The sequence below is a fragment of the Pseudomonas sp. FP453 genome, from assembly GCF_030687495.1.
Lineage (GTDB): Bacteria > Pseudomonadota > Gammaproteobacteria > Pseudomonadales > Pseudomonadaceae > Aquipseudomonas.
The window spans coordinates 2,057,765-2,110,000 of the sequence record NZ_CP117435.1 but is presented as its reverse complement, the minus strand read 5'-3'; the positions used below and the strand labels follow the sequence as shown (position 1 = coordinate 2,110,000).

49 protein-coding genes, 1 rRNA gene and 2 pseudogenes (2 of these 52 only partly in view) are annotated in these 52,236 nt (G+C 62.0%); 34 read left to right on the top strand and 18 right to left on the bottom strand.

Translation table 11 applies throughout. From position 1 onward, the window contains the following. Positions 1–635 (bottom strand): 16S ribosomal RNA (locus tag PSH87_RS09730) (it extends 902 nt beyond the left edge of the window). Between the two features lie 643 nt (positions 636–1,278). On the opposite strand from PSH87_RS09730, the pseudogene rhtA reads away from it, so the two are divergent. From rhtA to PSH87_RS09710, 4 genes and pseudogenes are all read left to right on the top strand, one after another. Then, positions 1,279–2,167 (top strand): annotated as a pseudogene (gene rhtA / locus PSH87_RS09725) (threonine/homoserine exporter RhtA). Between the two features lie 164 nt (positions 2,168–2,331). After that, positions 2,332–2,613: a hypothetical protein gene (locus PSH87_RS09720; RefSeq protein WP_016980214.1), complete on the top strand. Its 282-nt coding sequence runs from the start codon at positions 2,332–2,334 to the stop codon at positions 2,611–2,613. Positions 2,614–2,725: 112 nt separating this feature from the next. Then, positions 2,726–3,457, top strand: coding sequence for an SDR family oxidoreductase (locus PSH87_RS09715; protein ID WP_305433312.1), 732 nt, complete (start codon positions 2,726–2,728; stop codon positions 3,455–3,457). Between the two features lie 32 nt (positions 3,458–3,489). After that, entirely contained in the window at positions 3,490–4,083 is a 594-nt protein-coding gene (locus PSH87_RS09710) for a 2-hydroxychromene-2-carboxylate isomerase (protein ID WP_017734842.1), read from the top strand. On the opposite strand, the gene PSH87_RS09705 is transcribed toward PSH87_RS09710, so the two are convergent. The 3 genes from PSH87_RS09705 to PSH87_RS09695 form a co-directional block, all read right to left on the bottom strand. Next, entirely contained in the window at positions 4,076–5,884 is a 1,809-nt protein-coding gene (locus PSH87_RS09705; RefSeq protein WP_305433309.1) for an aminopeptidase P family protein, read from the bottom strand. The two genes, PSH87_RS09710 and PSH87_RS09705, sit on opposite strands and share 8 nt — an antisense overlap. 49 nt (positions 5,885–5,933) lie before the next feature. Beyond that, positions 5,934–7,094 carry a cysteine desulfurase family protein gene (locus tag PSH87_RS09700; protein ID WP_026136531.1) on the bottom strand — a complete coding sequence of 387 codons (1,161 nt, stop codon included), beginning with the start codon at positions 7,092–7,094 and terminating at the stop codon, positions 5,934–5,936. A gap of 228 nt (positions 7,095–7,322) precedes the next feature. Beyond that, the gene (locus PSH87_RS09695; RefSeq protein ID WP_026136530.1) at positions 7,323–7,592 is read right to left on the bottom strand and encodes a hypothetical protein; all 270 of its coding nucleotides are present in this window, start codon (positions 7,590–7,592) and stop codon (positions 7,323–7,325) included. A gap of 398 nt (positions 7,593–7,990) precedes the next feature. On the opposite strand from PSH87_RS09695, the gene msuE reads away from it, so the two are divergent. The 4 genes from msuE to PSH87_RS09675 all read left to right on the top strand — a co-directional run bounded on the left by msuE (position 7,991) and on the right by PSH87_RS09675 (position 12,172). Then, a complete protein-coding gene (gene msuE, locus PSH87_RS09690; protein WP_017734838.1) occupies positions 7,991–8,554 on the top strand; it encodes an FMN reductase in 564 nt (187 codons plus the stop codon). Between the two features lie 9 nt (positions 8,555–8,563). Next, positions 8,564–9,706: an FMNH2-dependent alkanesulfonate monooxygenase gene (gene ssuD / locus PSH87_RS09685; RefSeq protein WP_305433307.1), complete on the top strand. Its 1,143-nt coding sequence runs from the start codon at positions 8,564–8,566 to the stop codon at positions 9,704–9,706. 162 nt (positions 9,707–9,868) lie between these two features. Further along, on the top strand, positions 9,869–11,056 hold the full coding sequence (locus tag PSH87_RS09680) for an acyl-CoA dehydrogenase family protein (RefSeq protein ID WP_305433305.1): 1,188 nt from the start codon (positions 9,869–9,871) through the stop codon (positions 11,054–11,056). 12 nt (positions 11,057–11,068) lie between these two features. After that, a complete protein-coding gene (locus PSH87_RS09675; protein WP_017734835.1) occupies positions 11,069–12,172 on the top strand; it encodes a sigma-54-dependent Fis family transcriptional regulator in 1,104 nt (367 codons plus the stop codon). Here the strand turns inward: PSH87_RS09675 and PSH87_RS09670 are convergent. Next, complete coding sequence (locus tag PSH87_RS09670) at positions 12,161–12,526, bottom strand: antibiotic biosynthesis monooxygenase (RefSeq protein WP_257783916.1); 366 nt, start codon at positions 12,524–12,526, stop codon at positions 12,161–12,163. The two genes, PSH87_RS09675 and PSH87_RS09670, sit on opposite strands and share 12 nt — an antisense overlap. Positions 12,527–12,626: 100 nt before the next feature. Between PSH87_RS09670 and soxR the strand changes: the two genes are divergently transcribed. The 4 genes from soxR (at position 12,627) to PSH87_RS09650 (ending at position 15,689) form a co-directional block, all read left to right on the top strand. Further along, a complete protein-coding gene (soxR, locus tag PSH87_RS09665; RefSeq protein WP_017734833.1) occupies positions 12,627–13,076 on the top strand; it encodes a redox-sensitive transcriptional activator SoxR in 450 nt (149 codons plus the stop codon). A gap of 74 nt (positions 13,077–13,150) precedes the next feature. Next, a complete protein-coding gene (locus PSH87_RS09660) occupies positions 13,151–13,612 on the top strand; it encodes a VOC family protein (protein ID WP_017734832.1) in 462 nt (153 codons plus the stop codon). 247 nt (positions 13,613–13,859) lie between these two features. Beyond that, positions 13,860–14,735, top strand: coding sequence for an alpha/beta fold hydrolase (locus PSH87_RS09655; protein WP_305433301.1), 876 nt, complete (start codon positions 13,860–13,862; stop codon positions 14,733–14,735). A 39-nt stretch (positions 14,736–14,774) separates the two neighbouring features. Continuing rightward, positions 14,775–15,689, top strand: coding sequence for a LysR substrate-binding domain-containing protein (locus tag PSH87_RS09650; protein WP_305433300.1), 915 nt, complete (start codon positions 14,775–14,777; stop codon positions 15,687–15,689). A 135-nt stretch (positions 15,690–15,824) separates the two neighbouring features. On the opposite strand, the gene leuD is transcribed toward PSH87_RS09650, so the two are convergent. Next, positions 15,825–16,439 (bottom strand): 3-isopropylmalate dehydratase small subunit, encoded by a 615-nt coding sequence (leuD, locus tag PSH87_RS09645; RefSeq protein ID WP_305433299.1) that lies wholly within the window; start codon positions 16,437–16,439, stop codon positions 15,825–15,827. After that, positions 16,436–17,854 (bottom strand): 3-isopropylmalate dehydratase large subunit, encoded by a 1,419-nt coding sequence (gene leuC, locus PSH87_RS09640; RefSeq protein ID WP_305433297.1) that lies wholly within the window; start codon positions 17,852–17,854, stop codon positions 16,436–16,438. The genes leuD and leuC overlap by 4 nt, the downstream gene beginning before the upstream one ends. A 253-nt stretch (positions 17,855–18,107) precedes the next feature. On the opposite strand from leuC, the gene PSH87_RS09635 reads away from it, so the two are divergent. The 8 genes from PSH87_RS09635 to PSH87_RS09600 are packed head-to-tail and all read left to right on the top strand — an operon-like array spanning position 18,108 to position 24,264. Then, positions 18,108–19,310 (top strand): PepSY domain-containing protein, encoded by a 1,203-nt coding sequence (locus tag PSH87_RS09635; RefSeq protein ID WP_017734827.1) that lies wholly within the window; start codon positions 18,108–18,110, stop codon positions 19,308–19,310. Then, on the top strand, positions 19,307–19,843 hold the full coding sequence (locus PSH87_RS09630; protein WP_305433295.1) for a thiamine pyrophosphate-binding protein: 537 nt from the start codon (positions 19,307–19,309) through the stop codon (positions 19,841–19,843). The genes PSH87_RS09635 and PSH87_RS09630 overlap by 4 nt, the downstream gene beginning before the upstream one ends. Further along, positions 19,840–20,169, top strand: coding sequence for a hypothetical protein (locus tag PSH87_RS09625; RefSeq protein ID WP_305433293.1), 330 nt, complete (start codon positions 19,840–19,842; stop codon positions 20,167–20,169). The genes PSH87_RS09630 and PSH87_RS09625 overlap by 4 nt, the downstream gene beginning before the upstream one ends. Then, the gene (locus tag PSH87_RS09620) at positions 20,166–20,726 is read left to right on the top strand and encodes a DUF6162 family protein (protein ID WP_305433291.1); all 561 of its coding nucleotides are present in this window, start codon (positions 20,166–20,168) and stop codon (positions 20,724–20,726) included. The genes PSH87_RS09625 and PSH87_RS09620 overlap by 4 nt, the downstream gene beginning before the upstream one ends. Before the next feature lie 19 nt (positions 20,727–20,745). Continuing rightward, positions 20,746–21,666, top strand: coding sequence for a metal ABC transporter substrate-binding protein (locus PSH87_RS09615; protein ID WP_305433289.1), 921 nt, complete (start codon positions 20,746–20,748; stop codon positions 21,664–21,666). Next, the gene (locus PSH87_RS09610; protein ID WP_305433288.1) at positions 21,663–22,409 is read left to right on the top strand and encodes a metal ABC transporter ATP-binding protein; all 747 of its coding nucleotides are present in this window, start codon (positions 21,663–21,665) and stop codon (positions 22,407–22,409) included. The genes PSH87_RS09615 and PSH87_RS09610 overlap by 4 nt, the downstream gene beginning before the upstream one ends. Next, positions 22,406–23,305 (top strand): metal ABC transporter permease, encoded by a 900-nt coding sequence (locus PSH87_RS09605; RefSeq protein WP_017734821.1) that lies wholly within the window; start codon positions 22,406–22,408, stop codon positions 23,303–23,305. Before PSH87_RS09610 ends, PSH87_RS09605 begins: the two co-directional genes overlap by 4 nt. After that, positions 23,305–24,264 (top strand): metal ABC transporter solute-binding protein, Zn/Mn family, encoded by a 960-nt coding sequence (locus tag PSH87_RS09600; protein WP_305433286.1) that lies wholly within the window; start codon positions 23,305–23,307, stop codon positions 24,262–24,264. The genes PSH87_RS09605 and PSH87_RS09600 overlap by 1 nt, the downstream gene beginning before the upstream one ends. 16 nt (positions 24,265–24,280) lie before the next feature. Here the strand turns inward: PSH87_RS09600 and PSH87_RS09595 are convergent, their stop codons facing one another. Next, positions 24,281–24,994 carry a UTRA domain-containing protein gene (locus PSH87_RS09595; protein ID WP_305433284.1) on the bottom strand — a complete coding sequence of 238 codons (714 nt, stop codon included), beginning with the start codon at positions 24,992–24,994 and terminating at the stop codon, positions 24,281–24,283. Positions 24,995–25,346: 352 nt separating this feature from the next. On the opposite strand from PSH87_RS09595, the gene PSH87_RS09590 reads away from it, so the two are divergent. From PSH87_RS09590 to PSH87_RS09565, 6 genes are all read left to right on the top strand, one after another. Further along, on the top strand, positions 25,347–26,423 hold the full coding sequence (locus PSH87_RS09590) for an ABC transporter substrate-binding protein (protein ID WP_257784056.1): 1,077 nt from the start codon (positions 25,347–25,349) through the stop codon (positions 26,421–26,423). A gap of 171 nt (positions 26,424–26,594) precedes the next feature. Next, the gene (locus tag PSH87_RS09585) at positions 26,595–27,401 is read left to right on the top strand and encodes an alkaline phosphatase family protein (RefSeq protein WP_305433281.1); all 807 of its coding nucleotides are present in this window, start codon (positions 26,595–26,597) and stop codon (positions 27,399–27,401) included. Next, positions 27,398–28,234 carry an ABC transporter permease subunit gene (locus PSH87_RS09580; protein WP_305433280.1) on the top strand — a complete coding sequence of 279 codons (837 nt, stop codon included), beginning with the start codon at positions 27,398–27,400 and terminating at the stop codon, positions 28,232–28,234. The genes PSH87_RS09585 and PSH87_RS09580 overlap by 4 nt, the downstream gene beginning before the upstream one ends. Further along, positions 28,221–29,021 (top strand): ABC transporter permease, encoded by an 801-nt coding sequence (locus PSH87_RS09575; RefSeq protein WP_017734815.1) that lies wholly within the window; start codon positions 28,221–28,223, stop codon positions 29,019–29,021. The genes PSH87_RS09580 and PSH87_RS09575 overlap by 14 nt, the downstream gene beginning before the upstream one ends. Continuing rightward, a complete protein-coding gene (locus tag PSH87_RS09570; protein WP_017734814.1) occupies positions 29,018–30,007 on the top strand; it encodes an ABC transporter ATP-binding protein in 990 nt (329 codons plus the stop codon). Before PSH87_RS09575 ends, PSH87_RS09570 begins: the two co-directional genes overlap by 4 nt. A 30-nt stretch (positions 30,008–30,037) precedes the next feature. Beyond that, on the top strand, positions 30,038–30,691 hold the full coding sequence (locus PSH87_RS09565; protein WP_305433279.1) for an HAD family phosphatase: 654 nt from the start codon (positions 30,038–30,040) through the stop codon (positions 30,689–30,691). A gap of 145 nt (positions 30,692–30,836) precedes the next feature. Here PSH87_RS09565 and PSH87_RS09560 read toward each other — a convergent pair. Beyond that, positions 30,837–31,801, bottom strand: a pseudogene (locus tag PSH87_RS09560) (zinc-binding dehydrogenase). Between the two features lie 138 nt (positions 31,802–31,939). Here PSH87_RS09560 and PSH87_RS09555 point away from each other — a divergent pair. Further along, positions 31,940–34,021, top strand: a complete 2,082-nt coding sequence (locus tag PSH87_RS09555; RefSeq protein WP_305433278.1) for a carboxy terminal-processing peptidase — start codon at positions 31,940–31,942, stop codon at positions 34,019–34,021. A 118-nt stretch (positions 34,022–34,139) separates the two neighbouring features. Beyond that, complete coding sequence (locus tag PSH87_RS09550; protein ID WP_305433277.1) at positions 34,140–35,906, top strand: bifunctional diguanylate cyclase/phosphodiesterase; 1,767 nt, start codon at positions 34,140–34,142, stop codon at positions 35,904–35,906. Here PSH87_RS09550 and PSH87_RS09545 read toward each other — a convergent pair. From PSH87_RS09545 to PSH87_RS09530, 4 genes are all read right to left on the bottom strand, one after another. Beyond that, complete coding sequence (locus PSH87_RS09545; protein ID WP_005786715.1) at positions 35,903–36,274, bottom strand: hypothetical protein; 372 nt, start codon at positions 36,272–36,274, stop codon at positions 35,903–35,905. The genes PSH87_RS09550 and PSH87_RS09545 overlap by 4 nt on opposite strands. Continuing rightward, on the bottom strand, positions 36,271–36,612 hold the full coding sequence (locus tag PSH87_RS09540; protein WP_305433275.1) for a helix-turn-helix transcriptional regulator: 342 nt from the start codon (positions 36,610–36,612) through the stop codon (positions 36,271–36,273). Before PSH87_RS09540 ends, PSH87_RS09545 begins: the two co-directional genes overlap by 4 nt. Before the next feature lie 93 nt (positions 36,613–36,705). Beyond that, complete coding sequence (locus PSH87_RS09535; protein WP_017734808.1) at positions 36,706–37,164, bottom strand: YkvA family protein; 459 nt, start codon at positions 37,162–37,164, stop codon at positions 36,706–36,708. Positions 37,165–37,498: 334 nt separating this feature from the next. Continuing rightward, the gene (locus tag PSH87_RS09530; protein ID WP_017734807.1) at positions 37,499–38,239 is read right to left on the bottom strand and encodes an FKBP-type peptidyl-prolyl cis-trans isomerase; all 741 of its coding nucleotides are present in this window, start codon (positions 38,237–38,239) and stop codon (positions 37,499–37,501) included. A gap of 246 nt (positions 38,240–38,485) precedes the next feature. Between PSH87_RS09530 and PSH87_RS09525 the strand changes: the two genes are divergently transcribed. Beyond that, entirely contained in the window at positions 38,486–40,294 is a 1,809-nt protein-coding gene (locus tag PSH87_RS09525; protein ID WP_017734806.1) for a di-heme-cytochrome C peroxidase, read from the top strand. Next, positions 40,291–41,457, top strand: a complete 1,167-nt coding sequence (locus PSH87_RS09520; protein ID WP_305433272.1) for a catalase family protein — start codon at positions 40,291–40,293, stop codon at positions 41,455–41,457. Before PSH87_RS09525 ends, PSH87_RS09520 begins: the two co-directional genes overlap by 4 nt. On the opposite strand, the gene PSH87_RS09515 is transcribed toward PSH87_RS09520, so the two are convergent. Continuing rightward, on the bottom strand, positions 41,454–42,347 hold the full coding sequence (locus PSH87_RS09515; RefSeq protein WP_305433270.1) for a LysR family transcriptional regulator: 894 nt from the start codon (positions 42,345–42,347) through the stop codon (positions 41,454–41,456). The genes PSH87_RS09520 and PSH87_RS09515 overlap by 4 nt on opposite strands. A 113-nt stretch (positions 42,348–42,460) precedes the next feature. On the opposite strand from PSH87_RS09515, the gene PSH87_RS09510 reads away from it, so the two are divergent. Then, positions 42,461–43,963, top strand: coding sequence for an MFS transporter (locus tag PSH87_RS09510; RefSeq protein WP_305433268.1), 1,503 nt, complete (start codon positions 42,461–42,463; stop codon positions 43,961–43,963). Positions 43,964–44,160: 197 nt separating this feature from the next. On the opposite strand, the gene PSH87_RS09505 is transcribed toward PSH87_RS09510, so the two are convergent. The 4 genes from PSH87_RS09505 to PSH87_RS09490 all read right to left on the bottom strand — a co-directional run bounded on the left by PSH87_RS09505 (position 44,161) and on the right by PSH87_RS09490 (position 50,134). Further along, positions 44,161–45,432, bottom strand: coding sequence for an MFS transporter (locus PSH87_RS09505; protein WP_017734801.1), 1,272 nt, complete (start codon positions 45,430–45,432; stop codon positions 44,161–44,163). Beyond that, a complete protein-coding gene (locus PSH87_RS09500; protein ID WP_305433265.1) occupies positions 45,429–46,373 on the bottom strand; it encodes a LysR substrate-binding domain-containing protein in 945 nt (314 codons plus the stop codon). The genes PSH87_RS09505 and PSH87_RS09500 overlap by 4 nt, the downstream gene beginning before the upstream one ends. An 83-nt stretch (positions 46,374–46,456) precedes the next feature. After that, complete coding sequence (locus PSH87_RS09495; protein WP_305433263.1) at positions 46,457–48,466, bottom strand: CocE/NonD family hydrolase; 2,010 nt, start codon at positions 48,464–48,466, stop codon at positions 46,457–46,459. A gap of 84 nt (positions 48,467–48,550) precedes the next feature. Further along, positions 48,551–50,134: a BCCT family transporter gene (locus PSH87_RS09490; protein WP_017734798.1), complete on the bottom strand. Its 1,584-nt coding sequence runs from the start codon at positions 50,132–50,134 to the stop codon at positions 48,551–48,553. A gap of 332 nt (positions 50,135–50,466) precedes the next feature. Here PSH87_RS09490 and PSH87_RS09485 point away from each other — a divergent pair, with 332 nt between their 5' ends. The 3 genes from PSH87_RS09485 to PSH87_RS09475 form a co-directional block, all read left to right on the top strand. Next, positions 50,467–50,976, top strand: coding sequence for a sigma-70 family RNA polymerase sigma factor (locus tag PSH87_RS09485; RefSeq protein ID WP_305433261.1), 510 nt, complete (start codon positions 50,467–50,469; stop codon positions 50,974–50,976). Next, positions 50,946–51,926 (top strand): FecR domain-containing protein, encoded by a 981-nt coding sequence (locus PSH87_RS09480; RefSeq protein ID WP_256204073.1) that lies wholly within the window; start codon positions 50,946–50,948, stop codon positions 51,924–51,926. Before PSH87_RS09485 ends, PSH87_RS09480 begins: the two co-directional genes overlap by 31 nt. Positions 51,927–52,100: 174 nt before the next feature. Next, positions 52,101–52,236, top strand: the start of a protein-coding gene (locus tag PSH87_RS09475; RefSeq protein WP_305433258.1) for a TonB-dependent siderophore receptor. The gene runs 2,219 nt beyond the window's last position; 136 of the gene's 2,355 nt are visible here — the first part of the coding sequence; the start codon lies at positions 52,101–52,103; its stop codon lies beyond the right edge, outside the window.

The following is a 52,236-nucleotide window of genomic DNA, read 5'->3' as shown; positions in this document are numbered from 1 at the left end:
TTTGAATGCAGTTCCCAGGTTGAGCCCGGGGATTTCACATCCAACTTAACAAACCACCTACGCGCGCTTTACGCCCAGTAATTCCGATTAACGCTTGCACCCTCTGTATTACCGCGGCTGCTGGCACAGAGTTAGCCGGTGCTTATTCTGTCGGTAACGTCAAAACAATCACGTATTAGGTAACTGCCCTTCCTCCCAACTTAAAGTGCTTTACAATCCGAAGACCTTCTTCACACACGCGGCATGGCTGGATCAGGCTTTCGCCCATTGTCCAATATTCCCCACTGCTGCCTCCCGTAGGAGTCTGGACCGTGTCTCAGTTCCAGTGTGACTGATCATCCTCTCAGACCAGTTACGGATCGTCGCCTTGGTGAGCCATTACCTCACCAACTAGCTAATCCGACCTAGGCTCATCTGATAGCGCAAGGCCCGAAGGTCCCCTGCTTTCTCCCGTAGGACGTATGCGGTATTAGCGTCCGTTTCCGAACGTTATCCCCCACTACCAGGCAGATTCCTAGGCATTACTCACCCGTCCGCCGCTCTCAAGAGAAGCAAGCTTCTCTCTACCGCTCGACTTGCATGTGTTAGGCCTGCCGCCAGCGTTCAATCTGAGCCATGATCAAACTCTTCAGTTCAAACATCTTTGGGTTTTTAAGAAACCCTAAACTTGGCTCAGCAATCGTTGGTTACATCTTTGATTTCTCGCGGAGTAACTTGTGATGCTGATAATCTTGTTGACTATCAGTCTGACTCCACAAGCACCCACACGAATTGCTTGATTCAGTTGTTAAAGAGCGGTTGGTTAAGATCTTTCGTCTCAACCGAGGCGCGCATTCTACAGCAGCCTCATTTGCTGTCAAGTGATTATTTTAAAGAAGCTTTCGAAGAATTCTTCAACAACTTCAACCACTTGCGCTTCAGATCTCTCATCAGCGGGAGGCGAATTCTACAGCGTTACACGCTGCTGTCAACACCTCTTTTTCAACTTCTTTCTGGCTTCGATGAACTGAAGCAACCTGCTGCCGAAACTCACATAACTCATTGTTTACCAAGGAGTTTTCCGTTTCGACTGCGCCGGAATTGGGGCGAATTATAGACATCCAGAATCTGCCGTCAACCGTTAATTTGGTTTTTCTATCAAACAAGCCAAAAAAGCCGAGCTCCCTCTATATAGAAGGACCAAACCAAGATAATTGAGCAATATATTGCTCAACCACAAACAGTTAAGCATCATAGCGTCCAATGTTTCTCTACATACGACCTCGGACGAACACCCCAATGACCACCTCCCCCCGCAGCCTGGCCTCGGCATTGTTTCCTGTCGGCCTGCTGTTGATCGCCATGGCGTCTATTCAATCCGGCGCCTCACTGGCCAAAAGCAATGTTTCCTATAGTCGGAGCACAGGGCACCACAACCCTGCGTCTGGTTTTCGCCAGTGTGATCATGCTGCTTCTATTGCGGCCATGGCGCGCCAAGCTGACAGCAAAGTCGCTGCGCACCGTAGTCATCTACGGTATCGCGTTGGGTGGCATGAACTTTCTCTTCTATATGTCGCTGCGCACTGTCCCGCTGGGTATCGCCGTAGCGCTAGAGTTCACCGGGCCGCTCGCCGTAGCCATCTACGCATCGCGACGAGCCGTCGACTTCCTGTGGATTGGCCTGGCAATCATCGGCCTGCTGCTGTTGATCCCCATGGGAGAGGCCAGCCACGGCATCGACTTGATCGGCGCCGCCTATGCGCTGGGCGCTGGCGTCTGCTGGGCCCTCTATATCCTGTTCGGCCAAAAAGCCGGAAACGACAACGGCGTCCAGACCGCCGCATTGGGTGTGATGATCGCCGCCTTGTTTATCGCGCCAATCGGTATCGTCCATGCCGGCGCCGCATTGCTCACTCCCGCCCTGATCCCCGTCGCCATCGGCGTTGCCATTCTGTCCACGGCCTTGCCCTACACCCTGGAGATGGTCGCATTGACTCGCCTCCCCGCCCGCACCTTCGGCACCCTCATGAGTATTGAACCCGCATTCGGCGCACTCTCTGGCCTATTATTCCTGCAAGAACACCTGTCCCTGGCACAATGGCTGGCGATCACTTGCATCATCCTGGCCTCCGTCGGTGCCACGCTGACAATGCGCAACGAATCAAAGCCACTGGTTGCGGCGGATTGAGGCATCTTTGCAGGTAGCTCTGGTATTTGCCGCTCATTTAGGCCATGTTTAAGCCGTAAACGAATGTCATTCATGGAGATTTTCGACAGGGACAGCGCGAACGCTACACTCGAGAGCGAGTAGAGCCAGCTTCAAGTATTGCGAAGTGGCTATTAAGGATAGGAATGAAGCGAATTTTGATACTGTTAATGGTCATGGCCATTGCTGGCTGTGCCGCGACCACCAAGACAGAAGTAAAACGGGGCAAAAAAGGGCTGCATATCAACTGTTCGGGCCTGTCGTCCTCCTGGGACCAATGCTACACCAGCGCTACCAACTCCTGCGGCGCCAAAGGCTACCGGGTTATCGCCAAGTCCGGTGACAACTCCGAGGAACCAGGGGACTACCCCTTCGGCCTCAACCCTGCCGGCTACACCAGTCGCAGTATGATCGTCATTTGCAAATAGTCGCCCGAGCAGGTCCACCACCGACTGCTCGCATTTAATTCCCGCGACAAACCCGGCCCTTCGCGGCGCTGCGTCTAGACTCCTGCTCGACTATCGAGCCAACGGAGTTCCCATGACGCACAACAAGAAAATCGTATTGGTAGTGGGCGCCGGTGATGCCACCGGTGGCGCCATTGCCAAGCGCTTTGCCCGCGAAGGCTATGTCGCCTGTGTCACCCGCCGCAGCGCCGACAAATTGCAGCCCCTGGTAGACAGCATCCGATCTGCGGGCGGCGAAGCCCATGGCTTTGCCTGCGATGCACGCAAGGAAGATGACGTGATCGCGTTGGTCGACCAGATCGAAACCGAGCTGGGCCCCATTGAAGCGTTCGTCTTCAACATCGGCGCCAACGTCCCCTGCAGCATCCTCGAAGAAACCGCGCGCAAATATTTCAAGATCTGGGAGATGGCCTGCTTCTCCGGGTTCCTCAATGCACGCGAAGTCGCCAAGCGCATGGTCACCCGCAATCGAGGCACGATCCTGTTCACCGGTGCTACCGCAGGATTACGGGGCGGCGCGGGCTTTGCCGCGTTCGCCGGGGCCAAGCACGGCATTCGCGCGCTCGCACAGAGCATGGCGAGGGAACTGGGCCCGAGGAATATCCACGTCGCCCATGTGGTGGTCGATGGCGCCATCGACACCGACTTCATTCGCGACAATTTCCCGCAGAAATACGCCCTCAAGGATCAGGACGGCATTCTCAACCCCGAGCACATTGCCGACAACTATTGGTACCTGCACAGCCAGCCACGCGACGCCTGGACGTTTGAACTGGATCTGCGCCCCTGGAATGAACCCTGGTAAGCCCCCATAACAATAAGCAGAGAGCATCAGCCATGCCTAAAACCCTGGAGTTCTTCTTCGACCTCGGCAGCCCTGCCAGCTATCTGGCATACACCCAACTGCCGGCACTGTGCGCCGAAACCGCAGCTCAACTGGTGTACCAACCCATGTTATTGGGCGGGGTATTCAAAGCCACCGGCAATGCCTCCCCCATCACCGTCCCTGCAAAGGGTCGCTACATGTTCGACGACCTGGCCCGATACGCCCAGCGCTACCAGGTAACCCTCAAGTTCAACCCGCACTTCCCGATCAATACCCTGGTGCTGATGCGTGCAGTCACCGGTGTCCAAATGCGTCAGCCTGAGCGCTTCGAGGCTTTTGTCGACTGCCTGTTCCGCGCCCTCTGGGTCGAAGGCCTTCACTTGGGCGATCCCGCCGTCGTTGCCAAAGTACTGACCGAGCACGGCTTTGACCCTGAGGAGGTCCTGGCTCTCGCCAATGACGAAAGCGTAAAGACCGCCCTCAAGGACAAGACCGAACAAGCCGTTCAACGCGGCGTGTTCGGCGCCCCCAGCCTGTTTGTAGGCAATCAGCTGTTCTTCGGTCAGGACCGTCTGGAGTTTGTGCGCGAAGCCTTGATCAAATAGCCGCCGTACGCACCTGCAACCACTCAAGCGCAGCGCCGTTGAGCAACGGGCTCAGGCGCTCGCGCACTTCAGCGTGGTAAGCGTTGAACCACTCACGCTCGTCCGCCGTCAGCAGCGACGCTACCAGGCAGCGGGTGTCGATCGGGCACAAGGTCAGGGTTTCAAACTTGAGGAACTCACCAAACTCGGTCTTGCCCGCTTCACGGTTCAACACCAGGTTCTCGATACGCACCCCCCAACGCCCCGGACGGTAAGTACCCGGCTCGATCGACGTGATCATGCCCGGCTGCATCGCCGTTTGCGGCGCGGCCACGGCCTGGTAGGCGATCACCTGCGGGCCTTCATGCACATTCAGGAAATAACCTACACCGTGGCCTGTGCCATGGCCGTAGTCCACACCCTCGGCCCAGATCGGCGCGCGGGCGATGGCGTCCAGCAACGGCGACAGGATGCCCTTGGGGAAATGCGCACGGGACAAGGCAATCACCCCCTTGAGCACCCGCATGCAATCGCGCTTCTGCTCGTCACTCGGCGTCCCGACCGGCACCATCCGCGTGATGTCCGTGGTACCACCCAGGTACTGGCCACCCGAGTCGATCAGCAACAAGCCATCACCCTCGATCAGCGCATGCTCTTCTTCGGTGGCATGGTAATGCGGCATCGCCCCGTTGGCGTTGTACGCAGCGATGGTATTGAAACTCAGCGACACATAACCCGGACGACGGGTACGCGCAGCGGTCAGGTGCTCATCAATAGTCAGCTCGGTGATACGTTCACGGCCCAACGCACTGTCCAGCCAGGCGAAAAACTCACACAACGCCGCGCCGTCCTGCTCCATGGCCTGACGGATGTGTTCCGCGTCCGCCAGGCTCTTGCGCGATTTGGCCAGCGTGGTCGGGTTCAGCCCTTCCACGAGCTTGACGCCGCTATCAAGATTCTCCAGCAGGCCCGCCGTGACGCGTGCCGGATCGATCTGCACACTGGCGCCCGCTGGCACCGCGCGCAATGCATCCGCCACTTCGCTGTAATCACGCAGGGTGACACCGTCCTGCTCCAGCACTGCGCGTAGCGCTGCATCGACTTTGCTCAGCGCCACAAACAACGTGGCCTGCTGCTGACTTATCAACGCGAAGGACACAAACACCGGGTTAAACGACACATCGGCGCCACGCAGGTTGAACAGCCATGCGATGTCATCCAGGGTGGCGATAAAGTGCCAGTCGGCCCCCTTCTCTTGCAGGCTGGCGCGCAGTGCGGCGAGCTTCTCGCCACGGCTGACGGTGGCCTGCGGCGGCAGGTGTTGATAGATCGGCTGGTTGGGCAACGTCGGCCGGTCTTGCCAGACCTCGTTCAGCAGATCGATATCGGTACGCAGGCGTGCAGCGCGTTCCGCGAGTTTGCCACCGAGCGTACGCGCCGAAGCCACGGCCATTACCGCGCCATCCACCGCCACCACACCCCCTTCCGGTGTTTGCTCGGCCAGCCATTCCAGCGGCCCAGGTTGGCCCGGCTGCAGCTTCACCAACTCGATACCGCTGCCCTTGAGTTCCTTGGTTGCCTGTTCCCAATAGCGGCTATCTGCCCAAACGCCGGCGAAATCCGCAGTGACAATCAGCGTACCCACCGAGCCATGAAACCCCGACAACCATTGGCGCCCCTGCCAGTAGCCCGGCAAATACTCGGACAAGTGCGGGTCGGCTGACGGTACCAGCAGGGCATGAATGCCCTCGCGGCGCATCAGTTCGCGGGTCTGCGCCAGGCGCTGGGGAACCGTTCCATGGGTCAAGGGCTGCGTACTCATTGTGTCTCCTGCTAACCACGAATAATTATTATGTGTTGCGAAAAAGGGATCAGACCGCCCAGAACGCCGGTGCGCTGGCCAATGCCGCCTTGATCAACTGCGCGGCCTGGTCGATATCCTGCTCGGTGGTAAACCGGCCCAGGCTCAAGCGAATGGTACGGCCGGCACTGCGCGCGTCATGCCCCAACGCCAGCAGCACGTGGGACGGTGCATTGCTTGCCGAATTGCACGCCGAGGTCGCCGAAAACGCGAGCCCCGCGCTCAACGCCGCCGCATTGAATTCGCCCTCGGCGAACGTGAGGCTCAGGGTATGGGGAATCCGCTGCGTCGCGCTGCCATTGAGGCGCACACCCGGCACCGCTGCCAGCTGGTCCAGCAGGCGCTGGCGCAAGGCTACGATGACGGCCTTTTCTTCAACAAAAGCTGCCGCCGCCAGGGCGAACGCCGTGCCCATGCCCGCAATCTGATGGGTCGCCAGGGTACCGGAGCGCAAACCACCTTCGTGACCGCCGCCGTGGATCTGCGCCAACACCTTCTGCTGCGCCCGCGGCCCGACATACAACGCGCCGATGCCCTTGGGGCCGTACAGCTTGTGGGCAGAAAACGACATCAGATCCACCGGCCATTGCGCCAGGTCGATTGCCACCTTGCCCGCCCCTTGCGCCGCGTCCACATGCAGCAGCGCGCCATGCTCACGCACCCGCGCACCAATGCCCGGAATGTCGTTGAGGGTCCCCAGTTCGTTGTTTACCAGCATCAACGACACCAGGAAGGTGTCTTCACGCAACGCTTCGCTCACCGCATCGGCGGTGATCAGCCCATCGGCGTCCGGCACCAGGTAAGTCACGGCCACGCCGGCTTCCTGCAATTGCCGCGCGGTGTCCAGCGTGGCCTTGTGCTCGATCTGGCTGGTGATGATATGCCCACCCGCCACACCCCGCGCCTGGGCCACGCCCTTGATGGCGAGGTTGTTGGATTCGGTGGCACCGGACGTCCAGACGATCTGCTCAGCCTGGGCGCCCACCAACTCGGCCACCTGGCGGCGCGCCTGTTCAACCGTTTGCCGGGCCGCTTGGCCGAACGCGTGGGAACTGGACGCAGGGTTGCCGAAATTGGCGTTGAAACCCAGACACTCAACCATGACCTGGATAACCCGCTCATCCACCGGCGTGGTGGCGGCGTAGTCGAAATACAACGGACGTTTATTCATGAAAGACTCGCAGAGCAGGTTCCCGAGAGCAGCGTCTCAGGGGCATCGACCGGGACAGAGGTCGTCAGGTTTAACCGATCAAATGCCATTAAAAAAGGACCACTTTAGGTAAATGTGCGTAGGAACGCTCCTGAAATTCAGCTTAACAGGCTGAAGTCGTGCCATGGAAAACAAAAAGCCCGAGATTCCTTAAGGAGAACCTCGGGCTCTTCATGGCCAATACCGCCCTCAACTGGGACGACCATGCAGGGTCACGCTGCGTTCGGCGTTCATCTCGCCCCTGCGATCAAAGCCGAAAGGCTTCTGTGGCTGGCCAGTCAGTGCGGCGCGCTGCTGTTGGTATTCATCAAACGACAAACCACGACGGCTCAACGCCTCAAGGGCCAACTGTGTGCTTTCGTCTGCCGTGTAAGGGCGCAACTCAGGTGACGGATGGGTCGCACAGCCAGCGAGGACGGCGGTGACAAGCAACAAGCAAACAGCAAGGAATCGGTTCATGGCGGCGGCTCTGCGAAGTAGGTTTCGAGTCAATGAACACAGGCTACTCCGGCACTTTCACAGAGAAAAATCACCTCCCGTGATAGTCGCTATCAGCCATCGAAGCACCTCTGATAGCTGCCGCCATATATTTCCATATGATCTATAAATATGGAAATACGTTCATTTACGGAATAAACATAACCTTCTATAAATGGCCACACACCACACCGGAACTGTTCGCCACGCAACTGTTGCCCAGGCAACAGCCATTCAACAATTCACCACGCAGGCAACACCCGCTTTTTCAGCTACGAGCCCACAGCCCACGCCAATCAAGGCTCGTCGTCATTGGTACAGCTCTTGCTCAACACGTTGCACCGATTTGCTACGAACCCCTGTTGAAAAAGGAACTGTTCATGACCCGTCACCTGAATGTCGTTGCCCTCTCCGGCGGAACCTGGCGCCCGTCCCGTACCCTCGTCTTGACCCAAGCGGTGCTGGCTGAACTGGCCACCTTGCTGCCGATCCAGACCACCTTGATCGAACTGGGCGACATTGCCCGGCCATTAGGCGGCGCCCTGTCCCGTGATGAATTACCCGCCGACGTCGAAGCACAACTGTTGGCCATCGAACAGGCCGACCTGCTGATCGTCGCCGCGCCGGTCTATCGCGGTTCCTACCCAGGGTTGCTCAAGCACCTTTTCGACCTGGTCGGCCTCAACGCCTTGATCAACACCCCAGTGCTGCTCGCCGCAACCGGCGGCAGCGAACGCCACGCACTGGTCCTCGATCACCAGCTGCGCCCGCTGTTCAGCTTCTTCCAGGCGCTGACCTTGCCGATCGGCGTGTACGCCACCGAAGCCGACTTCACCGATTACCAAATAACCAGTGAGCCCTTGAAGGGCCGTATCCGCCTTGCGGCAGAACGCGCTGCACCGTTGTTTGCAGCGCACTCCCCCTCTCTGCTGAAAATCGCTTAAGGATTTGTCATGGATGTTTTCTGGTTTCTACCGACCCACGGCGACGGTCATTACCTGGGCACCACGCAAGGTGCGCGGCCTGTCACCCTCAACTATCTGAAGCAAGTCGCACAAGCCGCTGACAGCCTCGGTTACTACGGCGTGCTGATTCCTACCGGGCGCTCGTGCGAAGACTCCTGGGTCATCGCCTCGGCGCTGGTGCCACTTACCGAACGCCTGCGTTACCTGGTGGCGATCCGTCCGGGCATCATTTCGCCCACCGTTAGCGCACGCATGGCCGCCACCCTGGACCGCCTGTCCAACGGCCGGCTGCTGATCAACGTGGTCACCGGCGGCGATCCCGACGAAAACCGTGGCGACGGCAGTTTCCTCGACCACAGTGAACGCTACGAAGTCTCCGACGAATTCCTCCAGATCTGGCGCCGCGTGTTGCAGGGCGAATCGGTAGATTTCGAAGGCAAACACCTGCGGGTGCAGAACGCCAAGGCCCTTTACCCACCGGTGCAGAAGCCGTATCCGCCGCTGTACTTCGGCGGTTCCTCAGACGCCGCCCACGACCTCGCCGCCGAACAGGTGGATGTGTACCTGACCTGGGGCGAGCCGCCCGCCGCCGTCGCAGCAAAACTCGCCGATGTGCGTGAGCGCGCCGCCCGTCACGGCCGCACGGTGAAATTCGGCATTCGCCTGCATGTGATCGTGCGCGAGACCGAGGAAGACGCCTGGAAAGCCGCCGACAAACTGATCGAACACATCAGCGATGAAACCATCGCCGCGGCGCAAAAATCCTTCTCGCGTTTTGATTCCGAAGGCCAGCGCCGCATGGCCGCGCTGCATGACGGGCGCCGCGACAACCTGGAGATCGCCCCCAACCTGTGGGCCGGTGTCGGCCTGGTGCGCGGCGGCGCCGGCACCGCGCTGGTGGGCAACCCGCAGCAAGTGGCCGCGCGCATCCAGGAATACGCTGACCTGGGGATCGAAAGCTTCATTTTCTCCGGTTACCCGCACCTGGAAGAGGCCTATCGGTTTGCCGAGCTGGTGTTCCCCCTGTTGCCGGAGCCGTACGCCAGCCTGGCCGGGCGCGGTATCACCAACCTCACCGGACCGTTTGGCGAAATGATTGCCAACGATGTGTTGCCCACGACAAAAGCCTGAGGGCAGTGAGATCGGCTTTATGTGGGAGCGGGCTTGCCCGCGATACAGGCACCTCGGTATGTCAGTTAGACCGAGGTGAGGCTATCGCAGGCAAGCCAGCTCCCACACAAGCCCGCCCCCACATTTGGGCTTCATTGCCAGATAAAAAATGAGGAACACCGCGTGACAGCCAAACCCCACAGCGTCCTGCCCTCCCCCTTGCAGACCGCCAAACTGCTGGCCGCCGAATTCGCCCTCAGCGCCGTCGAACGCGACGAGCGCGGCGGCACGCCCAAAGCCGAACGTGATGCCTTGCGTCACAGCGGCCTGCTGGCCCTGAGCATTCCCACCCAATACGGCGGCCTCGGCGCACGCTGGAGCGACACCCTGGGTATCGTGCGCGAATTCGCCAAGGTCGACAGTTCCATCGCCCACGTCTTCGGCTTCCATCACCTGATGCTGGCCACCGTGCGCCTGTTTTCGCGCCCGGACCAATGGCAACCCTGGTTCGAACAGACCGCGCGCAAGAACTGGTTCTGGGGCAACGCTCTCAACCCACTGGACACGCGTACGGTGGTCAAGGACTTCGGTGGCTGGCGCGAATTCTCCGGCAAAAAGAGCTTCTGCTCCGGCGCCAGCGACTCGGAGATGCTCATCGCCTCCGCGGTGGACGAAAGCGCCGGCGGCAAGCTGCTGATCGCCGCCATCCCCAGCGGGCGCAGCGGCATCACCCTGCACAATGACTGGAACAACATCGGCCAGCGCCAGACCGACAGCGGCAGCGCCAGCTTCGAGCGGGTGCGCGTCGAAGAATCGGAGCTGCTGCTCGACCCCGGCCCACTGAGCACGCCGTTTGCCTGCCTGCGCCCGTTGATCGCCCAGTTGACCTTCACGCATATGTTTCTCGGGATTGCCGAAGGCGCCTTTGAGGAAGCGCGCAACTACACCCTTACCGAAACCCGCGCCTGGCATAAATCCTCCGCCACCGACGTGCGCAACGACCCCTACGTGCTGCATCACTATGGCGAGTTCTGGGTGGCGCTGGAAGGCGTACGCCTGTTGGTCGAACGCGCCGCCGACTTGCTTGACCAGGCGTGGGCCAAGGGCCCCAGCCTCAGCGAACACGAGCGCGGCCAACTGGCAATTGCCATCGCCACCGCCAAAGTCGCCGCCACCCGCCAGGGCCTGGAGTTGTGCAGCCGCCTGTTCGAAGTCACCGGTGCGCGCTCTACCCACGCGTCGCTACGCCTGGATCGGCACTGGCGCAACCTGCGCACCCAGAGCCTGCACGATCCGCTGGACTACAAGCTCCACGAACTGGGGGACTGGGCGTTGAACCACTCCCTGCCCATTCCGACGTTCTACTCCTGAGAAGAGGTGCCCATGCAGCTATTAACCCTACCGCCCTCGCCCGCCCTTGCGACCTCGATCCGCGCCACCGCCCAGGTCTTCGAAGACCCGAAATCCCAGGCGCTGCTCGACCACATCCAGCAAGTCGCGCCCAGCGAAGCCAGCGTGTTGATCATCGGCGAGACCGGCACCGGTAAAGAGTTGGTGGCGCGGCATATCCACAACCTCAGCGCGCGGCGCAACCGGCCATTCGTGGCGGTGAACTGCGGGGCGTTCTCCGAATCCCTGGTAGAGGCCGAACTGTTCGGCCACGAAAAAGGCGCCTTCACCGGCGCCCTCAGCGCCAAGGCCGGCTGGTTCGAGGAGGCGGACGGCGGCACCTTGTTTCTCGATGAGATTGGCGACTTGCCGATGGCGATCCAGGTCAAACTGCTGCGCGTCCTACAGGAACGCGAAGTGGTACGCCTGGGTTCACGCAAGAGCATTCCGATTGATGTGCGCGTACTCGCCGCAACCAATGTGCAATTGGAGAAGGCGATCAATGCCGGGCATTTCCGCGAAGACCTGTATTACCGCCTCGACGTAGTCAGCCTGGAACTCAGCCCGCTGCGCGAGCGCCCCGGCGATATCCTGCCGCTGACCCGGCATTTCATCGAAGCCTACAGCCAACGCCTCGGCTACGGCCCGATCACCATCAGCCGCGAGGCCGAGCACAAGCTGAAAAGCTACAGCTGGCCGGGCAATATCCGCGAGCTGGAAAACGTGATTCACCACACCCTGCTGATCTGCCGCAACGGCGTGATCGAACGGGACGACCTGCGCCTGTCCAACCTGCGCATCGAGCGCCAGGACGACAGCGGGCACGGCACCGACAACAGCGCCGCCGCGTTACTGGAGCGTGCCTTCCAGAAACTCTTCGAAGAACAGGCCGGTGCCCTGCATGAAAAAGTCGAAGATGCGCTGCTGCGTGCCGCCTACCGCTTCAGCCATTACAACCAGGTCCACACCGCCAACCTGCTGGGCCTGAGCCGCAACGTCACGCGCACGCGGCTGATCAAGATCGGCGAGCTGGCGGTAAACAAGCGCCGCCCCGGCGAAAACCTGCAAGGCGAGCGCATGTTGCACTTATCCATCTAGGCGGCAGTGCAAGGCATTGTCATGGCTGCGCTCGAAACTGCGCAGCACCTGGAACGAACCGAAGGTCACGGCCGTGGCCTGGTGGGCGCGGATCAGCGTCCAGAAATCTTCCTCGCCATGCTCAAAGCATTTAAACGCCGCCTCGCCGTCCTCACGGGAGCGCCATTGCAGGTAATTGAGCACCCGTCGCCCATCGTCGCTGACCTGCACACTCGCATTGATAAAACCGCCATGGCCTTGCGCCAGGCGCTCGCTTTGGGTACTCAACGCGGCCACCAGGGCAACTTGCTGGCGGGGTTCGATCTGAAATTCGATCAATTGAGTGAAGCTGCGATTCTTCTCTGATACCTGCATGAACACTCCCCTTTCTCTGTAGGCAGAATCTTGCGATCCGATGCCACGCAGGGTAAAACCTCTAGTTAAGTCAAGGTCAAGCACTGTTAGGGGTTTTTGCATGATCAACAAGGAACTCACCGTCGGCCAACTGGCGGCGCGCAGCGGTGTAGCGGTGACGGCGCTGCATTTCTACGAGAACAAGGGACTGATCAAAAGTAATCGCAACGCGGGCAATCAGCGGCGCTATCCACGTGACGTGTTGCGGCGCGTGGTGGTGATCAAGATCGCCCAGCGCCTGGGCATTCCCCTGGCGACGATTGGCGAGGCGCTGCAAACACTGCCGGATGGGCGCACGCCGACGGCCAAGGATTGGGAACGCCTGTCGGCGCTGTGGCGCGAGGATCTGGATGAGCGCATCAACAAGTTGTTGCTGCTGCGCGACAAGCTCAATGGTTGTATCGGCTGTGGCTGTTTGTCGTTGGAGGCGTGCCCGCTGCGCAATCAGGATGATCAGTTGGGAGAGCGTGGGCCAGGGGCACAGTTGCTGGAGCCCACCACACAACCCTGAAAGGTGGCTGCCTTGGAGACGTGACCTATAGTGAAAAAGCCGTCCCTCCAAAACCACCACCCAAGGAGAACGAAATGAGCGTCAAACCTATCCCCGAGGGCTTTCACAGTATTACGCCGTACCTGGGCGTTGAAAAAGCCGCCGAAGCGATCGAGTTCTACAAAAAAGCCTTCGATGCCATCCAAGTCATGCGCCTGGACATGCCCGACGGCAAGGTCGGCCACGCCGAGTTACGCATCGGCGACTCGCCGATCATGCTCGGCTCGCCCTGCGATGAAAGTGCCTTCGGCAGCCCGCGCGACGGGCATACCAGTGTCGGTATCCACCTCTATGTCAACGATGTGGATGCGCAGTACAAACAAGCCATCGCCGCGGGTGGCACCGTGATCTCAGAACCCAAGGATCAGTTCTACGGCGACCGCTCCGGCACGCTGAAAGACCCGTTCGGCCATGTGTGGTTCATGGCCACGCACAAAGAGGAGCTGACTGAAGCGCAGATTCGCCAGCGTGCCGAAGCGATGTTCCAACAGAGTTAAGGACTGACACACATCCAATGTGGGAGCGGGCTTGCCCGCGATAGCGGTCTGCCTGTGACGAATACCTCGCCTGACACTCCGTAATCGCGGGCAAGCCCGCTCCCACACCAGCCGGTTCCCATGCCGGATCTTCATTGGTTGAAAGACCCTTCCTACACACTTCATGAACACCCCCTCCACGCTTTGCGCCTTGCCTCGTCCACCCAGTAGTCCGACGATGCAGACCATTCTCACAAGGGGTCATTCCATGTTCGCCGGCTTCCAGAAAGACCATTGCCACGTCAACGGCGTCGACATCAGCTACCGCAAAGGCGGCACGGGCCCTGGCCTGCTCCTGCTGCACGGGCATCCGCAAACCCACGTGATCTGGCACAAAGTCGCCGAAGAGTTGGCCCGACACTTCACCGTGGTCGCCGCCGACCTGCGCGGGTATGGCGACAGCAGCAAACCGCCAGCCGACGATCATCACGCCAACTACTCTAAACGGGAAATGGCCCGGGACAGCGTCGAACTGATGCGCGCCCTGGGCTTCAACAGCTTCTCGGTACTGGCCCACGACCGTGGCGCCCGCGTCGCCCATCGCCTGGCCCTGGACCACCCAGGCTGCGTGCAACGCCTGGTACTGCTGGATATCGCACCGACGCTGGCGATGTACGCGCAAACAAACGAAGCCTTTGCCCGCGCCTACTGGCACTGGTTCTTCCTGATCCGCCCGGCGCCGTTGCCGGAAGCCTTGATCGAGAGCAACCCCGAGCTGTATTTGCGCAGCGTGATGGGCAGCCGCAGCGCCGGGTTAAAGCCGTTCACCGATGAGGCTTTCGCCGAATACCTGCGCTGCATCAAATTGCCGGGCGCCGCCAACGGCATCTGCGAGGACTACCGCGCATCGGCGGGCATTGACCTTGAGCACGACCAGGCCGATATCGCCGCGGGCAAACACCTCGACCTGCCGTTGCTGGTGCTGTGGGGCGCCGAAGGCACCGTCGGGCGCTGTTTCGAGCCGCTCAAGCAATGGCAGCAAGTCGCCACCAACGTGCGCGGCAAAGCCCTGCCCGCCGGTCACTACCTCGCCGAGGAAGCCCCCGAGTTGTTGTTGGGCGAAGTCCTGGCCTTTCTGCGCTGAGTGCTATTCTGGCGGCTCATGCCGCCACGTCTGCTTGCGATGACCCATAAGAAAGATACCGTGCCCCTCCCCGAAGACCTGCGGGTATTCCTCACCGTGATCCGCAAGGCGGGCTTCGCGGCCGCCGCCGATGAGCTGGGGCTATCGCCGGCGTATGTGAGCAAGCGCATCCAGATCCTCGAAACCACCCTGGCCACGCGCCTGTTGCACCGCACCAGCCGGCGCATCGCCGTGACCGAAGACGGCGAACGGGTACAGCGTTGGGCGGTGCGCATCCTCGAAGACTTCCAGCAACTGTCCGATGAACTGTCCGACGCCCACGACAGCCCGCGCGGGCGCCTGCACCTGTGCAGCAGCTTCGGCTTTGGCCGCAACCATGTGGCCCCCGCCGTGTCCTTGCTGGCGCAACAGTACCCGGACCTGGAAATCCGCCTGGACCTGTTCGACCGCGTGGTGGATATCGTCAACGAAGGCTTCGACCTGGAGATCCGCGTCGGCGATGACATCCCCGGCCAGCATATCGGCCGGCGCCTGGTGAGCAATCGACGGGTGCTGTGCGCCGCGCCCTCGTATTTAGAGCGCCGAGGCACACCACAACAGTTGGGTGACCTGGAGCAACACGATTGCCTGGTAATCAAGGAACGCGACAACGCGTTTGGCATCTGGAACCTGGAGAGCCGCGGCGCGCCGGCCAGCGTGCGCGTGCGTGGGCCGTTGTCGTCGAACAATGGCGAGATCGTGTTGCAGTGGGCCCTGGATGGGCGCGGCGTGTTGCTGCGTTCGCTGTGGGATGTGCAGCCATTGCTGGAGCAAGGCACGCTGATGCAGGTGCTGCATGACTATTCCCAGAGCGCCAACGTGTGGGCGGTGTACCCGACACGGCTGGCGCACTCCGGGAAGTTGCGGGCGTGTGTGGAGTTTTTGCAGGAGCACTTCAAACAGCTCTCACTCTAACCCGGCCCCCAGCTTGGAATGCGTTCAAATGTGGGAGCTGGCTTGCCTGCGATAGCGGTCTGTCAGCCACAGATGTGCAAGCTGATCCACCGCTATCGCAGGCAAGCCAGCTCCCACAATTTGTACTGAGGTGTGTTAGTTGAGCCAGGGGTTGGCTTTCAAGTGCTTGCGCTCGAAAGCCTTGATCTGCTCGCTGCGCTGCAACGTCGTGCCAATCGCATCCAACCCCAACAACAGCGCAGTCTTGCGCAAGGTGTCGATCTGGAACGGGATCACTTGCCCATCCACCAACTGAATCTCTTGTGCTTCCAAGTCCACACTGATCTGCGCCCCGTCCGCCCGGCTGACCGTCTGCCCCAGCCCCTGTAACACCGCCTCGTCCAAGCTAATCAACAACACCCCATTCCGCTGGCAGTTGTCATAAAAAATCCCGGCAAAACTGCTGCCGATCAGCGCCCGAATCCCCATCTGCTGCAACCCCCACACCGCATGCTCGCGGCTGGAGCCACAGCCGAAGTTCGGCCCCACCACCATAAAGCTCGCCCCTTGCCAGCCCGGCTGGTTCAGCACGAACCCAGGGTTCAGCTCACCGCTGGCCAGAAAGCGCAAATCAAAGAACAACCCACGATCCAGCCCACTTCGGTCGATGCCCTTGAGAAACTGCTTGGGCATGATCACGTCGGTGTCGATATTCGCCGCCAGCATCGGCGCGGCCTTGCCGGTGACGTGGGTAAAGGGTTGCAGGCTCATGAACGGTCTCCAAAGTGGCGGATGTCGGTGAGACGGCCGGTGATGGCGGCAGCGGCGACCATCGCCGGACTCATCAGGTGGGTGCGTGCGCCCGCGCCCTGGCGGCCTTCGAAGTTGCGGTTGGTGCTGGAGGCGCAGCGGTCGCCGGGGGCCAGCACGTCGTCGTTCATCGCCAGGCACATCGAGCAGCCCGACTGGCGCCATTCAAAGCCGGCGTCGATAAAGATCGCCGCCAGCCCTTCGGCCTCGGCCTGGTCGCGCACTTCGGTGGAGCCAGGCACGATCATCGCCCGCACATGCGCGGCCACGTGTTTGCCGCGCACCACGCGGGCGGCGTCGCGCAGGTCTTCGATGCGTGCGTTGGTGCAGGAGCCGATAAACGCATGGCTGATGACGATGTCACTCAACGGCATGCCGGCCTCCAAGCCCATGTAGTTGAGGGCGCGGCGCATGTCCTGGCGCAGGATCAGGTCGCTGATTGCTTGCGGGTCCGGCACGCGGGCGCCGATGGGCGCGGCCTGGTCGGGGCTGGTGCCCCAGGTGACCATGGGTTGCAGGGTGGTGGCATCAAGGTGCACTTCGCGGTCGAACACCGCGTCGGCGTCCGAATGCAGTTGGCGCCAGCCCACCAGTGCCTGCTCCCACAGCGCGCCTTGCGGCGCACGCTGCTTGCCCTTGAGGTAGGCGAAGACCTTTTCATCCGGCGCCATGAACGCGCCCCGCGCGCCGGCCTCCACCGCCATATTGCAGATGGTCATGCGCGCCTCGACGCTCAGCGCATCAATGGTCGATCCACGGAATTCGATGGCGTAACCCGTGGCACCCGAGGCGCCGATCTGGCCGATCAGCGCCATGATCACATCCTTGGACGTCAGGCCCGGCGCCAGCGCGCCATCCACCGTCACGCGCATCGCCTTCAACCGCTTGTAGACCAGCGTCTGCGAGGCCAGCAGGTGCTCGATTTCCGACGTGCCGATGCCAAAACCGAAGGCGCCGAGGGCGCCATAGGTGGTGGTGTGGCTGTCACCGGCGGCGATCACCATGCCCGGCAGGATAAAGCCCTGCTCCGGGGCGATCACATGTTCGATGCCTTGGCGCTTGTCGAGGATGTCCAGCAGTTCGATGCCAAAGTCCCGGCAATTCTCCGCCAGGTATGACACCTGCCGTGCACCGCCCGCGTCGGACATCGCCGCAATGCGTGTAGGCGTGGTGGGGTTTACATGGTCAACCACCGCCAGCGCCGTGCCGGGGCGCCACACCTTGCGCCCGGCTTCACGCAGGCCACTGAACGCCTGGGGGCTGGTGTATTCGTTGATCACCTGGCGGTCTATATAAAGCAGCACATGGCCCTGGTCATCCAGGGCGCACACCGTGTGGGCGTCGATATGTTTGTCGTAGAGGGTTCTGGCGGTCATTTTTCTTCGGGCTCACGCAACGGTATGCGCCCATCCTACGGAGCCCGGCGCCCCTATCAACGGCGCCTGGGTGAAGGCTGGGAACATGTTTCGTGTTCGATCGGGGGGCGCAGAAACATTTACTTTCATTTCCGGGTTAGGGATTTCCGATTCTCATCCGTCTTAACTTAGATACAGCCCGTCGCGTCAGCAAAAGCTACGACCGGCCTTTCCCGGGCCTCCATCGCCCCCTCCGCTCAAGACCCGCATCCCCATGTCGAAGAAGTCACGTTCAAAACTCTGGTTTCTCGTACATAGCTGGCTGGCATTGCCCATCTGGTTTTTTGTACTGATCGTCTGTGTCACCGGCACCTTGGCGGTGGTCAGCCAGGAGATCGTCTGGCTGGCCAACCCGGACATCCGCGCAAGCAAGCCGTCGGATGATGCCGAACCGCTGAGCTACGACCAGGTGATCGCCGCCATCAAGCGCGATGAACCTGCGGTGTTCGTCCAGTCGATCAGCCGCCCTGACGAATCCCATTTCGCCCTCAGCGTCGACCTCAGCTACCCCGACGGGCGCTCCGTCGAGGTGTACGTCAACCCCTACACCGGCGCGATCCAGGGCATCAGCCCGTCCTTCAACTTCCAGGCCTTTACCCGTGCCCTGCATGGCTGGTGGCTGGTGCCGTTCACCAATGGCTACAGCTGGGGCTGGTACCTGGTGTCGGCGCTGGGCATTCCGCTGCTGGCGTCGCTGGTGACCGGGCTGGTGGTGTACAAGAAATTCTGGAAAGGCTTCCTGCGCCCCACCCTGCGTGTGCGCCACGGTGCGCGGATCTTCTGGGGCGACTTCCACCGCCTGAGCGGTATCTGGTCGATCTGGTTCATCCTGGTGATCGCCGTCACCGGCATCTGGTTCCTGATCCGCGCGATCCTGGGGGACAACCAGATTTCCATCTCCACCGAGCCGGTGATCCCGGTGATTGCCCGGGAGAAGGTGCCGATGTCGCAACCCGGCGTGCCAGCGCCGATGATTCCGGTGGACGAGGCAATCAAGATCGCCACCCAGCGCATCCCGGGCCTGGAGGCGAGTTTCGTCAGCCTGCCGCTCAATGCCTACAGCCACTTGCAGATTGGCGGCCGCGGCTGGTACCCGCTGATGTACCAGACCGCACAGATCAACCCGTATGACGGCGAGGTCGCTGCGGCGCACCTGCTCTCCGACCGCTCGAAGCTGGAGTTCGTCACCGAATCCATGCGCCCGCTGCACACCGGCGACTTTGGCGGCCTGTGGATCAAGCTGATCTGGGCCTTTTTCGGCCTGATCATGAGCATGATGGTGTTGAGCGGCCTGCTGATCTGGACCAAACGCACCGCCCTGGCCACCCTCAATGCCCTCAAGCGCGAAGCCAAGACCCAGCGCGCGCCGGCGGCCACCCCGGCCATGCAGACTGAAACCTCGGAGGCCCACCCATGAGCAAAGTCGTTGCTGCACAGCCTTCGCCGCTGCGGGCCTTTTGGCTGAAATGGCGTTTCCATATCAATGTCCTGCTGTTGCTGGTGCCCCTGGGTTTCATGCCCAAGTACTTTGCCGACGCCGCGTTGTTCCGTGGCGACACCGGCATCGGCGAACGCGTGGCCGGTGACGTGCAGGTCGGGCCCTGGAGCCTGACCCTTGCCGAGTTTCGCAACGAAGCCCCGCGCCCCGACCCGGCCGGGCCGATGAAATTCTTCAACGCCGCCCTGTGCGACACCTGCGCCGAGCAGGTCAAGGCCACCTACCTGCGTATCGGCAAGCCCCGCAGCCTGCGCGCCGCCGGGGTGATCTTCTTTGGCACGCCGTACCGCATGGGCGCCGCCCTGCCGATCCCGGAACGCACCCCGGCCGACGCCGAAGTGTGGGTCACCATGGAAGGCTGGGACGGCAGCATGCACCAGGGTTCCATCCCGCTGAGCCAGGCCTCGCCTGCCACTATTGCCTGGCTGAACAAGCAAGGAGTTAAACCATGACTTTGATGCGCCTGACGCGCACCTGCGCGGCCCTGTTGATCGGTGCCGGCTTCAGCACCCTGGCCCTGGCCCACAACCCGATGTGCGAATGCAAGGAAATCCCCGGCGAGCAGATCCAGTGCACTGGCGGCTTTTCCGACGGCAGCGGCGCCCCCGGCGTGACCCTGGATGTGATCGGCTACGACGAAACCATCCTGGTGCCCGGCAAGCTCGGCCAGGACTCGACCCTGACCTTCAAGAAGCCGTCCGCCGAGTTCTATGTGCTGTTTGATGCGGGCCCCGGCCACGTGGTGGAAATCGACCAAGCGGACATCCAGCCGCAATGACCACCACACAAGTTGTCCGCCCCGCCGGCGCCGGCTACGAAACCCTCTACGTCCTGCTGCTGTGCCTGATCATCCTGGCCGTGGCCGGTTCAGTCATCGCGCTGCACGGCGAAACCCAGGAAGTCGCCGCCGTGCCCAGCCACCAGCTGGATGCGCGCCGCGACCTGAGCGCCGCCGAGCAAGGGATCTATGCGGACCTGCGGGTGACCCTGGATGAAATCCAGTTGTTGCAGCAGGAGCAGAGCAGCCTGCCGACACCGGCGCAACTGGCCGAAGAAGGCTTCGCGCCTTTCGCCCAGGACGCCAGTTCGGTCAGCCGTGGCGACCATCGCTGGCAGGTGCTGGAGCCTTCGTCCTACCTGGGCCTGAGCCAGGTGCCGAGCACCGCCGGCTCGCTGCTGATGCGCGTGCACGGTGCCGAGCCGGATGTGTGGCTCAACCGCAGCGCCAACCTGAGCGCCCCCGCCGACCTCACTGACCAGGCGCTGATCGCAGCCGGCTGGCAACAAGTGGTCACGCAATTCGATGCCGGCGTGACGCGCCAGCACCGTCACTGAACGAGAAGACCGAGTGCCCATGTCTATTTCATCTCCCCTGTTGCGTCTGTTGCTGGTCGGCCTGTGCAGCCTGATGCTCGCCCCGCTGGCCAATGCCGAGGCGGCTAAACGCCTGCGTATCGGCATCACCCTGCACCCGTACTACAGCTATGTGAGCAATATCGTCGGCGACAAGGCCGAGGTGGTGCCGTTGATTCCTGCCGGTTTCAACCCCCATGCCTACGAGCCGCGCGCCGATGACATCAAGCGTATCGGCAGCCTCGACGTGATCGTGCTCAATGGCGTCGGCCATGACGATTTTGCCGACCGCATGATCGCCACCAGCGAGCGCCCGGACATCCCGGTGATCGAAGCCAACGCCAACGTGCCGCTGCTCGCGGCCACCGGCAATGCGGCGCGCGGCGCGGGCAAGGTGGTCAACCCGCACACCTTCCTGTCGATCAGCGCGTCGATCGCCCAGGTCAACAACATCGCCCGCGAACTGGGCAAGCTCGACCCGGACAACGCCAAGACCTACACCCAGAACGCCCGCGCCTACGGCAAACGCCTGCGCCAGATGCGCGCCGACGCCCTGGCCAAACTGACCAGCGCGCCCAACCCGGACCTGCGCGTCGCCACCGTACACGCGGCCTACGACTACCTGCTGCGCGAGTTCGGCCTGGAAGTCACCGCCGTGGTCGAACCGGCCCACGGCATCGAACCGAGCCCGAGCCAACTGAAAAAGACCATCGATGAACTGCGCGCCCTGGACGTGAAGGTGATCTTCTCGGAGATGGATTTCCCGTCCACCTACGTCGAGACCATCCAGCGTGAATCCGGGGTCAAGCTGTACCCCCTGTCGCATATTTCCTACGGCGAATACTCGCCCGAGAAGTACGAAGTGGAGATGACCGGCAACCTCAACACCGTGGTGCGGGCGATCCAGGAGTCGGGGGCATGACGGCGGCCGAACACCTGACAGTGGCCAGCGTCGGCCCGACGCTTGAGTTCGACAAAGTCTCGTTGACCCTGGGCCGCACGGTGATCCTCGATGGCGTGAGTTTCCAGGTGCAACCGGGCAGCATCCACGCGCTGGTCGGCCCCAACGGCGGCGGCAAAAGCTCGCTGATCAAGACGCTGCTGGGGCAAACGCCGCACCAGGGGCAGTTGCGCCTGCACTGGCCGAACAGCGTGGGCACCGTGGGTTATGTGCCCCAGGCCTTGGAGTTCGACCGGGGCCTGCCGATGACCGTGGATGATTTCATGGCTGCCATGTGCCAGCGCCGCCCGGCGTTTCTTGGCCTGTCCAGGCATTACGCCGGCGCGATTGGCGATGCGCTGGAACGCGTCGGCATGCAGGACAAGCGCAAGCGCCGCATGGGCGCGCTGTCCGGTGGTGAACGCCAGCGTGTGCTGCTGGCGCAGGGTTTGATCCCGGCGCCGCAATTGCTGGTGCTGGACGAACCGATGTCGGCCCTCGACGAGGCCGGCATCCAGGTGTTCGAACGCCTGCTCAATGACTGGCGCCTGGCCGGCATCACCGTGCTGTGGATCGAACACGACCTGGAAGCCGTGGGCCGCCTGGCCGACCGCGTCACCGGCCTGAACCGCCGCGTGCTGTTCGACGCCACGCCAGAAGAGGCGCTGACCCCGGATCGCCTGCTGACCCTGTTCTCCACCCACCCTCGGAGCCCGGCGCAATGAGTTATGAAGCCTTTCGCTTGATGGTCCAGGGCTGGGCCTCTTCCGGGTACCTGCCGGAAGCGCTGGCCTATGGTTTTGTCGTCAACGCCTTGCTCGCCGGCTTGCTGATCGGCCCGGTATTGGGCGGCCTGGGTACGCTGGTGGTGGTCAAGCGCTTTGCGTTTTTCTCCGAAGCGGTCGGCCATGCGGCGCTGACCGGCGTGGCCGTGGGCATCCTGCTCGGCGAACCCTACACCGGGCCGTACGGCGCGCTGTTTGGCTACTGCCTGCTGTTCGGCATCCTGCTCAACTACCTGCGCAACCGCACCGGCCTGGCGCCGGACACCTTGATCGGCGTATTCCTCTCGGTGTCCCTGGCATTGGGCGCGAGCCTGCTGCTGATCCTCGCGGGCAAGATCAACGTACACATCCTCGAAAACGTGCTGTTTGGCTCGGTGTTGACGGTCAACGGCAACGACCTGCTGGTGCTGGCGATTGTCGGTTCACTGGTGATGGCCCTGGCGTTGCCGCTGTACAACCGCATCATGCTCGCCAGCTTCAACCCGCAACTGGCGGCCGTGCGTGGCGTGGCGGTGAAGACCCTGGATTATCTGTTCGTGATCCTGGTGACACTGATCACCGTGGCGGCGGTCAAGGTGATCGGCGCGATCCTCGTCGGCGCCCTGCTGGTAATTCCGGCCGCAGCGGCGCGTTTGTTGAGCCAGTCGCTGAAGGGGTTCTTCTGGATTTCGGTGCTGATCGCCACCGTCAGCACCCTGTGCGGCATCCTGCTGCCGATCATCTTCGACCTGCCGATCCCGTCCGGTGCCGCGATCATCCTGATGGCCGGTATCGCCTTCGCCCTCGCCGCCATCGCGCGCGGCATCGTGCCCAGCCTCAAAGGGAATCTTGGATAATGCGCCCTGTCTTTCGCCCACTGGCCTTGGCCATCGCTTGCTTGATCAGCACCTCGGCGTTGGCCGTGGATGGTTTCGCGGCCAATGATTTCAAAACCAATCATGGCCTCGGCCATGCCGCGCTGAGCAAGGCCAAGTCGATCAAGCCGGTCAAAGTGCTGGCCTCGCTGCCGATCACCTATGGCTTGGCCGAGGTGTTGCTCAAAGGCACCGACGTGCAACTCGAACGCGCCGCACCGTCGAATCTGCCCGGTTCGCGGCAGGTCTCCTATTTCACCGGCCGTGGCGCCCCGGCGCTGAGCAAGCTGGCCGAAGACGCCGACGCCGCCATCGGCCTGCGCTCGCTGTGGGCGGACGACCCGCTGTACCCGGTGGCGCGGCGCAGCAACATCCGCATCGTCGAAATCGACGCCGCCCGCCCGGTGGACGGCGGCCTGCCGGGCATCGCCGTGCAGCCCGGCGTGGCCGATGGCTTGAACAGCCAACCGTGGCAATCGAGCAACAACCTCGGGCGCATGGCCGATGTGCTGGCCGCCGACCTCAGCCGCCTGGCACCTGGCGCCAAACCGCAGATCGATGCCAACCTCGCCGCCCTCAAGCAACGCCTGCTCAAACTCAGTGCCGACAGCGAAGCGCGGCTGGCCAAGGCCGACAACCTCAGCGTGGTCAGCCTGAGCGATCACTTTGCCTACCTGGTCAGCAGCTTGAACCTGGAAGTCGTCAGCACCGATGCACGGCCGGACGCCGAGTGGACGCCGGAAGCCTTGCAGAAACTCAGTGCTGAGTTGAAGGACAACGATGTGGCGGTGGTGCTGCACCATCGCCAGCCAAGTGAGGCGGTAAAAGCGGCGGTTGCGGCTGGCGGTTCGCAGCTGTTGGTGTTGAATGTGGATGGCGCGGACCCAGTGGCAGAGCTGGAAACCAATGTGGATCAGGTGATCAAGGCACTCACACCCTAAACCCTCGCCACAAGGGTCACGCCACATCCACGCCGACGTGGATCGCATCATGCCGCCAGAACTCCAGGTCGCAGTCGATCAAGCGCTGGTGCTGGTCATAATTGACCCGGGCGATGCGCAAGCCCGGGCTGCCCACCGACACGCGCAACGTCGCGGCCGCCTCCACCGGCAGTGACGTCGGCACGATTTCAAAGCGCACCCGCCCGTAGTGCAGGTCGTACTTGCGGGCATACAGCTCGGTCATCGACTGGTTCAGGTCGCAGTCCAGGATCCCCGGAAAATACTGCGGGTTCAGGTAATGCTCCACATACAACACCAGGCGCCCATCGATCCGCCGGCCCCGGCAGATCTGGATCACACTCGACAACGCCGGCAACTGCAACCACGCACACACCGCCGCCGACGCCGGCTGCAAGCGCGCCGAGATCACTTCGGTGGACGCCACGCGCCCCTGGTCGCTGACCATGGCGTGAAAGTGGCTACGCTGCATCAGGTTGTAGGCCAGCCGTGGCGGCGAGACAAACCAGCCACGGCGCTCTTCGCGATAGATCTGGCCCTGGGCCTCCAGTTGTAACAAGGCTTCCCGCACGGTAATCCGGGTGGTACCAAACAACTCGCTGAGCTTGCGCTCGGCCGGGAGTTTGCTGGCGGGCGGCAACAGGCCGTGGTCGATCTGCTCTTGCAGCGCCAGGCCGATGGATGTCACCGCCTTGATTGCCTCATCACGCATCAACGTTACCTATCTGGACTAGACCAGCACCGTTCGGGTGCATAAACCGCGCTGTATTCGGGCTGTTGCGGTTGCCTGCCAGCCTAGGCATTGCAGATGACCGACAGATGACAGTCCGTGTCGCCCCCGCGCAGAACACCCTGCAATACATCGGCCAAGTCCAATCAATGCGGGCACTTGGGCATGGTCTACGCTCAGACAGCGAGTCGCGACATCCGCGATTTAAAAACGACATCGACATGAAACTGTCATCCACCGGGCCTAGATTGGCTCAGGTATTGCTGACCTAGACCAACACCACCGCAAACGTTCATAAAAAACGCCGCGTTGAAAACGCCCAAAGGAGCTTCGGATGAAACAGCTTTTCCTGGCATCACTGTTAGGCTCGACCATTGCCATGTGCACCGCCGCCATGGCCGCTGATACCGATCTAAAAACCTTGGAAGCCGCCGCGAAAGCGGAAGGCGCCGTCAACAGCGTCGGCATGCCCGATGACTGGGCCAACTGGAAAGGCACCTGGGAAGACCTGGCCAAGACCTACGGCCTCAAGCACATCGACACCGACATGAGCTCGGCCCAGGAAATCGCCAAGTTCAAGGCTGAAAAAGACAACGCCAGCGCCGACATCGGCGACGTCGGTGCGGCCTTCGGCCCGATTGCGGTGAAGCAGGACGTCACCCAGCCGTACAAACCGTCCACCTGGGCCCAGGTGCCGGATTGGGCAAAAGACAAAGACGGTCACTGGGCCCTGGCCTACACCGGCACCATCGCCTTCATCATCAACAAGAAGCTGCTGCACGGATCCGAAGTGCCTACCAGCTGGGCCGACCTGCAAAACGGCAAGTACAAAGTCTCCATCGGTGACGTAAGCACTGCGGCCCAGGCGGCCAACGGTGTACTGGCAGCGGCCATCGCCAACAAAGGCGACGAGAAGAACATCGCACCTGGTTTGCAGTTCTTCACCAAGATTGCCCAGCAAGGCCGTCTTGGCGTGAACAACCCGACCATTCAAACAATGGAAAAAGGCGAAGTCGAAGTGGGCATCGTCTGGGACTTCAACGGCCTCAGTTACAAAGCCAAGATGGCCAACCCGGATGACTACGTGGTGCTGATCCCGTCGGATGGCTCGGTGAAATCCGGCTACACCACCATCATCAACAAACACGCCAAGCACCCGAACGCCGCCAAGCTGACCCGCGAATACATCTTCAGCGATGCCGGCCAACTCAACCTGGCGAAGGGCAATGCGCGCCCGATCCGCGCCGAAACCGACCTGAAACTGCCGGCCGATATCGCCAAGAACCTGATCCCGGGCGAGCAGTACACCAAGGCCAACCCGCAGCCGATCAAGGATGCCGATGCCTGGGAAGCGACCTCCAAGAAGCTGCCACAACTGTGGAACGAGCAAGTCATCGTAGAGATGAAGTAACAGACCTGAAATGCGGTCAGTGTGGGAGCTGGCTTGCCTGCGATAGCGGTGTATCAGTCGACATAAATGCTGAATGTCAGACCGCTATCGCAGGCAAGCCAGCTCCCACAATTTGATCCGGTGGTGTCAGAGAGATTGAGTCAAGCCTACTGTTGCGGAGCACCTCCCCCCATGAAGCACAATGTCATCCTTGTCGTGCTCGACGGCCTGAATTTCGAGGTTGCCCGGCACGCCATGGGGCACTTGCAGGCCTATGTCGGCGCAGGACGCGCAGCCCTCTACAAGCTGGAATGTGAACTGCCCGCCCTGTCCCGCCCGCTGTATGAATGCATCCTCACCGGCGTGCCACCGATCCACAGCGGCATCGTGCACAACAATGTCTCGCGCCTGTCCAACCAGCGCAGCATTTTCCATTACGCCACCGACGCCGGCCTCACCACGGCGGCGGCGGCTTACCACTGGGTCAGCGAGTTGTATAACCGCACGCCCTTCCTCGCCGCCCGTGATCGTCATACCGACGACAAGGCGCTGGCGATCCAGCACGGGCATTTCTACTGGAATGACCACTACCCGGACTCCCACCTGTTTGCCGACGCCGAAAGCCTGCGCCGCACACACACGCCGAACTTCCTCGTGGTGCACCCGATGAACATCGACGACGCCGGCCACAAGCACGGCCTCGACACCGCGCAATACCGCAACAGCGCGCGCTCGGCCGACATCATCCTGGCCGACTACCTGCAAGCCTGGCTCGACGCCGGCTACCAGATGCTGGTCACCGCCGACCATGGCATGAACAACGACCGCTCCCACAATGGCCTGTTGCCGGAGGAACGCGAAGTCCCGCTGTTTGTCCTCGGCGACGCGTTCAGCCTGGACGCCGGGGCCGCGCCGAAACAGACCGAACTCTGCGGCACTGTCTGCGAACTGCTGGGCGTGCCCCACGACAAACCGGTGTGCCGGGAGTTGTTGAAATGACCCGTGGCAAATGGCTGGCGCTGTTGTGCCTGGTGCCTTTCGCGTTGTTCTTTATCGTGTTCGAAATCGCTCCGCTGGCGTGGGTACTGATCAACAGCCTGCAAACCGAAGAGGCCGGCTGGGGCCTGGAAAACTTCGTGCGCATCTTCAGCTCGAAGTTCTACCTGCAAGCGATCCAGTACAGCCTGGAGATCAGTTTCTACTCCAGCGTCTTCGGCATCATCATCGCTACCCTCGGCAGCTACTCGCTGCGCCGGGTCGATTCGCCGCTGCGCAACTTCGTCACCGCCTTTGCCAACATGACCAGCAACTTCGCCGGTGTGCCCCTGGCCTTCGCGTTCATCATCCTGCTGGGCTTCAACGGCAGCATCACCATCATGCTCAAGCAGGCGGGGATCATTGAGGACTTCAACCTGTACTCCAAGACCGGTTTGATCATCCTCTATACCTACTTCCAGATTCCGCTGGGCGTGCTGTTGCTCTACCCGGCCTTTGATGCGTTGCGCGAGGACTGGCGGGAGTCGGCCGCGCTGCTCGGTGCGAGTGGCTGGCAGTTCTGGCGCCATATCGGCTTGCCGGTGCTCACGCCGGCCTTGCTCGGCACCTTTGTGATCCTGCTGGCCAATGCCCTCGGCGCCTACGCCACGGTGTACGCGTTGACCACCGGCAACTTCAACGTGCTGCCGATCCGCATCGCGGGCCTGGTGTCCGGCGACGTGTCCCTCGACCCGAACATGGCCAGCGCCCTGGCCGTGGTGCTGGTGGCGCTGATGACCGTGGTCACCGTGGTCCATCAACTGCTGCTCAAGAGGAGCTACCATGTCTCGCGCTGAAGCCGGCCCGGCCGCCCTCTACCATCGGGTGGTGGTGTGGCTGTTGTTTGCAATCCTCGTGCTGCCCTTGGTGGGCACCTTCGTTTATTCCATCGCCAGTAGCTGGTCGGCAACCATCCTGCCCGCCGGCTTTACCGTGAAATGGTACGTGCAACTGTGGAGCGACCCGCGCTTCCTGATGGCCTTCGGGCAGTCGTTGCTGGTGTGCGTGGGGGCGCTGATCCTGTCGGTGGTGCTGATCCTGCCGCTGCTGTTCGTGGTGCACTACCACTTCCCCAAGCTCGACGCGCTGATGAACATCCTGATCCTGCTGCCCTTCGCGGTGCCGCCGGTGGTGTCGTCTGTGGGTCTGTTGCAACTGTACGGTTCCGGGCCGTTGGCGATGGTGGGCACGCCATGGATCCTCATCGGTTGCTACTTCACCGTGGCGTTGCCGTTCATGTACCGGGCGATCACCAACAACCTGCAGGCCATTAACCTGCGCGACCTGATGGACGCCTCCCAACTGCTCGGCGCCAGCACCTGGCAGGCGGCGATCTTCGTGGTGCTGCCGAACCTGCGCAAAGGCCTGATGGTGGCGCTGCTGCTGTCGTTCTCGTTCCTGTTCGGTGAGTTCGTGTTTGCCAACATTCTGGTAGGCACCCGCTACGAAACCCTGCAGGTGTACCTCAACAACATGCGCAACAGCAGCGGCCACTTCACCAGCGCCGTCGTGATTTCCTACTTCTTCTTTGTGCTGGTGCTGACCTGGGCCGCCAATATCTTGAACAAGGACAAAAGCCAATGAGCTTCGTCAGCGTCCAACACCTGCAAAAAGGCTACGCCGGCACCCCGGTGTTCAGTGATATCAACTGCGAGATCGCCAAGGGCGAGTTCGTCACCCTGCTCGGCCCGTCCGGTTGCGGCAAGTCCACGCTGCTGCGTTGCATCGCCGGGCTGACCTCGGTGGACAGTGGGAAAATCCTGCTGGATGGCCAGGACATCGTCCCGCTGAGCCCGCAGAAACGTCACATCGGCATGGTGTTCCAGAGCTATGCCCTGTTCCCCAACATGACCGTGGAACAAAACGTCGCCTTTGGCCTGCGCATGCAGAAGGTCAACGCCGACGACAGCCACCAGCGCGTGCAGGAAGTGCTGCAACTGGTGGAACTCAAGGACCTCGCCAGCCGCTACCCGCACCAGATGTCCGGCGGCCAGTGCCAGCGCGTGGCCCTCGCCCGTTCCCTGGTGACGCGCCCGCGCCTGCTGTTGCTGGATGAGCCGCTGTCGGCGCTGGATGCGCGGATCCGCAAGCACCTGCGTGAACAGATCCGCCAGATCCAGCGCGAGCTGGGGCTGACCACGATCTTTGTGACCCATGACCAGGAAGAAGCCCTGACCATGTCCGATCGCATCTTCCTGATGAACCAGGGCAAGATCGTGCAGAGCGGCGATGCCGAGACGCTGTACACCGCGCCAGTGGACGTGTTCGCGGCCGGTTTTATCGGCAACTACAATCTACTGGACGCCGACAAGGCCAGCCTGCTGCTGCAACGCCCGATCAACAGCCGTATCGCGATTCGCCCGGAAGCCATCGAACTGAGCCGCAACGGCGAGCTGGACGCCCTGGTGCGCAGCCACAGCCTGCTGGGCAACGTGATCCGCTATCGCATCGAGGCGCGCGGCGTGGAACTGGTGGTGGACGTGCTCAACCGCTCGGCCGACGACCTGCACCCGGACGGGCAACGCCTGGCACTTTCCATCGACCCAAGCGCCCTGTGTGAAGTAGCCTGACGCAACGTTTTATTTCAGAGAGCATGACGGATGGCATTGGTAATTTTCGATCTGGACGACACCCTTATCCACGGCGACTGCGCCACCCTGTGGAGCGAGCAGATGGGCCGCCTGGGCTGGGTGGACCCAGAGTCGTTCATGCGCAAGAACAGTGAGCTGATGGCCGCCTACAGCCGGGGCGAACTCAAGATGGAAGACTTCATGGATTTCAGCCTGGAGCCGATGATCGGCCGCACCCCGGCGGAAATCGAACACCTGGTAGAGCCCTGGGTCGAGGACGTGATCGAGCCGCTGATCTACAGCGATGCCACCAAGACCATCGCCCGCCATCGGGCCAATGGCGATCGGATCCTGGTGATCTCGGCGTCTGGCGTCCACCTGGTCAAACCGATTGCAGCGCGGATCGGCATTGATGAAGTGCTGGGGATCGAGCTGGACGTCAGCCATGGCGTGTACAGCGGGCGTACCGTGGGGGTGCTGACTTACCGTGAAGGCAAGATCACGCGTTTGCTGGAATGGTTGGCGCAGGAAGGTGAGACGTTGGAGGGGGCGTATTTCTATTCGGATTCGCGCAATGACTTGCCGTTGCTGTTGAAGGTGGATCATCCGCAGGTGGTGAACCCCGACCCCGTATTGCGTGCCCATGCCGAGCAAGCCGGCTGGCCAATCCACCACTGGATCTGATCACCCTCCCCCTTGAATTGAAAACCCAATCAACTGTGGGAGCTGGCTTGCCTGCGATAGCGGTGTGTCAGATGAAGAATTCTTCACTGATGGACCGCTATCGCAGGCAAGCCAGCTCCCACATTGACTGCATTTCAAGTTGAAATCAGGTCAGGCTTTCATCGACCACCAACACAAGCTTCCCGGAAATCTGGTTGGTCGCCAGCTCGGCAAACGCCGCCTCGGCATCCTTGATCGGGAAGGTCTTGGCCAATTGCGGGCTCAGGCGCCCTTCAACAAACAACGGCCACACGTGCTGGCTTAGATCACTGAGCAGGTCCGCCTTGAACTGATCGCTGCGGCTACGCAAGGTCGAGCCCAGCAACTGCACGCGCTTGCCCAGCACCTGCGCCAGGTCCAGCTTGGCCTCGCGACCGCCCATCAAACCGATCAAACACCCAACGACCGTCCAGGGCCAGCAGCTTGAGGTCCAGCGCCGCATAGTCGCCACCCACCGGGTCGAGGATCACATCGAACGGCCCGAAATCCCGCAGCCCTTCAATCCCATCGGTACGCACCACCCCGCCCTGCGCGCCCAGGGCCTCGCAGTAGGCCAGGCGCTCGGTCGAGCCGACGCTGACCCAGCACGGACTGCCAAACGCCTTGCACAGCTGGATCGCCGCCGAGCCCACGCCACTGGCGCCGGCAATGCAGCAACACTTTCTCACCCGGCTTGAGGCCCGCCAGCTGGAACAGATTCAGCCACGCCGTGCTGTACACCTCCGGCAACGCCGCCGCTTCGAGCAGCGACAAGCCTTCCGGCACCGGCAGCACATGGCGTGCGTCCACCACCACTTCTTCGGCCATGCCGCCGCCGGCCAGCAGCGCGCAGACACGGTCACCGACTTGCCAGGACGAGCCCGCGCCCACTTCGCTGATCACCCCGGAACACTCCAGGCCCAACACGGCGCTGGCACCCGCAGGCGGCGGATACAGCCCCGCACGCTGTAATAAATCGGCGCGATTGAGGCCCGCTGCCGCCACACGAATGCGAACTTGGCCTACATCACAGGTAGGACTGGGTTCTTCCAACCACGCCACGTGACCGTCAACGCCTTGCAATGCTTTCACAGTGCCTCCATAGTGAGTCTGGACTGAGCCCGTAGCTGTATCGCCGGGCTTTTTGCATTATGCGACCGGACCATATGGAACCGGCTCCCTCAAAGACGGCCTAATATGCGTTATCAATTGCCCCCGCGTCGAATCAGCATGAAGCATTTGTTCCCCAGCACCGCACTCGCTCTTTTCATTGGTCTCGGCTTCGCGTCGATGTCGACCAATACGTTCGCAGCCAACAGCTGGGACAACCTTCAGCCGGATCGCGATGAGGTGATTGCCAGCCTTAACGTTGTCGAGTTGCTCAAGCGCCATCACTACAGCAAGCCGCCGCTCGACGACGCTCGCTCAGTGATCATCTACGACAGCTACCTCAAGCTGCTGGACCCGTCGCGCAGCTACTTCCTGGCCAGCGATATCGCTGAGTTCGACAAGTGGAAGACGCAGTTCGACGACTTCCTCAAGAGCGGCGACCTGCAACCCGGCTTCACCATCTACAAGCGTTACCTGGACCGCGTCAAAGCGCGTCTGGACTTCGCCCTGGCCGAGCTGAACAAAGGCGTCGACAAGCTCGACTTCACCGAGAAGGAAACCCTTCTGGTGGACCGCAAGGACGCCCCTTGGCTGACCAGCACCGCCGCCCTCGACGACCTGTGGCGCAAACGCGTCAAGGACGAGGTGCTGCGCCTGAAGATCGCCGGCAAAGAGCCCAAGGCGATCCAGGAACTGCTGACCAAGCGCTACAAGAATCAACTGGCGCGCCTGGACCAGACCCGTGCCGAAGATATCTTCCAGGCTTACATCAACACCTTCGCGATGTCCTACGACCCGCACACCAATTATCTGTCGCCGGATAACGCGGAAAATTTTGATATCAACATGAGTCTGTCCCTGGAAGGCATCGGTGCCGTCCTGCAAAGCGACAATGACCAGGTGAAGATCGTGCGCCTGGTGCCGGCAGGTCCGGCGGACAAGACCAAGCAGGTCGCCCCGGCTGACAAGATCATCGGTGTGGCCCAGGCCGACAAAGAGATGGTCGATGTGGTCGGCTGGCGCCTGGACGAAGTGGTCAAGCTGATCCGTGGGCCGAAAGGCAGCGTGGTGCGTCTGGAAGTGATTCCGCACACCAATGCACCCAACGACCAGACCAGCAAGATCGTGTCCATCACCCGTGAAGCGGTGAAGCTCGAAGACCAGGCCGTGCAGAAGAAAGTCCTCAACCTCAAGCAGGATGGCAAGGACTACAAGCTGGGCGTGATTGAGATCCCGGCCTTCTACCTGGACTTCAAGGCCTTCCGCGCTGGCGACCCGGACTACAAGTCCACCACCCGCGATGTGAAGAAAATCCTGACAGAACTGCAGAAGGAAAAAGTCGACGGCGTGGTCATCGACCTGCGCAACAACGGCGGCGGTTCCCTGCAGGAAGCCACCGAGCTGACCAGCCTGTTTATCGACAAGGGTCCAACCGTGTTGGTACGCAACGCGGACGGCCGTGTCGATGTGCTGGAAGACGAGAACCCGGGTGCCTTCTACAAAGGCCCGATGGCGTTGCTGGTCAACCGTCTCTCGGCCTCGGCTTCGGAGATTTTCGCCGGTGCCATGCAGGATTATCACCGCGCGCTGATCATCGGCGGCCAGACCTTCGGCAAAGGCACCGTGCAGACCATCCAGCCGCTGAACCATGGCGAGCTGAAGCTGACCCTGGCCAAGTTCTACCGGGTTTCCGGGCAGAGCACCCAGCACCAGGGCGTGCTGCCGGACATCGATTTCCCGTCGATCATCGACACCAAGGAAATCGGCGAAAGCGCCCTGCCGGAAGCCATGCCGTGGGACACCATCCGCCCGGCAATCAAGCCGGCGTCGGACCCGTTCAAACCGTTCCTGACACAGTTGAAAGCTGACCACGAGACGCGCTCCGCCAAAGATGCCGAGTTCGTGTTTATCCGCGACAAGCTGGCCCTGGCCAAGAAGCTGATGGAAGAAAAATCCGTGAGCCTCAACGAAGTGGATCGTCGCAAGCAGCATGCCGACATCGAAAATCAACAGCTGGTGCTGGAAAACGCGCGCCGCAAGGCCAAGGGCGAAGACCCGCTCAAAGAGCTGAAGAAAGAAGATGAAGACGCGCTGCCAACCGAGGCGGACAAAACCAAGCCGGAAGACGACGCCTACATGGCGGAGACAGGCCGGATCCTGCTGGACTACCTGAAGATCAGCAAACAGGTGGCCAAGCAGTAAATGATGGCAATTTAATGTGACCGCTCCCCGAGCTGTCATCATATAGACATCATTCTGTCGTGAAATAAAGGACCGCTGGCTTACCGCCCGCGGTCCTTTTTTTTCGATCGAGATCGCCATGACCATGACCGAACAGCTGAATGCATTGGGCTCAATCCTGGCTCAAGGCAGTTTGCACAGCCTGTTCCAACCGATCATCTGTCTGTCCGAACGGCGCATCCTTGGCTATGAAGCCCTCAGCCGCGGCCCATCCAACAGCCCGCTGCACTCCCCCGTCGCATTGTTCTCGGTGGCCAACCAGGCGGGGCGCCTCAGCGAACTGGAAATGGCCTGCCGCGAAAGTGCGTGCCGGCGCTTCAGCGACCAGAAGCTGCCGGGCATGCTGTTCCTCAATGTCTCGCCGGAATCCCTGATGGAGACCGCGCACCAGCCGGGGCGCACCCTGCAATTGCTGCGCGACTATGGCATTGCGCCAAGCCAGGTGGTGATCGAACTCACCGAGCAGACCCCCACCGACGATTTCGACCTGCTGCAAACCGCGCTGCATCACTACCGCAACATGGGTTTCTCAATTGCCCTGGATGACCTCGGCGCCGGCTACTCCAGCCTGCGCCTGTGGTCGGAGCTGCGCCCGGATTACGTGAAGATCGACCGGCACTTTATCGACGGCATTCACCAGGATGCGCTCAAGCGCGAGTTTGTCGGCTCGATCCTGCAAATCGCCAAGGCGTCGCGTGCCCAGGTGATTGCCGAAGGTATCGAGTTGCCGGAGGAGCTGGCGGTGTTGACCGAGATGGGCGTGGACCTGGTGCAAGGCTATCTGCTCTGTCGTCCCCAGGAACATCCGCCGCAGGAAGCGCGCCTGATGCTGCCCAAGCCCGACAATACCAACGCAGCCCTGAGCGACGAAGGCAGCGATCTCAGCGCCCTGCTCAACGAACAGCCGGCCGTGGATCAGGACACCGCCACCGCCCAGGTCCTGGAAGCCTTCCGCCGCCAGGCCAACCTCAACTCGCTGGCGGTGCTGGACGGGCGCGGCCACCCGGTGGGCATCGTGCACCGGCATTCGCTGTCGGATGCGCTGCTCAAGCCGTTCGCCACCGACCTGTTTGCGCGCAAGCCCATCAGCCGCTTGATGAGCAACGACTTCCTCGCCGTGGAATTGAGCCAGTCGCTGCAACAGGTCAGCCGCCTGCTGACCAGCCGCGCGCGGCAACGTATCGAAGAAGACTTCATCATCACCCTCAATGGCGACTACCTGGGCCTGGGGCGGGTGATCGACGTACTCAAGCTGATCACCGAGCTGAAAATCCAGCAGGCGCGCTACGCCAACCCGCTGACCTTGCTACCCGGCAACGTGCCGATCCAGCAGTGCCTGACGCGGCTGCTGCAACAGCAGCGGGAATCGGTGATCTGCTACGTGGATATCGACAGCTTCAAGCCGTTCAACGATATCTACGGCTATGGGCGTGGGGATGAGGTGTTGTTGTGCCTGGCGCAGTGCCTGAACGACCGGGTCGATCCCAGCCGCGACTTTGTCGGGCATATCGGTGGCGATGACTTCTTGCTGGTGCTGGGGCCGCAGGATTGGCGCAAGCGCCTCAATCAACTGCTGGATGACTTCCACACCCAATGCCGGCGTTTCTACCGCGCCGAGCACCTGGACGCCGGTTGCTTCGTGGCACTGAACCGCCAGGGCATGCGCCAGGAGTTTGCCTTGCTGTCACTGTCCATCGGCGTCGTGCATTTGTATCCACAGGCCTGTGGACAACTCGATGCCAGCCAGTTGGCAGAGTTGGCGTCGCAGGCCAAACACCATGCCAAGGACGTGGCCGGCTACAGCATCCACGTGATCGACAGCATGGACGCAGTGCCGCAGGTTTAGGCCTCGGCCGATTCCGGGTACTCGTACTCGAACACCCGCACCACTTCCGACGCGTGCCAGGACGCGGCGGCCACGCCGTCGGACGGCCCGCTGAAGCGCCCCAGGCGCTCCACGCACTCAAAAAAACCGGTGCGCGGCAGGCGGCTCGCGCCTTGGCTGATCACCAGGGAACTGCGCAACGGCTGCTCGGCCTTGGCGTCCAGCGCCGCCAGGTGTTCCAGCGCCGCAGCCAGGGTTTGCATGGCCGGCGTGGGGAACTGCAAGCGCTCCAGCAACGCGCGGTACGTCAGCAGATGGCGCTGGCGGCGCGCCTGGTCCAGTTCGTTAAGTAACCCATCCCAGTGTTGACGGCTGATACGTAGGCTCAAGATTCATCCCTCCAACCTGCAACGCCCAATTCCCAGGCCAGGCCGCGGCGGATCGCGGCATCCGGCTGGCGTTCACCACTTTCGATCAATCCAAGGTACGACGGGCTGATGCCCACGGTGCGGGCCAGCGTCTCAATCGCCAGGCCCTTGGCTTCGCGCAATCCGCGCAGGTCTGCGAGCGGGCGCAAGTCCTGGGCCGGTGCGGCTTGGGCAGGAGAAACAGGAGGAGGTGTGACGGGTTGCTGCTGACCGGCAGCTTTTAGCAGCGCCTGGTACTGGTCCCATGGCAACACCGCGTATTCGGGTGCGCCATCGCGTGAAATTATCTGAATATCCATGACTGCCCCGTAGGATAACAACACTTACTAAGTAAGCTCTTTCCTTAGGAGTGTAATCCTAACAGTCACAAAGGTCGTAGGGGGATATAACCATCATTGGTTTTTTTGCGGGTTTTCCCTGGCCAGCAGCGCCGGCGTCGCAGGCAGCCGCTCAACCACCGCGAGCTTTTCCGGGCGCTGCGCCTCACGCCAGGCACGAAAGGCGCTCAGTTCGCCGTCCAGGGTCTTCATGACCCATGCCAGCACGGCAATGTCGTCGAGCATGCCAAACATCGGGATAAAGTCCGGGATCGCATCGATCGGGCTGAGGAAATACATCAACCCCGCCACCACCGAGATCAGCGCCTTCGGGCTGATGGCCCGGTATTCGCCACGCCAGTAGGCCAGGCACAAGGCCTGGAGCAACTTGAGATCATCCTTGAGCTTGCCCAGGCGATTGCCCTGGCTTGAGCCCTTGGCGGCGACCGCGAAGAGCAGCGTAGGCAAACGCCCACGGCCCAGCAGACGTGCGGCCATGGGCAGGAAGCGGGTGAAATTGAAGGGTGGTTTCATCGGTCACTCCAGTTCCAGGCCAACAGAAATGTTATCCACACAAATTGTGGATAACCTTGTGAACAGAGCCTGTTTTGCAGGCTGAAACGCCCGTACTAGAAGGCTTTCAGTCAGATCGGGCATTTTTTGCGCACATAAAAAAAACCCAATATTTCATTGACTTGATGTTGCTGTGCGGCTACCCACACCGGGACGTTATATCAGACTGTTGCCTGCTACAGACGTTCGCTCGGATCTGTGGGAGCTGGCTTGCCAGCTCCCACAGGTATAAATATGCACCTCCCAGAAACAACAACGCCCCGTCGAGACGGGGCGTTGTGTGTTCAGGCGCCGATTACTTCTTGGCGGCTGGTGCAGCAGGTGCCTCAGGGGCTTCAGCCTTGGCTGGGTCCTTGATGGCCAGCAGTTCCAGGTCGAACACCAGCACGGAGTTGGCTGGAATCGCCGGGCTCGGGCTCTGCTCGCCGTAGGCCAGGTCGGACGGAATGTACAACTCGACCTTCTCGCCCACGTGCATCAGTTGCAGGCCTTCGACCCAACCCGGGATCACACCGCTGACCGGCAGGTCAATCGGGCTACCGCGATCCACGGAGCTGTCAAAGGTGGTGCCGTTGGTGAGCTTGCCGGTGTAGTGAACAGTCACCACGTCAGTCGGCTTAGGCTGTGCGCCGTCGGCTTTCTTGGTGATCTTGTACTGCAGACCGGAAGCGGTGGTGACGACGCCGTCTTTCTTGGCGTTGTCTTCGAGGAACTTCTTGCCGGCGGCTGCCGACTCCTGGCTCATCTTGGTCATGCGTTCTTCAGCACGCTTTTGCAGTGCGGCAAACGCTTCAACCAGTTCGTCGTCTTTGAGCTTCTGCTCTTTCTTGCCGACGGCGTCTTCGATGCCTTGGGCTACCGCTTTGGAGTCCAGGTCATCCATGCCTTCTTGAGCCAGGCTCTTGCCCATGTTCAGGCCGATGCCGTAGGAAGCTTTCTGCGCCGGGGTTTTCAGCTCTACGCTGGTCTGCGAATCACAACCCGCAAGTACCAGGCTAACCAGGGCCACCGCCGCCGCCAACCGATGCTGTTTCATGCTATTTCCTTGTTCATGCGCCAAAAGGGCATTCGAATAAAGTCGCGAGCTTATCAGGCGGCCACGACCAATGGCTACCGGCATGTGAGCCACAAACTTGCGATAAGTTCACGTGTTTAAAAGCATTTTCATTCATGATGAGGGCCCGCGAAGGATCGCGGGACCGCCTGTTCCGGGCTCATGGCCACTTGCCGCACCTGTGGCGTAGTGGCATAACAACGCGACAACTCGACAAGGATAGTTATCTTGCGCATTTTTTCCCGTGTTTTCCTGCTGATACTCGCAGCACTGGGGCTGATCCTGGCCGTGGTGCTCTATTACATCGTCAACCCCAAGCTGCCGGACTACGTGGCCGTGCAGCAGGTGCACTACGGCGAGCAATGGAGTGCCGCCGACCGCCAGACCTACTACTTCACGCCCCAGGGCACCCAGGTCAAGGGCCTGCACTACGACTGGTTCACCGCCCTTGAGCTGCCGTTTTCCGAACAGCGTTTCGCCACGCCCGAGTACCTGGCGCGCTTCGGCTTCCTGGTGGACCCCAAGCAAGTCGCCACCGCGCAAAACCCCGGCAACCTGCCGGTAGGTTTCGCCCGTCACCAGAACGCCGGCAACCGTGCCGAATTCCTGGACATCACCTGCGCCGCGTGCCACACCGGCGAGTTGCATTTCAACGGCCAGGCCCTGCGCATCGACGGCGGTTCGGCCCAGCATGTGCTGCCGTCCAGCGTACCGACCCTGCGTGGTGGCAGCTTCGGCCAGGCCCTCGTCGCCAGCCTTACCGCCACCTACTACAACCCGTGGAAATTCGAGCGTTTCGCCCGCCAGGTCTTGGGCGACCGCTACGACGCCGAGCACAGCCAACTGCGCGAGGACTTCAAGCAGTCGCTGAACACCTTCCTCAAAGTCGCCTGGAACGACACGCACCGCGGCCTCTACCCCACCCAGGAAGGCCCCGGCCGAACCGACGCGTTCGGCCGCATCGCCAATGCCAGCTTCGGCGACGCGATCTCCCCGGATAACTATCGCATCGCCAACGCACCGGTGGATTACCCACAGCTGTGGGACATCTGGACCTTCGACTGGGTGCAATGGAACGGCTCGGCCCAGCAGCCCATGGCGCGCAACATCGGCGAAGCCCTCGGCGTCGGTGCCACCCTGAGCTTTTTCGACAGCGCGGGCCAACCCCTGCAAGGTGATGCGCGCTACCCGTCCAGCGTACGCGTGCGTGACCTCAACCTGATCGAAGAAACCCTGCAACGCCTCAAGCCGCCGGCCTGGCCCGAAGACCTGTTCGGCGCAGTAGACAAACCCCTCGCTGCCCAGGGCCGCGCACTCTTCGCCGAAAACTGCGCCGGCTGCCATGTGCCCAGCGTCACCGAGGAAAACGGCCGCCCGGTACAGCAACTGAAAATGCTCCCGGTGGACTACATCGGCACCGACCCCGGCACCGCCAACAACATCGCCGACCAACGCTACGACCTCAGCGCCCTGCAATGGGACCCGGCCGAACTGGCCCAGCTGAATGTGCAGTTGCACCCCACGCCAACCGAACCCCTGGACCTGAAAAAAATGTCCGTGGCCAAGGGCCTGGCCTACGTCACTGCATTCGTCGAGGAGCACGCCTACCGCGCCGCCGGCGTCACTCCCGCCGAGCGTCCGCGCCTGGACGGCTACGGCCTGCCCATCGGCGTGCGCGAACTGCGCGCCTACAAGGCCCGGCCACTGGCCGGTGTGTGGGCCACGCCGCCGTTCTTGCACAACGGTTCGGTGCCGACGATCTACCAATTGCTGTCGCCCCAGGACGAACGCAGCACCACCTTCTATAAAGGCACCTTCGACTACGACCCGCGCCACCTCGGCTTTCAGACCGGCGCGTTCAAGAACGCCTTCCTGTTCGATACCAACATCACCGGCAACCACAACAGCGGCCACGAATTCCGTGCTGGCCAGCGTGGCAATGGCGTCATCGGCCGTGGCTTGCTGCCGCAGGAACGCTGGGCGCTGCTGGAATACCTCAAAGTACTGGGCGGCCCGCTGGAGCAACAACTGCCATGATGATTCGATCCCCCTACGACCGCCCTTCCCTGCTCGCACGCCTGTGGCTGCGCATCGGCGCCTTTCTCGGCAAGACCCTCCTGTGGCTGGTGGGCCTCGGCCTGCTCGGCTGGCTCGGCGCCACCGCCTGGTATGCCTGGCAGCACAGTGGCCCGGTATCGCCGGATGAGCAGATTCCGCCAGGCGAAGCCGCCATGACCCAAGGCATCATCCAGACAGCCGTGCGCATCGTTGACCAGCACCGTGAAGGCACGCGCTACCTGCGCGATGCCCACGCCAAGGCCCATGGCTGCGTGAAGGCCGAAGTCAGCGTGCTGGCGGACCTCGACCCGGCGCTGCGCCAAGGCGTGTTCGCCGAACCGGGCAAGACCTGGCAGGCGACGATGCGCTTGTCCAACGGCAACGCCTACCCGCAGTTCGACAGCATTCGCGATGCGCGCGGCATGGCGCTCAAGCTGCTGGATGTGCCGGGCAAGCAACTGCTGGCCGACCAGCAAAACCGCAGCGAACAAGACTTCGTGATGTTCAGCCACCCGAACTTTTTTGTCAGCGACGTGGCGGAATACGCGCAGAACATCGGCGCCCAGGCGGATGGCAAAAAGGTCCTGGCGTTCTTCCCCAAGGTCGACCCGCGCAGCTGGCAAGTGCGTCACCTGTTTATCGCCCTGGCCACCCTGGCGCCAGCCCCGGCCAGCCCGACGCAGACCACGTATTTTTCCGTCTCGCCCTACAAGTTCGGCGCAGCGAATGCCAAGTTCCGCGTCGCACCCGATGCGCAAAACTGCCCGCAGTACGTGCTGCCGAAACAGAACCAGGACCTGCCGAACTTCCTGCGCAGCGCGTTGACTCAGCAACTGTCCACCGACCGCGTCGCGGCCTGTTTTGTGTTGCAGATCCAGCGGCAGAACCCGCAGAAATTCATGCCGATCGAAGACACCAGCATCGAATGGAAAGAAAGCGACGCGCCCTACGAAACCGTGGCGAAAATTCGCATCCCGGCACAGGACTTCGACACCCCTGAGCAGAACCTGGCGTGTGACAACCAGTCCTTCAACCCGTGGTTCGGCGTGGCGGAGCACCGTCCCATCGGCGGTATCAATCGCCTGCGCAAAGCGGTGTACGAGGCCGTCAGTGATTACCGCCACAGCCGCAACGCGCCTTAGCTTGAGGGGAACAGGCGCTCGGCAATAAAGTCCACGAACACGCGGATTTTCGGCGACAGGTGACGGCTGGACGGCCACAACGCCCAGAACTGTCCCCTATCGCTGCACTGCTCATCCAGCACGCTGTGCAGGCGCCCCTGGGCCAAGGCCTCGCGGGCGAGAAAATCCGGGACAAAGGCGATGCCGTGCCCGTCGACGGCGGCCATGAGCATGGCTTCCATGTTGTTCAGGGTCATCGCCGTGGGCAGGCGCAGCCCGGTGAATGCGGGGTCGGCGGCCAGGGTCCAGTCCATGATTTTGCCGGTGGTGGCAAACCGGTAACGCAGGCAGGCGTGGTGCTCCAGATCCTTCACCACCAGCGGCCGGCCATGGCGCTGGAAATATTCCGGCGAGGCACATAGCAGAAACCTGAACGGCCCGAGCCGACGCGCCATCAGCTTCGAATCCGCCAGGCCGCCGCTGCGGATCGCCACATCGATGCCCTCCTCGATCACGTCCACCAGCAGGTCGTTGAAATCCAGCTCCAGCTCAACCTCCGGGTAGGCGCTGCGGAATGCCGCCATGTGCGGCATGAGGAAGCGATAGCCGATGGTGGGCAGACTCACCCGCAACTTGCCACGGGGTTGCTGGACCACATGGGAGAGCATGGCCTGCGCGTCCTGCAAGTCGTCGAGGATTTTCCGACAACGCTCGTAAAACAATTGCCCCTCCGCCGTCAGACTGACTTTGCGCGTACTGCGCTGCAGCAACCGCACATTCAGCGACGCTTCCAGCTTGGCGACGTTTTTACCGACTGCCGACGCCGAAATCCCCAGGCTCCGCGCCGCCGCGACAAAACTGAGGGCCTCTGCCGTTTTAACGAAGGAAATCACACCACCCAGGCTGTCCATTGATCCATTACATCCTTTTTGTCCGCTATCAGTGGAAGGTAAGCCTGTTTATCTACGATTGCATCCTGAATAGATTAATCAGGACTTCAACTGGACGATAAAGGACGGCTGCCATGCACCCCCATCGCTACACCATCCTCGCGGCGATTTGCCTGGCCGCACTGGTCTTGCCGATGAGTTTTACCGGCGGCGCCGTGGCCACGCCGTTCATTGGCCGGGCGTTTGACGCCACGCCCACTGAACTGGCATGGATCACCAATGCGTTCATGCTCAGTTTCGGCAGCCTGCTGATGGCCGCCGGCACCCTTGCCGACCGTTATGGGCGCAAGCGCTTGTTCATCGGCGGCATGGGCTTGTTTGCCGGCGTCTCCCTGTTGCTGGCGGTGGCGCCCACGGTGTTCTGGCTGGACCTGTTGCGCGGCGCCCAAGGCATCGCCGCCGCTGCCGCCTTGGCGGGCGGGACGGCCGCGCTGGCGCAGGAGTTCGACGGCCATGCGCGCACGCGGGCGTTCAGCGTGTTGGGCACCACGTTTGGCGTCGGCCTCGCGTTTGGCCCGCTGTTGTCGGGCGTGTTGATCGAGTGGCTGGGCTGGCGCGGGATCTTCCTGTTTACCGCACTGCTGGCGGGGGTGTCCCTGGTGTTTGCCGTGCCGAACCTGCGGGAAAGCCGCAACCCGCACGCTCAGCACCTGGACACACCCGGCGTACTGGCGTTTTCGGGTCTGTTGATTGCCTTCACCAGTGCCGTGATTATCGCGCCTGGGCACGGCTGGAACGCGCCGTTGATCCAGGCATTGCTCGTTGTGTCGGGGTTGCTTGCCGCCGTGTTTGCGTGGGTGGAAACCCGTGCCAAGCAGCCCATGCTGGAGCTGCGGCTGTTGCGTTTCCCGCGCTTCGTCGGCGTGCAGATCCTGCCAATCGGCACCTGCTACTGCTTTATCGTGTTGGTGGTATTGCTGCCGATCCGCTTTATCGGCGTCGATGGCCTCAGCGCGTTCGACGCGGGGCTGCGCATGCTCGCCTTGTCGGCGCCTATGCTGCTGGTGCCGATGCTGGCGGCGTCGTTGACCCGTTGGGTGTCGGCCGGGCGCCTGTGCACCGTAGGATTTTTGCTGGCCGCCGCTGGCCTTTATCGGTTGAGCATCCTGCCCGCCGACGCACACGGTCAACTGATCGCCGCCTTGCTGCTGATCGGCTTGGGCACAGCAGTGCCGTGGGGCTTGATGGACGGCCTGTCGATCAGCGTGGTACCCAAGGAGCAAGCAGGCATGGCAGCGGGAATTTTCAACACCACCCGCGTGGCCAGCGAAGGCGTGGCGCTGGCGGTTACCGTGGCGGTATTGAGTGCGCTGGTGGCGCGTCACCTGAGCCTCGACAGCAGCCTGTCGCCAGAAGAACTGTCACGGGCGGCACAACATCTGGTCATGGGTGATCTGCAACAGACCGGGCAAATTCCCATAGCGAAACTGCGTACGGCCTACAACGCAGGGTTCAATACCTTGTTGCAAGTGCTGGCCGTGTTCACCGCGCTGACGGCCGTGATCGTCTATCTCTTCCTCGGCCGCCAACAGCCTGAACCGCGTAAAGACTGCGTAACAATCAACCCGGCGCCGTAAGGATTGCGTCGCCTCTATTGAGGCGCTTTCGCCGCACCTCTACGGTGAATGCCTACCCCATCACGTAGGAATTCACCGTGGAAAGTTCAACCCTCGGCATGCTCGTACTGACCCTCATCGCCGTGTTCGGCACCGCCGCTTTTTGCTTCGAGCACCTGGCCACGCGCCAACCGCGCAAGAAAAAAGCCAAGTAGCCGTCAGGCCTTGGTAGCGGGCGCCGGTTCGCTGATCACCAGTTCCTCAGGGATCTCATCCACCCGTGGATCCAGCACCGCGCCCATCGGGTGTTCAGGCATGGCCACGTGATGCAACGGCGCGCCTTCGACGAGGTATTCGCCGGTGACTTTCTTCGGCTGCACGCGCCAGATCAGCAGTAGCGCGCAGGCCGAAAACAGCATGTAGAACGCGCCGTGGCCGTAGCTGTTCATCAGCGCACCGCTGAGCATCGGCCCCAGGCTGGCACCGATGCCGTGGGTGGCCAGCAGCATCGCGCTCAACGGCACACGTCGTGGTTGTTCGACGTTGTCATTGGCCAGCGCCACCGCCAACGGGTAGAGGGTGAACAGCAGCAAGCCGCTGAGAAAACCGAACACCAGCAGCAGTGCATAGGGCAACTGCACCAGGCCCCACAGCGGAATCACCACCAGCCCCAAGGCCAGGGCGCACGCACGAATCAAGCGCGAGCGATCGATGCGATCCGACAGCCAGCCGATGGGCCACTGGCCGCACAACCCGGCAAAAATCGACACCGCAACAAAGGTACTCGCCTCGGCGGTGCTCAAGCCGTTGCGCGTGGCAAACACCGGGGCCAGCGCATAAAACGCGCCGACCATCAGGCCGGTGACAAACACCGTGGTCAGCGCCTGGGGCACCCGTCGCCAGAAAAACCCCACTTCCAGCGGCGCCGCCACCAGCTTGGCCGGGTGCAGGCGCTTGGTCATGGTCACCGGCAACAGGCACGCGGCAAAGCAGATCGCGACGATGAGCAGCGGCTTGAAGTCCAGCTCCGGGCGCCAGACCAGCACGCCCTGCCCCAGCATCAGGCCCAGCGACACCGCCACCATGTAACCGGCAAACACCGCGCCGCGCTGGTTGTTTTCCGCCTGCTCGTTGAGCCAGCTTTCGATGACCATGTACTGGTTCATCATCACCAGGCCCATCACAAAACGCAGCGCCAGCCAGAACTCCAGCTGCTCGAACAGTACATGCAGCAACACGATGATGGTGGCGACGCCGGCGCACGCCACATACGAACGCACATGCCCGACCCCGGCAATCATGCGGTGGCCGAACTTGGCGCCACACACCATGCCGCCGTAATACGCCGCCGTCAGCGCACCGATCCAGACCTCATTGATACCCTCGCTGCTCAGGCGCAGGCCGATAAAACTGAAAAACAGGCCGTTGCCGGTGAGCATCAGAATGGTCGCGCTGTACAGCGCGGGAAAGGTCAGGAATGTCAGGTTCATGAGGGCTCAGGGGGGTTGTTCAAACGGCTGGCATGGGCCAGCAACCATTGGCGAAAACTGCGCGCCGCCGAGGGCGGGTTGCGGTGATGGGGTTGCATCAGGTGCAGGCGACCACGGCTGTGCATGGTGTGGGGCAAGGCCATTTGCAGGCGCCCGGCGTCCAGTTCGCCGGCGAGCAGGCTCTTCCAGCCGAGGGCTACGCCGTGCCCCATCACCGCCGACTGCATCAACAGTTGATAGCTGTTGGTGCGCAACGCATGGCGCGGGGTGTGATAGTGGGCGTCGGCGTCGGCGAACCAGTCGGTCCAGGTCAGCCAGTCGTGGTAGTGGTCTTCGACGATCAGCAAGGTGTGGCCGTGCAGCAGGTGTTGCACGTCGTGAATCGGGCCGTGGCGCTCTATATAAGCCGGGCTGCACACGGTGATGACCTGTTCGTTGTCGAACACCGGCGACAGTTCAAGGCCGTGGGGCGCGGGCAGTTCGTCGAGGTGGTAGAACAGGCCCAGGTCATATTCGCTGACATCCAGGTGGCTGGGGCTTTCGCTGCACAGGATGCGGATGTCCAGGTCCGGGTGTTCGCGCTGGAAGTCCGGCAGCAAGCCGGCCAGCCAGATGGAACTGATGGTCGGCGTGCTGGCCAGGGTCAACTGGCGGTCGGCACCGCGCCGGCGCAACTCGGCGGACTCGCGGTCGAGTTCGCGCAGCAGGCGCTGGATCGTGCGGAAGTAACGCACCCCGGCCGGCGTGAGGCTAAGGCCCTGGGCCAGTCGGTAAAACAGCGGGCGGGCGAGGTCTTCTTCCAGGCGCTTGACCTGGCGGCTGACCGCGCTTTGGGTCAGGTTCAGCTCATGGGCGGCCTGGGTAAAGCTCAAATGACGGGCGGCCGCTTCGAAGGTCTGCAGGCAATTGAGCGGAGGAAGATCGACGTTTCGGCGCGACATGAAGGATTCCAATGGCAGAGACAGGCCCGGGTTGCCCCGGGCCCGCAGAGATCACGTGGGCAAGCATCCTGCCAGTTGCCCACTCACAGCGCGACCCTGGCCACGCGTTTGCTCCACTGGCGGCGATGTTCCAACTGGCCATTTTCCCACGCGGTCTGCTCGGCTTCGACGTAGAACCACTCGGCATCGGCGCTCACGCTCAGGCGGCTTTCCACCTCAACGTTCCATTCATCGCGACCCACCCGATAGTGCCACTCGATATCGGCGCGGGTCGACAACGGGTCCCACGGCAAGGTGCGGTATTGCTCGGTGCAACGCTGGTCCACCGCCAGGCCGTGGTCGGTAAAACGCACCGAACCCAGGTCGTCTTCGATCTTCACGCAGACCTCGCCACTGCCCACGTCTTCGATCAAGGTGCGCTTCGGCGCGGCGGCACGCAGCACTTCCAGGTTGGCCGGCGGTGCCGATTGCGGCGCTTCGAACGGGCACGCCACCGCTTCGCCGGTAAACACCGGCAGTTGCAGGCGTTGCAGGCCGGGCAACAAGGTCAGGGTGGTCAGCTCGCGGCTCGGCCACAGCAACGGGAAACTCGCGGTGCTCAGGGCCAGGCGCAAGCGGTAGCCGGCCGGCAGGCGCATGCCCATATGGTCGAGGTTTAACTGCACGTCCATCGGTGCACCGGGGACTACGGGTGATACGTGGGAAAAGTCCTCACGAAGCGTGAGATTGAGTACGCCGTAACTGATCTGCGTGACCTGCCCGTCCGGCGCGATGGCATTCAGGCGTGCGACCAGTTGCCCGCAGGCGGTGTCACTGGCCAGGCGCACTGTGAGGCGCGCATCGCCGAGCAACGCGAGGGGTTCGCTCAGCGGCTGGGAGTCGAAACACAGCGAATTCGCATCGTCACGGCGCTGATCCGTAGGGCCGTCGGGGCCAAACCAGATGGCGCAGTATTCGCCCTGGTGCAGGCCGGTGGTCAGCGGCGAGCAGATGCTGCGTGGGGTGGCCAAGGGGTCCGCGCCGGGGTTGAGGCCCTGTTCGCCAAGGCTGAAATCGCGCCACTGTATTTGCGGATCAGGCCACCCCGCCGTCTGCACCCAGATACCTGGCCGCTCGGCATAACTGCCCTGTGGCGGTAGAACATCCTGTAGGTAAAAGGTGCAGGCTGCGTCATCCATCACCCCATTATCGATGCCCTTCAGCCAGTGATCCCACCAGCGCTTGGCCTCTTGCAGGAAGCCAATGGCCGGATTCGGCACGGCGAAGTGTGGGTATTTGTGAATCCACGGGCCGATCATGGCTTTCTTCGGCCCCGGCAGGTGTTCCATCAGCCGTGAGACCGTGTTGCGGTAGGCATCGCCCCAGCCGCCCACCGCATACACCGCCGCCTTGATCTGCGAATAGTCCTCGCACACCGAGCCGTGGCGCCAATAGTCATCGCGGGTCTGGTGTTGCAGCCAGGTTTCGGCAAGCAGCGGCATGGCGTCCAGGCGTTGCTGCCAGAGGGTTTTCCATGCATCGCCGACCAGCAGCGGATCGGGCACGGCAGCGCTGAAGTTGAGCATGGTCGCGGCCCAACCGAAGTTCTCCATCAGCAGGTTGCCGCCCTTGTAATGGATGTCGTCGGCGAAGCGGTCATCGGTGGAACACAGAGTGATGATCGCCTTCAGCGCCTCGGGCTGGCGCGCCGCGACTTGCAGGCCGTTGAAGCCGCCCCAGGAGATGCCCATCATGCCGACGTTGCCGTCGCACCACGGCTGCTGGCACAGCCAGTCGATCACTTCGAGGGCGTCGTCCTGCTCCTGCAACAGGTATTCGTCGGCCATCAACCCTTGGGATTCGCCGTTGCCGCGCATGTCCACACGCACGCACACATAGCCTTGCCCAGCCATCCACGGGTGGGTCAGCGCATCACGCACGGCGGTGCCATCGCGCTTGCGGTACGGCAGGTATTCGAGGATCGCCGGGAAGGTTTGCAGGCCGGCGACTTCCGGCAGCCAGATGCGCGCGGCCAGTTGGGTGCCGTCCTTCAGGGGGATCAGGCAGTGTTCGATTTCACGGACCTTGTAGGCAAATTCGGTAACGATTTCCATCGGTAACTCCAAACTTTTGTTGCAAACAAACGGCTCCCCCGCGCTCTCTGGGGAGCGCGTGAGGAGACACACAGGTTTGAGGATTTAGCGGGCGAACTCGGCGACCGGGCTGGCGCCGCGCAGCGCGGGATCGGTGGCCGGCTTGAGGTGTTTCACATCGAGCAGCGCCGGGTTTTTCAGCCAGAAGATCAGCGAGGTACTGGCCAGCAGCACCAGGATCATCCCCGGCAGACCGCCGAGATTGGAGAGCATCTTCACCCCGTCGATGCCGATAAACGACACCATCACCCACGACACCGTGCCGATGATCACGCCCCAGACAATCTTCAGCATCGGGTTGCCGTCGAGGTCGGAATCGGCGGTCACGCCCTTGCTGCACAGGTTGGCGATCACGTCGGTGCTGGAGTCCGCCGCGGTGACAAACGAAATGAAGGCAACGAACAGCAGGAACGCAATCATCAGCCCGCTGGCCGGCAGTTGCTGGAACATCTGGTACAGCACGTGCTCCACACCCTGCTCGTTGAGCACGCGGTTGAGGCTGCCGTCGCCGAGCGCATCGAAGTACAGGCTGGTGCCGGAGAAGATGCAGATCCACACCGCCGTGAACAGCGCCGGGAACAGCATGTTGATATGGATGAATTCACGCACGGTATAGCCACGGCCGATCTTGCCGAGGAACAGCGCACTCACTGGCGCCCAGGCAAACCACACCGACCAGTAGAACACTGTCCAGCTTTGCGGCCAGGTGTCGCCACTGGCGGCGCCGGTGAACAAGCTGCGGCTGAAGAAGGTGTCGAGGTACACGCCGAGGGATTCGACGCCGAGGCTGAACATGTACAGGGTCGGCCCGCACAGCAGCACGAACAGCCCCAGGGCCAGCATGATCCAGGTGTTGAACGAGGACAGCATCACGATGCCTTTTTGCAGGCCGCTGGCGGCCGAGGCGACAAAGGTGATGACGATGATTGCGATGATGATCGCCAAGCGGAACGGCGTGGTTTCGCCGCCGATGTATTGGCTCAGGCCGCCGGCCAGGGTCAGTGCGCCCGTGCCCAGGGACGAGGCCATGCCGGCGACCAGGGCGAACATCGCCAGGGTGTCGATCAGCCCGGCGTAGCGCTTGACCCGCGCCGCGCCCAGCAAGGGTTCGAGCATCGCGCCAATCGAGAAGTTGCTGCGGCGGTTGTAGAACACCAGCGCAAACACGAGGGACGGCACCAGGTAGATGGCGTACGGGGTGATGGTCCAGTGCAGGAACATCGTCGACATCGCAAAGCTTTTCGCCGCCGAGCTGCCCGCTTCAATCGGCAGGCTGGTGGGCGGGCCGTACAGGTGGTAGAGCGGTTCGGCGGTGGTCCAGAACAACACACCAACCGCCAGCGTGGTGCACAGCGCCACCATGAACCAGCGCCATTTGCTCAGCAACGGCTGGGCGTCTTCACCGCCGATGCGCACCTTGCCCAGTGCCGAGAAGTACACGATGGCGGTCAACACCACCATGGCAAACGAGCCGGCGCTGAACAGCCAGGAGAAGTTTTTCAGGATCAGATTATTGAGCTGCTTGCTCACCGCAAGGAACGCATTCAGGTCGATATAGCTGGCGATCACCGCCGCCAGCAGAATCAGGAAAGTTGGCCAGAACACCAACGGACGCAGTGGATATTTCATGGAGTGCCGTTCCCCTTGCAGACTATTTTTATTGCCTTGAAAGGCCATTGTTAGAGAGCGGGCACCGCAGCGTCCTGCTGCCGGTAGCTCGCCTGGAAGTCTTCGCGTGGCTATAGATAACCGTTTATGCGGCAAGGGGCGCAATCGACCAATGGGCATGGGGGTATTCCCTCACGTCATGACGCACCAGCACAGTTCAGCGGGTGTAGGCAGTGCACAACGGCAAGGCGTACGCGGGTAAACATTCAAGGTGTAGCCTTGCGAGCAAGGCGTAGCCACCGATAGAATGAGATGAATTCTCACTTGCATTGCTTTGGTCAATAACAAGCCCCATGCCCCTTCCAACCAGTCCTTACCAGAATATCGGCGACCTCTATCGCGACCATCGCGGCTGGTTGGTGGGCTGGTTGCGCCAGCGCCTGGGCAACAGCGCCGACGCGGCGGACTTGACGCAAGATACCTTCATCCGCCTGCTGGGCGCCAAGCCACGTACCCTCCACAGCCCGCGCGCCTACCTGGCCACCGTCGCCAATCGCTTGCTGATCAGCCTGTACCGCCGGCGCTCGCTGGAGCAGGCGTGGCTGGAAACCCTGGCCCACCTGCCCGAGCAGAACACCCCCTCGCTGGAGAGCCAGGCGTTGATTCTCGAAGCGCTGCATGAGGTCGACCAGGTGCTTTCGTGCCTGCCGGCCAGGACGCGCCAGGCCTTTCTGATGGCTCAACTTGAGGGTTACAGCCAAGAGGAAATCGCCAGCCACCTGGGTATCCATGTGCGCTCGGTGCAACGCCATCTCGCGCGCGCCTATGAGGAATGCATCATCCTGGCCACAACTTCAGCGTGAGTGCCCAGCCGATTGACCGGCGCATTGCGCGCCAGGCGGCCCGCTGGTTCGTGCGCCTGCAAGGCAACGCCAGCCCGCGTGATCGGGAAGCCTGCGACCACTGGCGCGCCAGCCATGCCGACCACGAGCGCGCCTGGCAATTGGCGGCAGGGTTCCACGCACGCTTCGACGCGATCCCAGCGGATATCGGCATGCCCGCGCTGGGCCGCCCGGCAAGCCTTGATCGGCGCCACACCCTGAAACTGCTGACCAGCCTGATCATCGCTGCGCCGCTGGGCACATTCGCCTACCAGGCACTGCCCTGGCGGGAGTGGAGCGCAGACCAACGCACCGTGGCCGGCGAGCGTCGCGAATGCGTGCTGCCGGACGGCACCCGGGTGATGCTCAACACCGCCAGCGCCATGGACATCCGCTTCGACAGCCAGCAGCGCCTGCTGCGCCTGTACGCCGGCGAGATCCTGGTCAGCACCGCCGCCGACCCGCTCAACCGCCCACTCGTGGTGGAAACCGCCGAAGGCCGTTTGCGCCCGGTTGGCACGCGTTTCGACGTGCGCCAGCTCGACGGCAAAACCCGTATCGCAGTGCTGGAAGGGGCGGTGCAGGTCTATCCCGCTCACGCCAAGGATTTCCTGCGCCTGGAAGCGGGCCAGCAGACCGAGTTCAGTCGCGCCCTGATTGCGCCCGTGGCCACGCTGCAACGCAGCAGCAGCGATTGGACCCAAGGCGTACTGCGCGCGGAGAAAATGCGCCTGGCCGACTTTGCCCTCGAGCTCGGCCGCTATCGTCCCGGCCTGCTGCGCTGCGATCCGGCAGTGGCAGACTGGCAGATCTCCGGCACATTTCAGTTACACGACACCGACCTGGCATTGGCCGCCCTGGCCCGCACCCTGCCGGTAGACATCCGCACCCGCAGCCGCTACTGGGTGACCATCGCCGCCCGGGAAAGCTGAATTTCCCGCGTGTGTCGTGTTTTTCAGCCGCCATGCGTCCTCCTCGTAAAACAGCCAACACTCTTCGACGGGGAACACTCAATGCGGCAACCACAGCGGTACGTCCTACCCTTCCACTCCTTAGCCCTGGCAATACGCGGGGCGACCTTGGGCCTGCTGGTTGCAGGCTCGGTGGTGACCAGCCCCCCCCTGCTGGCAGAACCTATCGGCCAGCAGCACGTGCGCCATTACACGATTCCCGCCGGCGCCTTGAGCACGGCGCTGGCCGAGTTCGCCAGCCAGGCCGGCATCACCCTGCCGATCGACCCGG

Bases quoted from the DNA above. Each gene is read 5' to 3' on its own strand.
- PSH87_RS09580 (WP_305433280.1), top strand. From the start codon at position 27,398: ATGACCCGTGGCAAATGGCTGGCGCTGTTGTGCCTGGTGCCTTTCGCG.
- PSH87_RS09530 (WP_017734807.1), bottom strand. From the start codon at position 38,239: ATGAAACAGCATCGGTTGGCGGCGGCGGTGGCCCTGGTTAGCCTGGTA.
- PSH87_RS09540 (WP_305433275.1), bottom strand. From the start codon at position 36,612: ATGGATATTCAGATAATTTCACGCGATGGCGCACCCGAATACGCGGTG.
- PSH87_RS09700 (WP_026136531.1), bottom strand. From the start codon at position 7,094: ATGAATAAACGTCCGTTGTATTTCGACTACGCCGCCACCACGCCGGTG.
- PSH87_RS09595 (WP_305433284.1), bottom strand. From the start codon at position 24,994: ATGCGTGATGAGGCAATCAAGGCGGTGACATCCATCGGCCTGGCGCTG.
- PSH87_RS09720 (WP_016980214.1), top strand. From the start codon at position 2,332: ATGAAGCGAATTTTGATACTGTTAATGGTCATGGCCATTGCTGGCTGT.
- PSH87_RS09670 (WP_257783916.1), bottom strand. From the start codon at position 12,526: ATGCAGGTATCAGAGAAGAATCGCAGCTTCACTCAATTGATCGAATTT.
- PSH87_RS09495 (WP_305433263.1), bottom strand. From the start codon at position 48,466: ATGGAAATCGTTACCGAATTTGCCTACAAGGTCCGTGAAATCGAACAC.
- PSH87_RS09675 (WP_017734835.1), top strand. From the start codon at position 11,069: ATGCAGCTATTAACCCTACCGCCCTCGCCCGCCCTTGCGACCTCGATC.
- PSH87_RS09705 (WP_305433309.1), bottom strand. From the start codon at position 5,884: ATGAGTACGCAGCCCTTGACCCATGGAACGGTTCCCCAGCGCCTGGCG.
- leuD (WP_305433299.1), bottom strand. From the start codon at position 16,439: ATGAGCCTGCAACCCTTTACCCACGTCACCGGCAAGGCCGCGCCGATG.
- PSH87_RS09615 (WP_305433289.1), top strand. From the start codon at position 20,746: ATGTCTATTTCATCTCCCCTGTTGCGTCTGTTGCTGGTCGGCCTGTGC.
- PSH87_RS09480 (WP_256204073.1), top strand. From the start codon at position 50,946: ATGCATCATCCTGGCCACAACTTCAGCGTGAGTGCCCAGCCGATTGAC.
- PSH87_RS09500 (WP_305433265.1), bottom strand. From the start codon at position 46,373: ATGTCGCGCCGAAACGTCGATCTTCCTCCGCTCAATTGCCTGCAGACC.
- PSH87_RS09650 (WP_305433300.1), top strand. From the start codon at position 14,775: ATGACCCATAAGAAAGATACCGTGCCCCTCCCCGAAGACCTGCGGGTA.
- PSH87_RS09515 (WP_305433270.1), bottom strand. From the start codon at position 42,347: ATGGACAGCCTGGGTGGTGTGATTTCCTTCGTTAAAACGGCAGAGGCC.
- PSH87_RS09485 (WP_305433261.1), top strand. From the start codon at position 50,467: ATGCCCCTTCCAACCAGTCCTTACCAGAATATCGGCGACCTCTATCGC.
- ssuD (WP_305433307.1), top strand. From the start codon at position 8,564: ATGGATGTTTTCTGGTTTCTACCGACCCACGGCGACGGTCATTACCTG.
- PSH87_RS09535 (WP_017734808.1), bottom strand. From the start codon at position 37,164: ATGAAACCACCCTTCAATTTCACCCGCTTCCTGCCCATGGCCGCACGT.
- PSH87_RS09610 (WP_305433288.1), top strand. From the start codon at position 21,663: ATGACGGCGGCCGAACACCTGACAGTGGCCAGCGTCGGCCCGACGCTT.
- PSH87_RS09715 (WP_305433312.1), top strand. From the start codon at position 2,726: ATGACGCACAACAAGAAAATCGTATTGGTAGTGGGCGCCGGTGATGCC.
- PSH87_RS09490 (WP_017734798.1), bottom strand. From the start codon at position 50,134: ATGAAATATCCACTGCGTCCGTTGGTGTTCTGGCCAACTTTCCTGATT.
- PSH87_RS09710 (WP_017734842.1), top strand. From the start codon at position 3,490: ATGCCTAAAACCCTGGAGTTCTTCTTCGACCTCGGCAGCCCTGCCAGC.
- PSH87_RS09585 (WP_305433281.1), top strand. From the start codon at position 26,595: ATGAAGCACAATGTCATCCTTGTCGTGCTCGACGGCCTGAATTTCGAG.
- soxR (WP_017734833.1), top strand. From the start codon at position 12,627: ATGATCAACAAGGAACTCACCGTCGGCCAACTGGCGGCGCGCAGCGGT.
- PSH87_RS09605 (WP_017734821.1), top strand. From the start codon at position 22,406: ATGAGTTATGAAGCCTTTCGCTTGATGGTCCAGGGCTGGGCCTCTTCC.
- PSH87_RS09620 (WP_305433291.1), top strand. From the start codon at position 20,166: ATGACCACCACACAAGTTGTCCGCCCCGCCGGCGCCGGCTACGAAACC.
- PSH87_RS09695 (WP_026136530.1), bottom strand. From the start codon at position 7,592: ATGAACCGATTCCTTGCTGTTTGCTTGTTGCTTGTCACCGCCGTCCTC.
- msuE (WP_017734838.1), top strand. From the start codon at position 7,991: ATGACCCGTCACCTGAATGTCGTTGCCCTCTCCGGCGGAACCTGGCGC.
- PSH87_RS09600 (WP_305433286.1), top strand. From the start codon at position 23,305: ATGCGCCCTGTCTTTCGCCCACTGGCCTTGGCCATCGCTTGCTTGATC.
- PSH87_RS09635 (WP_017734827.1), top strand. From the start codon at position 18,108: ATGTCGAAGAAGTCACGTTCAAAACTCTGGTTTCTCGTACATAGCTGG.
- PSH87_RS09505 (WP_017734801.1), bottom strand. From the start codon at position 45,432: ATGAACCTGACATTCCTGACCTTTCCCGCGCTGTACAGCGCGACCATT.
- PSH87_RS09565 (WP_305433279.1), top strand. From the start codon at position 30,038: ATGGCATTGGTAATTTTCGATCTGGACGACACCCTTATCCACGGCGAC.
- PSH87_RS09520 (WP_305433272.1), top strand. From the start codon at position 40,291: ATGATGATTCGATCCCCCTACGACCGCCCTTCCCTGCTCGCACGCCTG.
- leuC (WP_305433297.1), bottom strand. From the start codon at position 17,854: ATGACCGCCAGAACCCTCTACGACAAACATATCGACGCCCACACGGTG.
- PSH87_RS09590 (WP_257784056.1), top strand. From the start codon at position 25,347: ATGAAACAGCTTTTCCTGGCATCACTGTTAGGCTCGACCATTGCCATG.
- PSH87_RS09630 (WP_305433295.1), top strand. From the start codon at position 19,307: ATGAGCAAAGTCGTTGCTGCACAGCCTTCGCCGCTGCGGGCCTTTTGG.
- PSH87_RS09570 (WP_017734814.1), top strand. From the start codon at position 29,018: ATGAGCTTCGTCAGCGTCCAACACCTGCAAAAAGGCTACGCCGGCACC.
- PSH87_RS09625 (WP_305433293.1), top strand. From the start codon at position 19,840: ATGACTTTGATGCGCCTGACGCGCACCTGCGCGGCCCTGTTGATCGGT.
- PSH87_RS09655 (WP_305433301.1), top strand. From the start codon at position 13,860: ATGTTCGCCGGCTTCCAGAAAGACCATTGCCACGTCAACGGCGTCGAC.
- PSH87_RS09550 (WP_305433277.1), top strand. From the start codon at position 34,140: ATGACCATGACCGAACAGCTGAATGCATTGGGCTCAATCCTGGCTCAA.
- PSH87_RS09555 (WP_305433278.1), top strand. From the start codon at position 31,940: ATGAAGCATTTGTTCCCCAGCACCGCACTCGCTCTTTTCATTGGTCTC.
- PSH87_RS09575 (WP_017734815.1), top strand. From the start codon at position 28,221: ATGTCTCGCGCTGAAGCCGGCCCGGCCGCCCTCTACCATCGGGTGGTG.
- PSH87_RS09660 (WP_017734832.1), top strand. From the start codon at position 13,151: ATGAGCGTCAAACCTATCCCCGAGGGCTTTCACAGTATTACGCCGTAC.
- PSH87_RS09510 (WP_305433268.1), top strand. From the start codon at position 42,461: ATGCACCCCCATCGCTACACCATCCTCGCGGCGATTTGCCTGGCCGCA.